At 59.7% G+C, this 54,326-nt stretch carries 63 protein-coding genes (1 of these 63 cut by a window edge); 15 read left to right on the forward strand and 48 right to left on the reverse strand.

Annotation, left to right across the window (positions count from 1 at the left end; genetic code table 11):
* Positions 1–9 precede the first annotated feature (9 nt).
* The 26 genes from rpsD to rpsJ form a co-directional block, all read right to left on the reverse strand.
* Positions 10–630, reverse strand: a complete 621-nt coding sequence (rpsD, locus tag I6G90_RS14710; RefSeq protein ID WP_005340600.1) for a 30S ribosomal protein S4 — start codon at positions 628–630, stop codon at positions 10–12.
* 39 nt (positions 631–669) lie between these two features.
* Positions 670–1,059 (reverse strand): 30S ribosomal protein S11, encoded by a 390-nt coding sequence (rpsK, locus tag I6G90_RS14715; RefSeq protein ID WP_005319702.1) that lies wholly within the window; start codon positions 1,057–1,059, stop codon positions 670–672.
* A 14-nt stretch (positions 1,060–1,073) separates the two neighbouring features.
* A complete protein-coding gene (gene rpsM / locus I6G90_RS14720; RefSeq protein WP_005307991.1) occupies positions 1,074–1,430 on the reverse strand; it encodes a 30S ribosomal protein S13 in 357 nt (118 codons plus the stop codon).
* Between the two features lie 139 nt (positions 1,431–1,569).
* The gene (rpmJ, locus tag I6G90_RS14725; protein WP_005319705.1) at positions 1,570–1,683 is read right to left on the reverse strand and encodes a 50S ribosomal protein L36; all 114 of its coding nucleotides are present in this window, start codon (positions 1,681–1,683) and stop codon (positions 1,570–1,572) included.
* A gap of 27 nt (positions 1,684–1,710) precedes the next feature.
* Entirely contained in the window at positions 1,711–3,039 is a 1,329-nt protein-coding gene (gene secY / locus I6G90_RS14730; protein ID WP_042059159.1) for a preprotein translocase subunit SecY, read from the reverse strand.
* Between the two features lie 8 nt (positions 3,040–3,047).
* Complete coding sequence (gene rplO, locus I6G90_RS14735; protein WP_033138839.1) at positions 3,048–3,485, reverse strand: 50S ribosomal protein L15; 438 nt, start codon at positions 3,483–3,485, stop codon at positions 3,048–3,050.
* 2 nt (positions 3,486–3,487) lie between these two features.
* Positions 3,488–3,667, reverse strand: coding sequence for a 50S ribosomal protein L30 (gene rpmD / locus I6G90_RS14740; RefSeq protein WP_005307985.1), 180 nt, complete (start codon positions 3,665–3,667; stop codon positions 3,488–3,490).
* Positions 3,668–3,673: 6 nt separating this feature from the next.
* A complete protein-coding gene (gene rpsE, locus I6G90_RS14745) occupies positions 3,674–4,174 on the reverse strand; it encodes a 30S ribosomal protein S5 (RefSeq protein ID WP_005340605.1) in 501 nt (166 codons plus the stop codon).
* Positions 4,175–4,188: 14 nt separating this feature from the next.
* Positions 4,189–4,542: a 50S ribosomal protein L18 gene (rplR, locus tag I6G90_RS14750; protein WP_005340606.1), complete on the reverse strand. Its 354-nt coding sequence runs from the start codon at positions 4,540–4,542 to the stop codon at positions 4,189–4,191.
* A 9-nt stretch (positions 4,543–4,551) separates the two neighbouring features.
* Positions 4,552–5,085, reverse strand: a complete 534-nt coding sequence (gene rplF, locus I6G90_RS14755; protein ID WP_005340607.1) for a 50S ribosomal protein L6 — start codon at positions 5,083–5,085, stop codon at positions 4,552–4,554.
* 13 nt (positions 5,086–5,098) lie between these two features.
* Positions 5,099–5,491, reverse strand: coding sequence for a 30S ribosomal protein S8 (rpsH, locus tag I6G90_RS14760; protein WP_005307980.1), 393 nt, complete (start codon positions 5,489–5,491; stop codon positions 5,099–5,101).
* Positions 5,492–5,512: 21 nt separating this feature from the next.
* Positions 5,513–5,818 carry a 30S ribosomal protein S14 gene (rpsN, locus tag I6G90_RS14765; protein WP_005340609.1) on the reverse strand — a complete coding sequence of 102 codons (306 nt, stop codon included), beginning with the start codon at positions 5,816–5,818 and terminating at the stop codon, positions 5,513–5,515.
* 10 nt (positions 5,819–5,828) lie between these two features.
* Positions 5,829–6,368, reverse strand: coding sequence for a 50S ribosomal protein L5 (gene rplE / locus I6G90_RS14770; protein ID WP_005331162.1), 540 nt, complete (start codon positions 6,366–6,368; stop codon positions 5,829–5,831).
* 13 nt (positions 6,369–6,381) lie between these two features.
* The gene (rplX, locus tag I6G90_RS14775) at positions 6,382–6,699 is read right to left on the reverse strand and encodes a 50S ribosomal protein L24 (RefSeq protein ID WP_005307977.1); all 318 of its coding nucleotides are present in this window, start codon (positions 6,697–6,699) and stop codon (positions 6,382–6,384) included.
* An 11-nt stretch (positions 6,700–6,710) separates the two neighbouring features.
* Positions 6,711–7,079: a 50S ribosomal protein L14 gene (gene rplN / locus I6G90_RS14780; protein ID WP_005307975.1), complete on the reverse strand. Its 369-nt coding sequence runs from the start codon at positions 7,077–7,079 to the stop codon at positions 6,711–6,713.
* 147 nt (positions 7,080–7,226) lie between these two features.
* A complete protein-coding gene (gene rpsQ / locus I6G90_RS14785) occupies positions 7,227–7,475 on the reverse strand; it encodes a 30S ribosomal protein S17 (protein WP_033138836.1) in 249 nt (82 codons plus the stop codon).
* Complete coding sequence (gene rpmC / locus I6G90_RS14790) at positions 7,475–7,666, reverse strand: 50S ribosomal protein L29 (RefSeq protein WP_005307965.1); 192 nt, start codon at positions 7,664–7,666, stop codon at positions 7,475–7,477. The genes rpsQ and rpmC overlap by 1 nt, the downstream gene beginning before the upstream one ends.
* Positions 7,666–8,079, reverse strand: a complete 414-nt coding sequence (gene rplP, locus I6G90_RS14795; RefSeq protein ID WP_005340612.1) for a 50S ribosomal protein L16 — start codon at positions 8,077–8,079, stop codon at positions 7,666–7,668. Before rplP ends, rpmC begins: the two co-directional genes overlap by 1 nt.
* A 13-nt stretch (positions 8,080–8,092) precedes the next feature.
* Positions 8,093–8,806 (reverse strand): 30S ribosomal protein S3, encoded by a 714-nt coding sequence (gene rpsC / locus I6G90_RS14800; RefSeq protein ID WP_005307962.1) that lies wholly within the window; start codon positions 8,804–8,806, stop codon positions 8,093–8,095.
* A gap of 3 nt (positions 8,807–8,809) precedes the next feature.
* A complete protein-coding gene (gene rplV / locus I6G90_RS14805) occupies positions 8,810–9,154 on the reverse strand; it encodes a 50S ribosomal protein L22 (RefSeq protein ID WP_005319741.1) in 345 nt (114 codons plus the stop codon).
* A gap of 10 nt (positions 9,155–9,164) precedes the next feature.
* Positions 9,165–9,443, reverse strand: coding sequence for a 30S ribosomal protein S19 (gene rpsS, locus I6G90_RS14810; RefSeq protein WP_005307960.1), 279 nt, complete (start codon positions 9,441–9,443; stop codon positions 9,165–9,167).
* A 22-nt stretch (positions 9,444–9,465) separates the two neighbouring features.
* Complete coding sequence (gene rplB, locus I6G90_RS14815) at positions 9,466–10,287, reverse strand: 50S ribosomal protein L2 (RefSeq protein ID WP_005340614.1); 822 nt, start codon at positions 10,285–10,287, stop codon at positions 9,466–9,468.
* 15 nt (positions 10,288–10,302) lie between these two features.
* Positions 10,303–10,605 carry a 50S ribosomal protein L23 gene (gene rplW, locus I6G90_RS14820; RefSeq protein WP_005331199.1) on the reverse strand — a complete coding sequence of 101 codons (303 nt, stop codon included), beginning with the start codon at positions 10,603–10,605 and terminating at the stop codon, positions 10,303–10,305.
* Entirely contained in the window at positions 10,602–11,207 is a 606-nt protein-coding gene (gene rplD, locus I6G90_RS14825) for a 50S ribosomal protein L4 (RefSeq protein WP_025325386.1), read from the reverse strand. The genes rplW and rplD overlap by 4 nt, the downstream gene beginning before the upstream one ends.
* 17 nt (positions 11,208–11,224) lie before the next feature.
* A complete protein-coding gene (gene rplC / locus I6G90_RS14830; protein WP_005340620.1) occupies positions 11,225–11,857 on the reverse strand; it encodes a 50S ribosomal protein L3 in 633 nt (210 codons plus the stop codon).
* Positions 11,858–11,879: 22 nt separating this feature from the next.
* A complete protein-coding gene (gene rpsJ, locus I6G90_RS14835) occupies positions 11,880–12,191 on the reverse strand; it encodes a 30S ribosomal protein S10 (RefSeq protein WP_005307944.1) in 312 nt (103 codons plus the stop codon).
* Positions 12,192–12,569: 378 nt separating this feature from the next.
* On the opposite strand from rpsJ, the gene I6G90_RS14840 reads away from it, so the two are divergent.
* On the forward strand, positions 12,570–13,496 hold the full coding sequence (locus I6G90_RS14840; RefSeq protein WP_111809383.1) for a DMT family transporter: 927 nt from the start codon (positions 12,570–12,572) through the stop codon (positions 13,494–13,496).
* Positions 13,497–13,548: 52 nt separating this feature from the next.
* Here the strand turns inward: I6G90_RS14840 and envZ are convergent, their stop codons facing one another.
* Together envZ and ompR are read right to left on the reverse strand one after the other, a co-directional pair.
* The gene (gene envZ, locus I6G90_RS14845) at positions 13,549–14,859 is read right to left on the reverse strand and encodes a two-component system sensor histidine kinase EnvZ (RefSeq protein WP_197928115.1); all 1,311 of its coding nucleotides are present in this window, start codon (positions 14,857–14,859) and stop codon (positions 13,549–13,551) included.
* Complete coding sequence (gene ompR, locus I6G90_RS14850) at positions 14,856–15,578, reverse strand: osmolarity response regulator transcription factor OmpR (RefSeq protein ID WP_005340625.1); 723 nt, start codon at positions 15,576–15,578, stop codon at positions 14,856–14,858. The genes envZ and ompR overlap by 4 nt, the downstream gene beginning before the upstream one ends.
* A 247-nt stretch (positions 15,579–15,825) precedes the next feature.
* On the opposite strand from ompR, the gene greB reads away from it, so the two are divergent.
* Positions 15,826–16,299 carry a transcription elongation factor GreB gene (gene greB / locus I6G90_RS14855; protein ID WP_033138832.1) on the forward strand — a complete coding sequence of 158 codons (474 nt, stop codon included), beginning with the start codon at positions 15,826–15,828 and terminating at the stop codon, positions 16,297–16,299.
* A 201-nt stretch (positions 16,300–16,500) separates the two neighbouring features.
* The gene (locus I6G90_RS14860) at positions 16,501–18,810 is read left to right on the forward strand and encodes a Tex family protein (RefSeq protein WP_197928116.1); all 2,310 of its coding nucleotides are present in this window, start codon (positions 16,501–16,503) and stop codon (positions 18,808–18,810) included.
* 70 nt (positions 18,811–18,880) lie between these two features.
* Here the strand turns inward: I6G90_RS14860 and I6G90_RS14865 are convergent, their stop codons facing one another.
* From I6G90_RS14865 to bioH, 4 genes are all read right to left on the reverse strand, one after another.
* Entirely contained in the window at positions 18,881–19,159 is a 279-nt protein-coding gene (locus I6G90_RS14865; protein ID WP_042059175.1) for a hypothetical protein, read from the reverse strand.
* A gap of 85 nt (positions 19,160–19,244) precedes the next feature.
* Complete coding sequence (locus tag I6G90_RS14870; RefSeq protein ID WP_197928117.1) at positions 19,245–20,012, reverse strand: putative metalloprotease CJM1_0395 family protein; 768 nt, start codon at positions 20,010–20,012, stop codon at positions 19,245–19,247.
* Between the two features lies 1 nt (position 20,013).
* Entirely contained in the window at positions 20,014–20,247 is a 234-nt protein-coding gene (locus I6G90_RS14875; protein ID WP_005340632.1) for a flagellar basal body rod C-terminal domain-containing protein, read from the reverse strand.
* A gap of 71 nt (positions 20,248–20,318) precedes the next feature.
* Complete coding sequence (gene bioH / locus I6G90_RS14880) at positions 20,319–21,083, reverse strand: pimeloyl-ACP methyl ester esterase BioH (RefSeq protein ID WP_197928118.1); 765 nt, start codon at positions 21,081–21,083, stop codon at positions 20,319–20,321.
* A 38-nt stretch (positions 21,084–21,121) separates the two neighbouring features.
* Here bioH and I6G90_RS14885 point away from each other — a divergent pair, with 38 nt between their 5' ends.
* Positions 21,122–21,850 (forward strand): ComF family protein, encoded by a 729-nt coding sequence (locus tag I6G90_RS14885; protein ID WP_197928119.1) that lies wholly within the window; start codon positions 21,122–21,124, stop codon positions 21,848–21,850.
* An 80-nt stretch (positions 21,851–21,930) separates the two neighbouring features.
* A complete protein-coding gene (gene nfuA, locus I6G90_RS14890; protein ID WP_005340636.1) occupies positions 21,931–22,509 on the forward strand; it encodes a Fe-S biogenesis protein NfuA in 579 nt (192 codons plus the stop codon).
* Between the two features lie 71 nt (positions 22,510–22,580).
* Here the strand turns inward: nfuA and gpsA are convergent, their stop codons facing one another.
* From gpsA to I6G90_RS14905, 3 genes are read right to left on the reverse strand one after another with little or no spacing between them, the layout of a single operon-like run.
* Positions 22,581–23,585, reverse strand: coding sequence for an NAD(P)H-dependent glycerol-3-phosphate dehydrogenase (gene gpsA / locus I6G90_RS14895; RefSeq protein WP_042059184.1), 1,005 nt, complete (start codon positions 23,583–23,585; stop codon positions 22,581–22,583).
* A 2-nt stretch (positions 23,586–23,587) separates the two neighbouring features.
* Entirely contained in the window at positions 23,588–24,058 is a 471-nt protein-coding gene (gene secB, locus I6G90_RS14900) for a protein-export chaperone SecB (RefSeq protein WP_042059186.1), read from the reverse strand.
* Between the two features lie 50 nt (positions 24,059–24,108).
* Positions 24,109–24,540, reverse strand: a complete 432-nt coding sequence (locus tag I6G90_RS14905) for a rhodanese-like domain-containing protein (RefSeq protein WP_042059188.1) — start codon at positions 24,538–24,540, stop codon at positions 24,109–24,111.
* Positions 24,541–24,786: 246 nt separating this feature from the next.
* Between I6G90_RS14905 and gpmM the strand changes: the two genes are divergently transcribed.
* Both gpmM and envC read left to right on the forward strand, forming a co-directional pair.
* Complete coding sequence (gpmM, locus tag I6G90_RS14910) at positions 24,787–26,316, forward strand: 2,3-bisphosphoglycerate-independent phosphoglycerate mutase (RefSeq protein ID WP_111809377.1); 1,530 nt, start codon at positions 24,787–24,789, stop codon at positions 26,314–26,316.
* Positions 26,317–26,325: 9 nt separating this feature from the next.
* Entirely contained in the window at positions 26,326–27,675 is a 1,350-nt protein-coding gene (gene envC, locus I6G90_RS14915; protein ID WP_197928120.1) for a murein hydrolase activator EnvC, read from the forward strand.
* Between the two features lie 134 nt (positions 27,676–27,809).
* Here the strand turns inward: envC and I6G90_RS14920 are convergent, their stop codons facing one another.
* Positions 27,810–28,460 (reverse strand): Qnr family pentapeptide repeat protein, encoded by a 651-nt coding sequence (locus I6G90_RS14920; RefSeq protein ID WP_042656914.1) that lies wholly within the window; start codon positions 28,458–28,460, stop codon positions 27,810–27,812.
* Positions 28,461–28,549: 89 nt separating this feature from the next.
* Between I6G90_RS14920 and I6G90_RS14925 the strand changes: the two genes are divergently transcribed.
* Positions 28,550–29,557: a substrate-binding domain-containing protein gene (locus I6G90_RS14925; protein ID WP_197928122.1), complete on the forward strand. Its 1,008-nt coding sequence runs from the start codon at positions 28,550–28,552 to the stop codon at positions 29,555–29,557.
* An 85-nt stretch (positions 29,558–29,642) separates the two neighbouring features.
* Here the strand turns inward: I6G90_RS14925 and I6G90_RS14930 are convergent, their stop codons facing one another.
* Genes I6G90_RS14930 through I6G90_RS14940 form a run of 3 tightly spaced genes read right to left on the reverse strand, consistent with a single transcriptional unit; the run spans position 29,643 to position 32,610 of the window.
* Positions 29,643–30,284 (reverse strand): bifunctional 4-hydroxy-2-oxoglutarate aldolase/2-dehydro-3-deoxy-phosphogluconate aldolase, encoded by a 642-nt coding sequence (locus tag I6G90_RS14930; RefSeq protein ID WP_197928124.1) that lies wholly within the window; start codon positions 30,282–30,284, stop codon positions 29,643–29,645.
* Positions 30,285–30,307: 23 nt separating this feature from the next.
* Positions 30,308–32,104, reverse strand: coding sequence for a phosphogluconate dehydratase (edd, locus tag I6G90_RS14935; RefSeq protein ID WP_197928126.1), 1,797 nt, complete (start codon positions 32,102–32,104; stop codon positions 30,308–30,310).
* The gene (locus tag I6G90_RS14940) at positions 32,101–32,610 is read right to left on the reverse strand and encodes a gluconokinase (protein ID WP_042059201.1); all 510 of its coding nucleotides are present in this window, start codon (positions 32,608–32,610) and stop codon (positions 32,101–32,103) included. Before I6G90_RS14940 ends, edd begins: the two co-directional genes overlap by 4 nt.
* Positions 32,611–32,854: 244 nt before the next feature.
* Between I6G90_RS14940 and gntU the strand changes: the two genes are divergently transcribed.
* The 4 genes from gntU (at position 32,855) to I6G90_RS14960 (ending at position 40,104) form a co-directional block, all read left to right on the forward strand.
* Positions 32,855–34,195 carry a gluconate transporter gene (gntU, locus tag I6G90_RS14945; protein ID WP_042656918.1) on the forward strand — a complete coding sequence of 447 codons (1,341 nt, stop codon included), beginning with the start codon at positions 32,855–32,857 and terminating at the stop codon, positions 34,193–34,195.
* Between the two features lie 150 nt (positions 34,196–34,345).
* Positions 34,346–35,695: a CDP-diacylglycerol--serine O-phosphatidyltransferase gene (gene pssA, locus I6G90_RS14950; protein ID WP_005342654.1), complete on the forward strand. Its 1,350-nt coding sequence runs from the start codon at positions 34,346–34,348 to the stop codon at positions 35,693–35,695.
* Positions 35,696–35,885: 190 nt separating this feature from the next.
* Entirely contained in the window at positions 35,886–37,955 is a 2,070-nt protein-coding gene (gene recG, locus I6G90_RS14955) for an ATP-dependent DNA helicase RecG (protein WP_197928128.1), read from the forward strand.
* Between the two features lie 31 nt (positions 37,956–37,986).
* Positions 37,987–40,104 (forward strand): AsmA family protein, encoded by a 2,118-nt coding sequence (locus I6G90_RS14960; protein WP_197928130.1) that lies wholly within the window; start codon positions 37,987–37,989, stop codon positions 40,102–40,104.
* 54 nt (positions 40,105–40,158) lie between these two features.
* Here I6G90_RS14960 and I6G90_RS14965 read toward each other — a convergent pair whose 3' ends face one another.
* Entirely contained in the window at positions 40,159–41,067 is a 909-nt protein-coding gene (locus I6G90_RS14965) for a bifunctional GNAT family N-acetyltransferase/hotdog fold thioesterase (protein WP_111809369.1), read from the reverse strand.
* A gap of 51 nt (positions 41,068–41,118) precedes the next feature.
* On the opposite strand from I6G90_RS14965, the gene I6G90_RS14970 reads away from it, so the two are divergent.
* The gene (locus tag I6G90_RS14970) at positions 41,119–41,799 is read left to right on the forward strand and encodes a spermidine synthase (RefSeq protein WP_197931208.1); all 681 of its coding nucleotides are present in this window, start codon (positions 41,119–41,121) and stop codon (positions 41,797–41,799) included.
* Here I6G90_RS14970 and dtd read toward each other — a convergent pair.
* The 5 genes from dtd to I6G90_RS14995 all read right to left on the reverse strand — a co-directional run bounded on the left by dtd (position 41,788) and on the right by I6G90_RS14995 (position 47,750).
* Positions 41,788–42,225, reverse strand: coding sequence for a D-aminoacyl-tRNA deacylase (gene dtd / locus I6G90_RS14975; protein WP_033138812.1), 438 nt, complete (start codon positions 42,223–42,225; stop codon positions 41,788–41,790). The genes I6G90_RS14970 and dtd overlap by 12 nt on opposite strands.
* An 86-nt stretch (positions 42,226–42,311) precedes the next feature.
* Positions 42,312–43,184, reverse strand: a complete 873-nt coding sequence (locus tag I6G90_RS14980; protein ID WP_197928131.1) for a virulence factor BrkB family protein — start codon at positions 43,182–43,184, stop codon at positions 42,312–42,314.
* A gap of 176 nt (positions 43,185–43,360) precedes the next feature.
* Positions 43,361–44,602: a malic enzyme-like NAD(P)-binding protein gene (locus tag I6G90_RS14985; protein WP_197928133.1), complete on the reverse strand. Its 1,242-nt coding sequence runs from the start codon at positions 44,600–44,602 to the stop codon at positions 43,361–43,363.
* 270 nt (positions 44,603–44,872) lie between these two features.
* Entirely contained in the window at positions 44,873–46,099 is a 1,227-nt protein-coding gene (locus I6G90_RS14990; protein ID WP_197928135.1) for an aromatic amino acid transporter, read from the reverse strand.
* A gap of 217 nt (positions 46,100–46,316) precedes the next feature.
* The gene (locus I6G90_RS14995) at positions 46,317–47,750 is read right to left on the reverse strand and encodes a DUF2867 domain-containing protein (RefSeq protein ID WP_197928137.1); all 1,434 of its coding nucleotides are present in this window, start codon (positions 47,748–47,750) and stop codon (positions 46,317–46,319) included.
* 167 nt (positions 47,751–47,917) lie between these two features.
* Here I6G90_RS14995 and I6G90_RS15000 point away from each other — a divergent pair, with 167 nt between their 5' ends.
* Positions 47,918–49,009, forward strand: a complete 1,092-nt coding sequence (locus tag I6G90_RS15000; RefSeq protein WP_197928138.1) for a hypothetical protein — start codon at positions 47,918–47,920, stop codon at positions 49,007–49,009.
* A 64-nt stretch (positions 49,010–49,073) separates the two neighbouring features.
* Here the strand turns inward: I6G90_RS15000 and priA are convergent, their stop codons facing one another.
* Positions 49,074–51,281, reverse strand: coding sequence for a primosomal protein N' (priA, locus tag I6G90_RS15005; RefSeq protein ID WP_197928139.1), 2,208 nt, complete (start codon positions 51,279–51,281; stop codon positions 49,074–49,076).
* A gap of 147 nt (positions 51,282–51,428) precedes the next feature.
* On the opposite strand from priA, the gene rpmE reads away from it, so the two are divergent.
* A complete protein-coding gene (gene rpmE / locus I6G90_RS15010) occupies positions 51,429–51,644 on the forward strand; it encodes a 50S ribosomal protein L31 (protein WP_005340673.1) in 216 nt (71 codons plus the stop codon).
* Between the two features lie 100 nt (positions 51,645–51,744).
* Here rpmE and I6G90_RS15015 read toward each other — a convergent pair whose 3' ends face one another.
* Together I6G90_RS15015 and I6G90_RS15020 are read right to left on the reverse strand one after the other, a co-directional pair.
* Positions 51,745–52,395, reverse strand: coding sequence for a chromophore lyase CpcT/CpeT (locus I6G90_RS15015; protein WP_042656930.1), 651 nt, complete (start codon positions 52,393–52,395; stop codon positions 51,745–51,747).
* Between the two features lie 122 nt (positions 52,396–52,517).
* Positions 52,518–54,326: the 3' portion of a methyl-accepting chemotaxis protein gene (locus tag I6G90_RS15020; RefSeq protein ID WP_197928140.1), read on the reverse strand. It continues 45 nt past the right edge of the window; only the last 1,809 of its 1,854 coding nucleotides appear in the window; its start codon lies off the right edge, out of view; it ends in the stop codon at positions 52,518–52,520.

Here is a 54,326-nt window from a genome sequence, read left to right on the forward strand (position 1 = left end):
AAGCTAGCTTTACTTGGAGTAAAGCTCGACGATCAGCTGTTCGTTAATGTCGGCAGACAGGTCGGAACGCTCTGGCAGACGCTTGAAAGCACCTTCCATTTTAGCGGCGTCAACCTCTACCCAAGTCGGCTTCTCACGCTGACCAGCAACTTCCAGGGAAGCTTTGATACGCGCTTGCTTCTTAGCCTTCTCACGAACGCAGATCACGTCCTCAGGGGAAACCTGGAAAGAAGGAATGTTCACAACGCGACCGTTTACCATGATGGCCTTGTGGCTCACCAGCTGACGAGATTCAGCACGGGTAGCGCCGAAGCCCATACGGTAAACAACGTTGTCCAAACGACCTTCCAGCAGCTGCAACAGGTTTTCACCGGTGTTACCCTTTTGACGGGCAGCGTCGCGGTAGTAGTTGCGGAACTGTTTTTCCAATACGCCGTAGATACGACGAACTTTTTGTTTCTCGCGCAGCTGAACACCGTAGTCGGACAGACGCGCTTTACGCGCACCGTGCTGACCAGGGGCGGTGTCAATCTTGCACTTAGAATCAATCGCACGAACACCAGACTTCAGGAAGAGGTCGGTGCCCTCACGACGGCTAAGCTTAAGCTTAGGACCGATATATCTTGCCATCTTCTTTCTCCAACAATCCTAGACCAAGTTGCTACTGCGTTATACGCGGCGCTTCTTGGGAGGACGACAACCGTTGTGCGGGATCGGAGTCACATCAGTAATATTAGTGATGCGGAAACCAGCCGCGTTCAGAGCGCGGATGGAAGACTCACGACCGGGACCCGGACCTTTGACCATGACTTCCAGGTTCTTCACGCCGTATTCTTTGGCGATCTCACCAGCACGCTCTGCAGCTACCTGGGCAGCAAACGGAGTGGACTTACGGGAACCACGGAAACCTGAACCACCAGAGGTAGCCCATGACAGAGCGTTGCCCTGACGGTCAGTAATGGTCACGATTGTGTTGTTGAAAGATGCATGAACGTGCGCAATACCGTCGCTCACTTGCTTTTTAACGCGCTTGCGAGCACGAGTCGGAGTTTTAGCCATTTTCTACCTTCCCGTTACTTCTTGATAGCCTTGCGCGGACCCTTACGGGTACGAGCGTTGGTCTTGGTACGTTGACCACGAACAGGCAGGCTACGACGGTGACGCAAACCACGGTAGCAACCCAGATCCATCAATCGCTTGATGTTCATGGAAATCTGACGACGTAGGTCACCTTCAACGGTGAATTTCCCTACTTGTTCACGCAGACTCTCGATCTGAGCTTCGTCCAGGTCTTTAATTTTCACATTCTCAGCGATACCGGCTGCGGCACAGATGGCCTTGGAGCGGGTACGACCGACGCCATAAATCGCAGTCAAAGCGATGACTGCATGCTTATGGTCAGGAATGTTAATGCCAGCGATACGGGCCACTATTCACTCCTACATATAGTAGATTACGACCACCACAAAGCCCGTGAGCGGATACGTGGCGGTCAACCAATACACAACAAAAGTTGGCTGGCTATATTAGCCAGCACAACTATTTGTTGCAAGTACTAACCGTAAAAAATTAGCCTTGGCGCTGTTTATGCTTTGGCTCGCTGCAAATCACACGCACCACACCGTGACGCTTGATGATTTTGCAGTTACGGCAGATTGCCTTAACGGAAGCACGAACTTTCATTGCTTAACTCCGTAACTACGCCGACCTTTAGCGGCCGTAGCCCTTCAGGTTGGCCTTCCTCAGGACGTCGCCATATTGATGAGACATCATATGGGTTTGTACCTGAGCCATGAAGTCCATGATAACTACCACGATAATCAGCAGCGAAGTGCCACCGAAGTAGAACTGTACGTTCCAGGCAGTCATCAAGAACTGGGGTACCAGACAGATAAAGGTTATATAGAGCGCTCCTGCCAATGTCAGGCGAGTCATAACCTTATCGATGTAACGTGCTGTCTGCTCGCCCGGGCGAATCCCCGGGATAAAGGCTCCACTCTTCTTCAGATTATCTGCTGTCTCGCGGGGGTTGAACACCAGCGCGGTATAGAAGAAGCAGAAGAAGATAATGGCTGCTGCATACAGCATCTCGTAAAGCGGTTGACCCGGCTGCAGGACCATAGAGACCTGTTGCAGGATATCAGCTACTTTACCCTCGCCCTGACCAAACCAAGAGGTAATGGTCCCCGGGAAGAGGATGATACTGGATGCGAAAATCGCAGGAATCACACCGGCCATATTCACTTTCAACGGCAGGTGTGTGCTTTGCGCGGCGAATACCTGGCGGCCTTGTTGACGCTTGGCATAGTTAACGACGATACGACGCTGACCACGCTCCACGAACACCACAAAGTAAGTCACTGCGAAAACAATCAAGCCCAGCAACAACAACAGCAGGATGTGCAATTCCCCTTGACGTGCCTGTTCGGCCGTAGCGCCAATGGCATGCGGCAGACCAGCAACGATACCCGTGAAAATAATCAACGAGATACCATTACCAATCCCACGCTCGGTAATCTGTTCACCCAACCACATCAAAAACATGGTACCGGTGACCAGACTTACAACCGCTGTGAAATAGAAGCCTAAACCCGGATGAGTCACGAGTCCATGCATCATATTCGGCAGACCGGTTGCAATACCAATTGCCTGGAAAGTTCCCAAAACCAGCGTGCCCCAACGGGTATATTGGCTAATCTTGCGACGGCCGGATTCACCTTCTTTCTTGAGTTCAGCAAGAGCGGGGTGAACCACAGTCAGCAGCTGGATAATGATCGACGCCGAAATGTACGGCATGATCCCCAGCGCAAGAATAGAAGCACGCGAGAGTGCACCACCACTGAACATGTTGAACATCTCAATGATGGTGCCCTTCTGTTGCTGGAACAACTCGGCCAGTACGGCGGCGTCAATACCAGGAATCGGCACATAAGAGCCTGCACGGAAAACGATAATCGCCCCGAGAACGAAGAGCAGACGGCTCTTCAGTTCACTCAGACCACCCTGTGCTTTAACATCCAATCCTGGTTTCTTAGCCATTGTACTGATTATTCCTCGATTTTACCGCCAGCGGCCTCGATGGCTGCACGTGCACCTTTGGTGACGGACAGACCACGAACGGTCACAGCACGGTCAATGTTGCCAGACAGAACAACTTTAGCGAATACGATGTTCTTAGTAACAACACCGGCTTGCTTCAGAGTGCTCAGATCGACCACATCACCTTCCACCATGGCGATTTCGTTCAGACGCACTTCGGCAGAAACCAAAGATTTGCGAGAGAAGAAACCGAACTTCGGCAGACGGATTTTCAAAGGCATCTGGCCGCCTTCGAAACCGTTGCGGACTTTGCCGCCACCGGAACGAGAGGTTTGGCCTTTAACACCACGACCACCAGTCTTGCCCAGGCCGGAGCCGATACCACGGCCACGACGTTGTTTTTCAGGCTTGGAACCAGCGGCCGGAGACAGAGTGTTCAGACGCATGCTTAGCCCTCCACCTTAACCATGTAATAAACCTGGTTGATCATGCCGCGTACGCAAGGAGTATCTTCCAGCTCAACGGTGTGACCAATGCGACGCAGACCCAGACCACGCAGAGTCGCCTTGTGCTTTGGCAGACGGCCGATAGAGCTGCGAGTTTGAGTTACTTTTACAGTGTTAGCCATGTCGCATTACCCCAGAATTTCTTCAACGCGCAGACCACGCTTGGCAGCGATCTGTTCCGGTGATTGACCGTGAACCAGAGCGTCTACAGTTGCGCGAACAACGTTGATTGGGTTGGTGGAACCGTAGGTCTTGGCCAGCACGTTGTGGATACCGGCAACTTCCAGAACAGCACGCATGGCGCCGCCTGCAATGATACCAGTACCTTGAGAGGCCGGCTTCATGAACACGGTGGAGCCAGAGTGAACACCACGCACCGGGTGGTGCAGAGTGCCGTTGTTCAGCTCAACCTTGTTCAGGTTACGCTTAGCCTGTTCCATTGCTTTTTGAATAGCAGCCGGAACTTCACGGGCTTTACCGTAACCGTAACCTACACGGCCGTTACCATCACCCACCACGGTCAACGCGGTGAAGGACATGATACGACCACCTTTAACAGTTTTCGAAACACGGTTTACTGCAATGAGCTTTTCTTGCAGTTCGCCGGCTTGAGATTCGACTTTAGCCATCTTCGACTCCTAGCTTAGAACTGAAGACCAGCGTCACGTGCGGCAGCTGCCAGAGCAGCAATGCGACCGTGATACTTGAAACCGGAACGATCGAAAGATACGTTCTGAACGCCTTTGGCAATAGCACGCTCAGCGATAGCTTTACCTACAGCGGTAGCAGCATCTGCATTACCGGTGTATTTCAGAGCTTCACTGATGGCTTTCTCTACTGTGGAAGCAGAGGCCAGAACTTCGGAACCGTTGGCTGCAATAACCTGCGCATAGATATGACGCGGGGTACGGTGAACAACCAGACGGGTGGCTCCCAGTTCCTGCATCTTTTTCCGAGCACGAGTAGCACGACGGAGACGAGCTGCTTTCTTGTCCATAGTGTTACCTTACTTCTTCTTAGCTTCTTTAGTACGCACTTGCTCGTTGGCATAGCGTACACCCTTGCCCTTGTAGGGCTCCGGAGCGCGGTAAGCACGGATATCGGCGGCGACTTGGCCAACCAGCTGCTTGTCGACGCCACGCAGAACGATTTCTGTAGCAGTCGGGCACTCAGCGGTCACACCAGCCGGCAGCGCATGCTCTACCGGGTGAGAGAAGCCCAGAGCCAGCGCAACAGCATTGCCCTTGATGGAGGCTTTATAACCTACACCAACCAGCTGCAGCTTGCGCTCGAAGCCTTGGGTAACACCGATTACCATGTTGTTGACCAATGCACGGGCAGTACCGGCCTGAGCGTCAGCACCAGCGATGCTGCCGCGCGGGGCGAACTTGAGTACATTGTCTTCTTTGGTCACTTCTACACCGGCGTGAATAGAGCGAACCAGAGAACCTTTACCACCTTTGATGGTCAGTTCCTGGCCGTTCAGAGTCACCTCTACGCCAGCAGGAATAGTGACGGGTGCCTTAGCAACACGAGACATTTCCTACCTCCTATTAAGCGACGTAGCAGATGATCTCACCGCCCATGCTTGCTTTGCGAGCAGCACGGTCAGTCATCACACCTTTAGACGTGGACACGATAGCAACACCGAGACCGCCCATAACTTTCGGCAGATCAGTAGTGCGCTTGTAAATACGCAGGCCTGGACGGCTTACGCGTTGGATCAGTTCTACAACTGGCTTGCCCTGGAAATATTTCAGTTCAATTTCCAGTTCCGGCTTCACGTCACCAGCTACGGAGTAGCCAGCGATGTAACCTTCTTCTTTCAGCACTTTGGCGATAGCCACTTTCAGCTTGGAAGAAGGCATGGAAACCGCAACTTTGCTCGCCGCCTGACCGTTACGGATGCGGGTCAGCATATCCGCGATCGGATCTTGCATGCTCATAAGTCTAACTCCCGAGATTCGTTACCAAGAAGCCTTCTTCAGGCCCGGAATTTCGCCCTTCATGGCATGCTCACGCACCTTGATGCGAGACAGGCCAAACTTGCGCAGGAAACCGTGCGGACGACCAGTAATATTGCAACGGTTACGCTGGCGGGACGGACTGGAATCACGGGGCAGCTGTTGCAGTTGCAGTACAGCATCCCAACGCGCTTCTTCAGAAGCGTTCATGTCAACGATGATAGCTTTCAGCTCGGCACGCTTGGTCGCGTACTTGGCTACCAGCTTGGCACGCTTTGCTTCGCGCGCTTTCATGGATGTTTTAGCCATAACCCTAACCTTACTTGCGGAATGGGAAGTTAAAGGCAGCCAGCAGAGCACGGCCTTCTTCATCGGTATTCGCGGAAGTGGTGATGGTGATATCCAGACCACGGACGCGATCGACTTTGTCATAGTCGATTTCCGGGAAGATGATCTGCTCACGCACGCCCATGGAGTAGTTACCACGACCATCGAACGCTTTAGCGTTCAGGCCACGGAAGTCACGGATACGCGGTACGGAGATGCAGATCAGCCGTTCCAGGAACTCCCACATACGCTCGCCACGCAGGGTTACTTTACAACCTATCGGGTAGCCTTCACGAATCTTGAAGCCCGCAACAGATTTGCGAGCTTTGGTGATCAGCGGCTTCTGACCGGAAATGGCAGCCATATCGGCAGCAGCATTTTCCAGCAATTTCTTGTCAGAGATCGCTTCACCAACACCCATGTTCAGGGTGATTTTCTCGATCCGAGGGACTTGCATGATAGTCTTGTAACCGAACTGCTTTGACAGTTCATTTACTACATCGGATTTGTAGTAATCATGCAGTTTCGCCATCGTTAAACTCCAATTACTTCACAAGTTCGCCGGTGGATTTGAAGAAACGGACTTTTTTGCCGTCTTCAATCCGGAAACCAACGCGGTCAGCTTTGCCAGTGGCAGAGTTGAACAGCGCTACGTTTGATACATCGATGGGGGCTTCTTTGGTGACGATACCGCCAGCCTGACCCAGTGCGGGTACCGGCTTCTGGTGTTTCTTCACCTGGTTGATGCCTTCAACGATTACCTTACCTTTTGCAATCAGGACTTGAGTGACTTTGCCACGCTTGCCCTTGTCTTTGCCGGTAAGTACGATCACTTCGTCTTCGCGACGGATTTTAGCTGCCATCGTTCGACTCCTTACAGTACTTCGGGTGCCAGGGACACAATCTTCATGAACTTCTCATTACGCAGTTCACGGGTCACCGGGCCAAAAATACGAGTACCGATTGGCTGTTGGTTGTTGTTAAGCAACACAGCCGCATTGTTGTCGAAACGGATGACAGAGCCGTCCGGACGACGAACGCCTTTACGGGTGCGTACGACCACCGCGTTATACACATCACCTTTCTTCACTTTACCGCGAGGAATAGCTTCCTTGATGGAAACCTTGATGATGTCGCCGATGCCGGCGTAACGGCGGTGCGAGCCACCCAGAACCTTAATACACATTACACTGCGAGCGCCGGAGTTGTCGGCAACACCCAGCATACTTTGCATCTGGATCATCTTAGTGCTCCGCTTTGTTTACTTCTTATCCCTGATGGGATCTGGCTGCCTTCAAAAGGCGCGAAACTATAACACAGGATTTTTAGAAAAGGTAGCCTAAAAAACAAACGGCCCCTGAAGGGGGCCGTTTGGACTACAAAGTACCGATTAGGCCTTTTCTAAGATCGCAACCAGGGTCCAGGACTTGGTCTTGGACAGCGGGCGGCATTCGCGGATTTCCACGAGATCGCCTGCTTTACACTCGTTGGTCTCGTCATGCACGTGCAGCTTGGTAGTGCGCTTGATGATCTTACCGTAGATCGGGTGCTTTACCTTGCGCTCGATAGCAACAGTGATGGACTTGTCCATCTTGTCGCTGATTACACGACCTTGCAGAGTACGGATCTTGTCAGTCATTACGCACCTGCCTTCTCAGTCAGTACAGTCTTGATACGTGCGACGTCACGACGCACTTGTTTCAGAGTGTGAGTCTGAGCCAGCTGGCCGGTGGACGCTTGCATGCGCATGTTGAATTGCTCACGCAGCAGGCCCAGCAGCTCCTGGTTCAGTTCTTCGACGCTCTTTTGACGCAGATCTTGGGCTTTCATCACATCACCGTCTTAATTACGAAAGTGGTCTGAACAGACAGCTTAGCTGCGGCCAGGGCAAACGCTTCACGCGCCAGAGCCTCAGGTACACCGTCCATCTCGTACAGAACCTTGCCAGGCTGGATCGGGCAAACCCAGTATTCCACGTTACCCTTACCTTTACCCATACGAACTTCGAGGGGCTTTTCGGTGATGGGCTTGTCCGGGAACACACGGATCCAGATCTTACCTTGACGCTTAACGTGACGGGTCATGGCACGACGGGCTGCTTCGATTTGACGAGCAGTCAGTTGACCACGGGATGTCGCCTTCAGGCCAAAGGTACCGAAGGATACTTCGTTACCAGAGGTGGCCAGACCGCGGTTACGACCCTTGTGGGTCTTGCGGAATTTAGTACGCTTAGGTTGCAACATTTACCGAATCTCCTTACTTAGCAGCGCGGCGCTTGTTGTCACGCTTGGGCTTTGCAGGAGCTTGCTCTTGAGCAGCGGCAGCGTTAACAGCAGCCAGACCGCCCAGAACTTCGCCCTTGAAGATCCAAACTTTAACGCCGATCACACCGTAAGTGGTGTGGGCTTCAGAAGTTGCGTAGTCGATGTCGGCACGCAGGGTGTGCAACGGCACACGACCTTCACGGTACCATTCGGTACGCGCGATTTCAGCGCCGCCCAGACGACCGGAAACTTCCACTTTGATGCCCTTGGCACCCAGGCGCATTGCGTTCTGTACGGCGCGCTTCATAGCACGACGGAACATTACACGACGCTCCAGCTGGGAAGTGATGCTGTCGGCAACGAGTTTGCCATCCAGCTCCGGCTTGCGGACTTCGGAAATGTTGATCTGAGCAGGCACGCCAGCAATAGTGGCTACAGCTTTGCGCAGTTTCTCAACGTCTTCGCCTTTCTTACCGATGACAACACCCGGACGAGCGGTGTGAATGGTCACACGGATGCTCTTGGCCGGACGCTCAATGGTGATCTTGGACAAGGACGCGTTTTTCAGTTCCTTGGTCAGGAACTGGCGTACTTGAAAATCGCTGTACAGGTTGTCAGCGAAGTCTTTGGTGTTCGCGAACCAGGTAGAATTCCAAGGCTTGGTAATACCCAGGCGAATGCCATTAGGATGTACTTTCTGACCCATTGCTTATCTCCCAGCCTTAGCGTCGGATACCACTACAGTGATGTGAGCGGTACGCTTGAGGATACGATCCGCACGACCTTTGGCACGCGGACGGATGCGCTTCATGGAGGGACCTTCGTCGACCATGATAGTAGCAACACGCAGCGCGTCGATATCGGCGCCTTCGTTGTGCTCAGCGTTTGCAATGGCAGATTCCAGCACTTTCTTAACCAGCACAGCAGCCTTTTTCGGGCTGAAGGTCAGGATATTCAGAGCCTTGTCTACGGACAGACCACGTACTTGATCGGCTACCAGACGAGCTTTCTGGGCAGAAGTACGGGCATAACGGTGTTTAGCGATAGCTTCCATCATTTATCCCTTAGCGCTTCTTAGCCTTCTTATCAGCAGCATGGCCGCGATAAGTACGAGTCGGTGCGAATTCACCCAGTTTGTGACCGATCATTTCTTCGGTAACGAAAACCGGAACGTGCTGACGACCATTATGGACAGCGATGGTCAAACCGATCATGTTCGGGATGATCATTGAACGACGGGACCAGGTCTTAACCGGCTTTTTATCCCCGCTTTCCACCGCTTTCTCTACCTTCTTCAGCAAGTGCAGGTCAATAAATGGACCCTTCTTGAGAGAACGTGGCATGGTGATTCCTCTATGTTAACAATTACTTGTTACGACGACGTACGATGTACTTGTCGGTACGCTTGTTCTTACGGGTCTTGAAGCCTTTAGCCTTCTGGCCCCATGGGGACACAGGCTGCATGCCTTTGTTACGACCCTCACCACCACCGTGCGGGTGATCAACCGGGTTCATCGCCATACCGCGAACGGTCGGACGAATACCACGCCAGCGGTTTGCACCGGCTTTACCCAGTTGACGCAACATGTGCTCGGAGTTACCGACTTCACCGATGGTAGCGCGGCACTCGGCCAGAACTTTACGTACTTCGCCGGAACGCAGACGCAGAGTTACATAGTTACCTTCACGAGCCAGGATCTGGATGAAAGTACCAGCGGAACGAGCCAGCTGGGCACCTTTACCAGGCTTCATCTCTACAGCGTGAACGGTAGAACCAACCGGGATGTTGCGCATCGGCAGGGCGTTACCTACCTTGATGGCTGCATCAGCACCAGAAGCGATTGCGTCACCAGCTTTCAGGCCTTTCGGAGCCAGGATGTAACGACGCTCACCGTCTGCATACAACACCAGAGCGATGTTAGCGGTACGGTTAGGATCGTATTCCAGGCGCTCTACTTTAGCCGGGATACCGTCTTTGTCGCGTTTGAAGTCGACGATACGGTAGTGCTGCTTGTGACCACCACCGATATGACGGGTAGTGATACGGCCGTTGTTGTTACGACCACCGGACTTGCTTTTGCTGTCCAGCAGAGCGGCAAAGGGCTTACCCTTGTACAGCTCTTGATTGACGATCTTGACGACGTGACGGCGGCCCGGAGAAGTAGGCTTGCACTTAACGATTGCCATTTTTGAGAACTCCTCTTACTCGGCTGCGCCCATGAAGTCGATGTCCTGACCAGCTTTCAGGGTCACATAAGCCTTTTTCCAATCGGAACGACGGCCTACACGCGCACCTGAGCGCTTGGTCTTACCCTTCATGTTCAGGGTACGGACGGTCTCAACTTCGACCTCGAACAGTTTCGCAACTGCAGCTTTGACTTCCGCCTTGGTGGCATCAACAGCAACTTTGAACACGATAGTGTTCTGCTTTTCTGCGACCATGGTGCTCTTTTCAGAGATGTGCGGAGCCTTCAGAACTTTCAACAGACGTTCTTCGCGGATCATGCCAGCATCTCCTCGATTTGCTTAACTGCGTCAGCAGTCATCAGAATCTTGTCGAAGGCGATCAGGCTGACCGGGTCGATACCGGCAACATCACGCACGTCGACCTTGTACAGGTTGCGAGCAGCCAGGAACAGGTTCTCATCGACTTCAGCAGTCACGATCAGAACGTCAGTCAGTTCCATCTCTTTCAGCTTGGCGATCAGTTCTTTGGTCTTCGGCGCTTCGATGCCGAATTTCTCGACAACGATCAGGCGCTCTTGACGTACCAGTTCGGACAGAATGCTACGGATAGCGCCGCGGTACATCTTCTTGTTTACTTTCTGGCTGTGATCTTGCGGCTTAGCAGCAAAAGTCACACCACCGGAACGCCAGATGGGCGAACGGATGGAGCCAGCACGGGCACGACCAGTACCCTTCTGACGCCACGGCTTTTTGCCGCCACCAGACACTTCAGAGCGAGTCAGCTGCGCACGAGTACCCTGACGGGCACCAGCGGCATATGCAACGACGACCTGGTGAACCAGAGCTTCGTTGAATTCGCGCCCGAAGGTAGTCTCGGAAACTTCAAGAGCGCTCTTGGCGTCTTTCATTACCAATTCCATTACTATCTCCTCAGACGTTACGCTTTGACGGCAGGTTTGACGATCACGTTGCCGTTGGTTGCACCCGGTACTGCGCCTTTGATGAGCAGCAGGTTGCGTTCAGCGTCAACACGAACCAGTTCCAGGTTCTGAGTCGTTACACGCTCAGCACCCATGTGACCAGCCATCTTTTTGCCCTTGAATACACGACCCGGAGTCTGGTTCTGACCGATAGAACCCGGAACGCGGTGAGACAAGGAGTTACCGTGGGTCATATCCTGGGTGCGGAAGTTGTGGCGCTTAACAGTACCAGCAAAGCCTTTACCTTTGGATGTGCCAGTAACGTCTACCAGCTTAACGTCAGCGAGAAGATCTACTTTCAGCTCGCTACCAACAGTGAAAGTTTCACCGTTGTTCAGGCGGAATTCCCACAGACCGCGACCGGCTTCTACACCAGCTTTGGCGAAGTGGCCAGCTTCCGGCTTGGTCACACGGCTGGCTTTTTTGGCGCCAGTGGTAACCTGAATAGCGTTGTAGCCGTCGGTTTCTACAGATTTGACCTGAGTTACACGGTTAGCTTCAACTTCGATAACAGTCACCGGGATAGAAACGCCATCTTCAGTGAAGATGCGAGTCATACCCACTTTGCGACCTACAAGACCGATTGTCATTGTTATCAACCTCTTTCCGTAATTAACCCAGGCTGATCTGGACGTCTACACCAGCTGCCAGATCCAGACGCATCAGGGCGTCTACGGTCTTGTCAGTCGGCTCAACGATGTCTACCAGACGCTTGTGAGTGCGGATCTCGTACTGATCACGCGCATCTTTGTTGACGTGCGGGGAGATCAGGACGGTGAAGCGCTCTTTGCGAGTCGGCAGCGGAATAGGACCGCGAACCTGCGCGCCAGTGCGCTTTGCAGTTTCAACGATTTCCGCAGTGGATTGATCAATCAGGCGATGATCAAAAGCCTTCAGGCGGATACGGATTCTTTGGTTCTGCATTGACAGAGCTCCAATAGATAAAAGAACATAAATCAACACCGCCCGACAGAGATTACTCCCGCCAGAGGTGTGATTTTTCACGTTTCCTCCCATATCGGGAGGACTGTATGGCTGGTCTCTGCAAGCAGTAAACTCAGCAGCAGACATATCGTCTGGCTTACCTCATGGGTAAGCGGAGGGGATTATACGGATTTTTTCAATTTGCGCAAGAGAGGGCGAACAGATTGTGCACAATTTTCTGTGACAGATGGATCTCTGTCACCGTCCCCGAAAAGGCACATCCATGACAGGAATCACCTCAAGGAATGTCCGGCGTCACGATAAGCTCGTTAATGGGCTGATAGACTGCCGCTTTCTTCCGTTCATGACACGACAGCAATGATCAAAGATCAAAAGAAAGCCTACCAGTACGCACTCTGCGCCGTGGCGCTCTGGTCCACGGTGGCAACGGCCTTCAAGATTTCCCTCACCTATTTTGCGCCGGTGCAACTGCTGCTGGTTGCGGCGCTAACCTCGACCCTGCTGCTGGGCACCATAGTGCTCAAGCAGGGCAAACTGCCGCTGCTCTGCAGCTATCTGCGCAGCCGCCCGCTCTATTACCTGATGCTGGGGGTGATGAATCCCTTCCTTTATTACCTGCTGCTGTTCAAAGCCTATGATCTGCTGCCGGCCCAGCAGGCACAGACCCTCAGCTACACCTGGGCCATCACCCTCACGCTGCTCTCGGTGCCATTCCTCGGCCAGACCCTGCGCCGCCGCGACGGAGTGGCTATCGTGCTCGGTTATTTCGGAGCGCTAGTGATTGCCACCAAGGGGGATGTCTTCGGACTGCACTTTGACAATCCCCTGGGGGTGGCACTGGTGCTGCTCTCGACCCTCATCTGGGCCAGCTACTGGATCCTCAATACCCGCAATCAGGGGGACCCCGTCGTCAGCCTGCTGCTGGGTTTCATTATCAGCCTCCCCTTCATCGTGCTCGCCACCTGGCTGCTGGCCGACTTCCAGCTGACCGCCTGGCAAGGCTGGCTGGGCGCCATTTATGTCGGGGTCATCGAGATGGGATTTGGCTTCGTGCTCTGGCTGATGGCGATGCGCCATGCCACCAACACGGCCCCCATCAGCAACCTTATCTTCATCTCGCCGTTTGCCTCGCTGGTGCTGCTCAACCTGCTGGTTGGCGAGGCGATCCACCCAGCCACCCCCATCGGGCTGGGATTGATCGTGGCGGCCCTGCTGATCCAGCAACTGAGATATGGCAAACGCTATCGCAAGGCGGCCGCCACCACACCGGAGAAAGTGCTCTGATAAAAAGTGGTCTGATCATGCAAAAGGGCGTATCCACCGATACGCCCTTCTTTCAATCCATCCACTCCTGCGGCTGGTGTTTCGGCAATCGCACCTCAACCAGCAGGCCGCCGAGCTCCGAACTCCCCAGTCGGATAGTGCCGTGGTGCTGGGCGACTATCTTGGCCACAATCGCCAGACCAAGACCGCTACCCCCAACGGTGCGTGCCACATTGCCCTGGGTGAAGGGCTTGAGTACCCGGGCATAATCCTGCTCGGGAATACCGGGGCCATCATCTGACAGGCGCAAGCGCACCCAGTGACCATCGTCCTTCAATTCGGCATGCAGCCTGCTCGCCCCATAACGCAGCGAGTTGCTTGAGAGGTTGTTCAACACCCGTCGCATGCTGACCGGATTGCAGGCCACCCGCACCGCATCCTGCGGCAACGCCAGCTCAACCTCCAACCCCTGTTCCGAGTAGATCAGCAAGGTATCGTGCACCAGCTGGGTCAGGTCGATCGGCATCAGGTCCTGCCCCTCATCAGGGCGGATATAGTCGATGAACTGATCGATGATGGCATTGGACTCATCAATATCGGAATTGATGCTCTCCTTGAGATACTCGTCACCGGACGACATCATCTCGGTGGCCAACCGGATGCGGGTCAGCGGGGTGCGCAGATCGTGGGAAACCCCCGCCATCATCAGGTTACGCTCCTCGATCAGGCTCTTGATGGAGTGCGACATGTGGTTGAAGGTGCGGGTCAGCCGCCGCACTTCCCGTGACCCCAACTCCCCCAGCGCCTCGGGGAAATGCCCCTTGGCCACCGCCACCGCGCCAGCCTCGAGATCCTCGAGCGGGCGCACCAGCTGCCGGGCAAAGCGCCAGGCCGCAAACAGGGTGATCACCAGCAGCACGCTCAGATAGATAATGAGGGGTTCGATATCGTCATCTTCGATCTCGGTCAGCGGGATCCGCACCCAGATGTTGCTGGCCTGCGGCGGCCGGATCCAGATGATGTAGTGATCCTGGATCTCGACCCGCACTTTGGCCGGGCCGCCCAGTTCACGGCTGATGTTCTCCTCCAGATAGGGGTACGGCTTGGCATCGTTGAAGCCATGCTGCACTGCCTCGCTCTGGGTATAGATATCGGTGCCGGTCGTCACATAGACCAGCGCCTCGGCATCTTCACTCAGCGCCAGTTGTTCTGTGTTGACCGGAAAGATCAGCTTGACCTGATTGGCCAGCAAGTGACTGATCTGCTTGACGGTGGGCGCCAGCAGATAGTTGTAGAAGGTGACGTAGGAGACCGCTTGATAGACCACCAGCACGGCGGCCAGAAACCAGAGCATGCGCGAGAACATGCTGCCGACCTTTTTCATGCACCGTCACCATCTGGTACAAACACATACCCCAGACCCCAGACGGTCTGCAGATAGCGAGGCTGGGCCGGATCCTGCTCCAGCAGGCGGCGCAAGCGGGAAACCTGCACGTCGATGCTGCGCTCGGTGGCGGTATATTCGCGGCCACGGGCCAGATTCATCAACTTGTCGCGGGAAAGCGGCTCGCGCGGATGGCTGACCAGTACCTTGAGCACCGCAAATTCACCGCTGGTGAGCGCCATCGGCTCGCCATCCCGGCTCAGCTCGCGAGTCGCCAGATTGAGCTGGAAGGCCCCGAAGTTGACGACTTTCTCTGCGGCAGAGGGGGCCCCCGGCAACTCGACGGTATGGCGGCGCAACACGGCACGGATCCGTGCCAGCAATTCGCGGGGATTGAACGGCTTGGGCAGATAGTCATCGGCTCCCATCTCGAGCCCGACGATGCGATCCACTTCATCCCCCTTGGCGGTGAGCATCAGCACCGGGATCTGGTTGCCCGCTTCCCGCAGACGACGGCAGATGGAGAGCCCATCCTCCCCCGGCAGCATCAGGTCGAGCACCATCAGGCTGAAGTTTTCACGAGTCAGCAAGCGATCGGCCTGTTCACCATTGGCCACGCCGCGCACCACGAATCCCTGCTCGGTGAGATAGCGCTCCAACAGGGAACGTAATTTCAGGTCATCGTCCACGACCAGGACCTTGTATTGCTGCTGACTCATTGCTTTGCCTCTTATTCTTTAGCTGCCCCCAATACTAGGGGGGGATATAGCAGGAGCAAAGCATAAATATGTTACCGGTTATTACCCATCCCGAGAGCGTGACGGCCATCAAGTCACCGACCTCGCCACCACCCTCTTGAGGGATCCCGCCAGACCAGTACGATTTATCTCGACAGAAAAGGGACAAAAGCTAATATTCCCGAGCAGTTAGCGATGATTACCCCTCTTTGACCAGGTCCGCATCACCATGAAGACAAAGCTGATCACCCGCGAAGGCTACAACAAGCTGAAAGAAGAGCTCGATTTCCTCTGGCGTCAGGAGCGCCCCGAGGTCACCAAGAAGGTGGCATGGGCTGCCAGCCTGGGGGATCGCAGCGAAAATGCCGACTACCAGTACAACAAGAAGCGGCTGCGGGAGATCGACCGGCGGGTGCGCTACCTGCGCAAGTGCCTCGAAGAGCTGGGGATCGTCGACTATGCCCCCGCACAGGAGGGCAAGGTGTTCTTCGGCGCCTGGGTCGAAGTGGAAAACGAAGAGGGCGAGACCAAGCGTTTTCGCATCGTCGGCTATGACGAGATCTTCGAGCGCAAGGATTACATCTCCATCGACTCCCCCATGGCCCGCGCCCTGCTCAAGAAAGAGGTCGGGGACGAAGCCATCGTCCGTACGCCAGTGGGTGACGCCTGCTGGTATATCAACGAGATCAGCTACCCCAAATAGTCGGACTGCTGGCGGGCGGCTACCACTGCCACATCCTGAGTCATAGGTGCAGCGGCAAGATAAGCGCCCTCCCCCGCGGCCCCATCAATCTGCGTGACGGTGACCCCGGCGCAGGGTGGCATCCCGTTACACGACCCCATATAGTGCTCACACTTGGCGCCTGATGGCGCGGACTCGACCACAGAGGCCCTCAACAACATCATGATGCAAACCATAGAGAGACAGATTGCCGGTGAGCTCAATGCTCGCCCGGAGCAGGTGCAGGCCGCGGTGCGCCTGCTGGATGAAGGCTCGACCGTGCCCTTTATCGCCCGTTACCGCAAAGAGGTGACCGGCGGTCTGGACGACAGTCAGCTGCGTACTCTGGAGAGCCGCCTCGGCTATCTGCGTGAGCTGGAAGATCGCCGTCAGGTGATCATTCGTTCCATCGAGGAGCAGGGCAAGCTGACCCCCGAGCTGGCCCGCGAACTGCGCGGCGCTGACAGCAAGACCCGGCTGGAAGATCTCTACCTCCCCTACAAGCCCAAACGCCGCACCAAGGGACAGATGGCGATCGAAGCCGGGCTGGAGCCGCTGGCCAACCTGTTGCTCACCGATCCGATGCAGGATCCCGAGCAAGCGGCCGCCGCCTTCCTCAATGTCGAATTGGGCATTGCCGACAGCAAGGCCGCCCTCGACGGCGCCCGCTATATCCTGATGGAACGCTTCGCCGAGCAGGCAGACCTGCTGGAGAAGCTGCGCGACTACTTGTGGCAGAACGCCACCCTGCGCGCCCGCGTGGTGGCAGGCAAGGAGCAGGAAGGGGCCAAGTTCAAGGATTACTTCGAGCACGACGAACCACTGCACAAGGCCCCCTCCCACCGGGTGCTGGCCATGCTGCGCGGCCGCAACGAGGGGATCCTCAATCTGGCGCTGGTCACCGGTGACGATGAGAGTGCCAGCCCCTGCGAAGGGATCATTGCCCACCATCTCAAGCTCAATCTGCAGAACCGCCCGGCCGACAAATGGCTGCAAGGGGTGGTGAGCTGGACCTGGAAGATCAAGTTGTCGCTGCAGATGGAGACCGAGCTGATCGGCCGCATCCGCGAATCAGCCGAAGACGAGGCGATCAAGGTATTCGCCATGAACCTCAAGGATCTGCTGATGGCAGCCCCGGCCGGCATGCGCTGCACCATGGGGCTGGATCCGGGCATCCGCACCGGGGTCAAGGTGGCCGTAGTGGATGCCACCGGTAAGCTGGTCGATCACGCAACCATCTATCCATTCGAACCGAAACGCCAGATTGATCAGAGCCTCAAGACCCTGAGCGAGCTGTGCCAGAAACACAAGGTCGAGCTCATCAGCATCGGCAACGGCACCGCCTCGCGGGAGACCGACCGACTGGTGAGCGATCTGTTCGAGCGCTACCCGGCCGCCAAGGCGCAGAAGATAGTCGTGAGCGAAGCGGGGGCCTCGGTCTACTCCGCCTCCGAGCTCGCCTCTCTGGAGTTCCCAGATCTCGACGTCTCGATCCGTGGCGCCGTCTCCATCGCCCGTCGCCTGCAAGACCCGCTGGCCGAGCTGGTCAAGATCGACCCCAAGAGCATCGGGGTAGGCCAGTATCAGCACGACGTCGGCCAGAGTCAGCTGGCCCGCCGACTGGATGCGGTGGTCGAAGATTGCGTAAACGCGGTCGGTGTCGATGTGAACACCGCCTCGGTCGCCCTGCTCAACCGGGTTTCCGGCCTCTCCCAGACGCTGGCCCAGAACATCGTCGCCTACCGGGATGAGAATGGCGCCTTCAGGAGCCGTCAGCAGTTGCTGAAAGTAAGCCGACTCGGCCCCAAAGCCTTCGAACAGTGCGCCGGCTTCCTGCGCATTCGCGGCGGCAGCAATCCCCTCGACAGCTCGGCGGTGCACCCGGAGTCCTATCCGGTGGTGGAGCGGATCCTCGCCAGGCTGGAGCAAACCGTGGAGAGCCTGCTCGGCAACAGCAGCCTGCTGCGCAGCCTGAAACCGGCCGACTACACCGATGAACAATTCGGCGTGCCCACCGTCACCGACATCATCGGCGAGCTGGACAAGCCGGGCCGCGACCCTCGCCCCGAGTTCAAAACCGCGACCTTCAAGGAAGGGGTGGAGAAGATCAGCGACCTGGTGCCCGAGATGGTACTGGAAGGGGTGGTCACCAACGTCACCAACTTCGGCGCCTTCGTCGATATCGGTGTTCATCAGGATGGGCTGGTGCACATCTCCTCCCTGACCGACCGCTTCGTCAAGGATCCCCGCGAGGTGGTCAAGGCGGGCGACATTGTGCGGGTCAAGGTGCTGGAAGTGGACGCCCCGCGCAAGCGGATCAGCCTGACCATGCGCCTCGATGAAAAAGCGGGGCAAGCTGCCCGCAAACCGGCTGAAACGCGCAACAGCAGCGCTGGCAACGCCAAGCCAAGAAATGAGCCGCGACAAAGTGCCCCTACGGGTGGCGCCATGGGCAACGCCTTCGCGGCGGCGCTCTCCAAAGCGAAAAAGTAACGAAGCCTTCCAGAAGCCCTCTGAATGCAAAAAGCCCCGCAAGGGGCTTTTTTACACGCGAAGTACAGGATTACTGGGCCAGGGCGGCAAGAATGCTCTCGGGCTCTCCATGCTGGGCCAGCACCTCCCGCAACCGGTTGAATGCCTTGCAGGCCTCTTGCGGATACTTGCCGTAAGAGACGACGCCGGTGTGGCTCCAGCCAGCCGCCAGCATGACTTTCTTCTTGAAATGGGTTCCTTCGGTTCCCCCTCCTCCGAGCTGCATCAGAAACTGCTCCATCTGCAGGTGGGGGGGCGGTACACGGGAGAAGGTGGTGAAATCTTCCGCTTTGACTTCATCGAAATGCATGACAGCTCCTGTGAAATTGGAATGGGCCTGATCTTCAGATTAGTTGCAAAACAGGTCACACAGCTGAAAGTTTGGTGAGGGTGATTCAGATATGCAGGCTGAGGGACTGGTTAGCGGCCGGGCTGACGGCTTGGTGATAGTGGCCCGCGATGACGCTGTTGCGTTTGTCCATATAGGCGCTCAGCACACCGCCCGATTTCGCGCTCTGCTCGGCCATCATCTCTTTGCGCGCCTTGGCTTCACTCGCGGCGGCGCTGCGCGCGACGGCCAGATCCTGAGCGGAGGGCTCGGCAGGCGCCAGTGCCGCAGAGCGGATCTGCTGCATTTTGGCGATGGTGGCGGCAGGATCACCGGGTACGGCACTGGTATCGATCTGGACTTCGCCACCCGTCGCATAACGCTTGCCATCCGGCCCCTGCGTAAACTGATAGGTGGGCGAGCTGGCGTACTCACCACCCGCTGACTGGTGGGCCTGCTCGTGGGTGCGTACCTCCTGATCACGCTCGATCAGATCCTGAACCTGCTGCTCTTGCCGCTGTTGCTGCTCCTGCTGTTTGGGATCTTGCTGTTTGCGCTGACCCTCTTCGCCAGTCGCTTCGACAAAGCGATTATCTGGCAGTGTTGTCGGCGCCGGTTGCCCGGTTTCACGGCTGTTCTGGGAGCTCTGATTGCTGGAGGCCTGACCGGCTTTGGATTTCTCTTTCTGGGAGCCGACTTCGGATTCGGCACTGGAGGCTTGACCCTGTCGGGCCTGCGGGATCAGCTCTGCCCGGCGATTATCCGTCCTGGCCGCTTCCACCTGGGGTTGCAGCTGTGTCGGAATAAGGGGGGGCAGACTGACATTGATGTTCATCTCACACCCGGATGTCGATCAGGGTTCCCATCATATCGCTGGCGGTCTGCACTACCTTGGCTGAAGCGCCAGCCTGCTGCTCGGCCACCTTGAGATTGACGAGCTCATCGGTCACTTGCACCTGATCCCCGCTGGGGGTGTTGAGGCGGGCGATCTGATTGGATGCCTTGTCGGCAATCTGCTCGGCTCGCTGAAATCCCTGTACCCCGCTGTTGAAAGCAGAATCAATACGCATGATGTTACTCCTCTGGTCACAGCTTAATTATCCGCCAGACCAGAGGATTAATGAAGCTTGCAGGCTGTTTTTTAGCCAACAAAATCTCGAACGATTTCAATGAATTCGTCAGGGTGGGAGATAAAAGGTGCGTGTGAGGCCTTATTGAGGGTCACGCTGCGGCTGGCAGGGTAGAAATCATCCAGCAGCGGAATGGCTGCCTTGGGCACCAATGAATCCAGTCGGCCATAGATCCGCAACCAGGGCAGATCCAGTTCCCGCAGCGGTTCGCGCAGGTCAATGTCGGCCAACAGAGTCAGTCCGGCCTCGAGTGCGGCAAACTGGGGCGCCGGGCGCTCAGCCAGCCAGTGGCGCAACTGGCGAATATCGTCCCGGGCATGTTCGCTGCCCATCGCCTGGATCGCAAGAAAACGCTCTATGGTCTGGCGAAAATCCCCCGCCAGCATCTGGTTGAAACCGGTCAGTACCTTGGGGGCGATCCCCGGCCACTCATCGCGGGCCATAAAACAGGGGGAGCTGGCCACGGTGATCAGGGAGTGCAACCGATCGGGATGCGTCAGCGCCAGCTGGCTTGCCACCAGACCGCCGAGCGACCAGCCAAGCAGATGGCACTTCTCTGGCAACATGGTGGCGACCTGCTCGGCAAGCCAGGGCAGACTGTAATCCACCTCATCAGCCAGCGGGCTGTTGCCAAAACCAGGCAAGTCCACCAGATGAACCCGATAATGGGACGCCAACTGCTGGGCAATACCATGCCAGACCGCACCATTCATCCCCCAACCGTGCAACAGCACCAGATCGGGCCCCTGGCCAAACTGCTCTACCGATATGCTCATCTAGACTCAAGATCCCTGTTCATGCTCTTGGGGTCAGCATGTTAAAGCGACTGCTCGCTAAAGCAAGCCCGCTGCTCGGCAGCCACGGCGACTGGCAAGGGAGCTGCCTGCTCTGCCATCAACCTTGCGACAACGAGCCCCTGCTCTGCAGCTGGTGTCGGCAGGCGCTGCACCAGTCACAGCCAAGATGCCGCCTCTGCGCCGCACCGCTGGCTGACTATATAGAAGAGAGCATACCGGTCTGCGGCCGCTGCCAGCGCAGACCTCCCCCCTGGGAGCGATTGCAGGTGATCGGCGACTACCAAACCCCCTACCCCATACTGATCCCCCGGCTCAAATATTCCGGCCAGATCCTGCTGGCGCCGCTACTGGCTCAGCTGTTAGCCGATCATCTGGATGGCCGCGAGCCGCCGGAGGCGATCATTCCGGTCCCCCTGCACTGGTGGCGGCAGTGGCGGCGCGGTTTCAATCAGGCGGAGGAGATCGCGCACACCCTTGGCGAGCTCACCGGCATTCCCTGCGACAACACCCTGTTGCAGCGCATCAAGGCGACTCCGCAACAAACAACCCTGAGCGCCGGGCAGCGGCGGCGCAATCTGCGCGGGGCATTCCGGATCCGCCCCCACCACTATCGCCATGTCGCCCTGCTCGATGACGTCGTGACCACCGGCGCTACCGCCGGGCAGCTCAGCCGCTTGCTCCATGAGAGCGGCATCACAAAGGTAGAAGTGTGGGCAATCTGTCGTACCCTGCGGCACAGCAAGTAGCCATCGGCATGCTACCCAAGCATTAATAACCGCGTTATCATGAATACCCTAGTCGTACACTCAGGTTTATGAGGATAGTGATGATCAGCATTTCCGACGCCGCCCAGGCCCATTTCCGTAAACTGCTGGAAAAACAGCCTGATGGCACCAATATCCGGGTGTTTGTGGTCAATCCGGGAACCCAGAATGCCGAGTGTGGCGTATCGTATTGCCCGCCCGATGCCGTGGACCCGGAAGATCAACACCTGCCCTTCAGCGGCTTCGACTGCATGGTCGATCCCCTGAGCGCCCCCTTCCTGGTGGATGCCACCATCGATTTCGTGACCGATCAGATGGGCTCCCAGCTCACCCTGAAAGCACCGAACGCCAAGATGCGTAAAGTGGCCGATGACGCGCCGCTGATCGAGCGCATAGAGTACGTGTTGATGTCCGAAGTGAACCCCATGCTGGCCGGTCACGGTGGCAAGGTCACCCTGGTCGAGCTGACCGAGGACAAACTGGCCATCCTGCAGTTTGGCGGCGGTTGCAACGGTTGCTCCATGGTCGATTACACCCTGAAAGAGGGGATCGAGAAGCAGCTGCTGGAGAAATTCCCGGGCGAGCTCAACGGTGTGAAAGACGCCACCGAGCACCAGCGCGGCGACCACTCCTACTACTGATTTGTTGCCATTGCGGCGCAAAGAAAAGGCCCCGCCATCTGGCGGGGCCTTTTGCATGGGCAATCGGCAGATTACTCGTCCTTCTTGTCTCGCGACAACAGGGCGATGGCCGCCTCTTTCGGGTTCTTACCCTCGTAGAGCACCTTGAAGATCTGCTCGCAGATGGGCATCTCGACGCCGCAGCGGGCCGCCAGCAGATGCACCTCTTTGGTGTTGCGATACCCCTCCACCACCTGACCGATCTCGGTCATGGCGGTGTTCACATCCTTGCCAGCCCCGAGGGCCAGCCCGAAGCGACGGTTGCGCGACTGGTTGTCGGTACAGGTAAGCACCAGATCCCCGAGCCCCGCCATCCCCATAAAGGTTTTGGCATCGGCTCCGAGGGCGGCACCCAGACGCTGCATCTCCACCAGACCCCGGGTGATCAGCGCGGTTCTGGCATTGGCGCCAAACCCGAGCCCGTCGGAGAGACCGGCACCGATGGCGATGACGTTCTTCACCGCACCACCCAGTTGCAAGCCAACGAAATCGGGATTGGTATAGACCCGAAACGAGCGGCCACAGTGCAGCAGATGGGAGAGATCGTCGGCGAACTCGTCGTGGGTCGAGGCGACCGAGATGGCGGTCGGCAAACCGGCAGCCAGCTCCTTAGCGAAGGTGGGGCCGGAGATCACCGCCAGCGGTATCTCGTCACCCAGCACGTCGCGGGCCACATCCTGCAGCAGACGGCCACTGTCCGGCTCCAGACCCTTGGTGGCCCAGGCGATACGGGTATCGGGGCGCAGGAAGGGCTTGATCCGGGTCAGCACATCACCAAATACATGGCTCGGCACGACCAGCAGCAGCACAGGGGCAGCTTGTACCGCACGTTGCAGATCCGCAGTCAGCTGCAGATCGGCAGGAAAAGGGACATCAGGCAAAAATGCCTTGTTGCAGCGGTCTTGTTCCAGCTCGGCGACATGAGCGGGGTCGTGACCCCACAGCAGGGTCGGATGACCGTTGCGCGCCAGAGAAATGGCAAGGGCGGAGCCATAAGACCCCGCCCCCAAGACCGAGATAGCGATCTGGTCAGCCATTATTAGGCTTCCGCAGTCGCCTGCTGGGCCTGTGCTTGCGCCATGTGCTGGGCAAACAGGGCATCGAAGTTGACCGGTGCCAGGTTCAGCTGCGGGAAGGAACCCTTGCTCACCAGGTTGGACACCGCTTCGCGGGCATACGGGAACAGGATGTTCGGGCAGAAGGCAGCCAGGCAGTGAGCCAGTTGCGGCTCCGGCAGGTTACCGATGGTGAAGATACCGGCTTGCTGTACTTCGCACAGGAAGGCAGTTTCGGTTTCCAGTTTGCAGGTCACGGTCAGGGTCAGCACAACCTCGTACACGTTGTCAGCCAGGATGTTGGTCTTGGTATCCATATCCAGCTTGACGTCCGGCTGCCACTCTTTCTGGAAGATGTGCGGGGTATTCGGCGCTTCGAAAGAGACATCCTTGGTGTAAACACGCTGGATGTGGAATTCCGGTTGTACTTCCTGGTTGTTGATCTCGTCAGCCATTTCGTTTGATTCCTTGTTATATGGATAAGTGGGCTCAGGCCCTGCTTAAATCAGCGTTTCTTGGTTACCGGCAGATTTTCTGCACGCCATTGGGCCATGCCACCGCCGAGCACATAAACCTGCTTGAAGCCAGCTTTGCTCAGCTGACGGCCCGCGCCGCCCGCAGTCATTCCCGACTCGCACACCACTATGATGGGGGCATCTTTATGCTTTTCAACCGGACCCAGATTATTGCTCTGGATCTGGGTCAGCGGCAGGTGCTGGGCACCGGCCAGATGGCCCTTGGCGAACTCTTCCTGACTGCGAATATCCACCACGGTGGCGTTCTCGCGGTTGATCAGCAGGGTCGCGGTGTGATTGTTGACGGTTTTTACCGGAGACAAACGGGCACGCACAGTGGTGTAAACCAGAGTGCCAGCCAGACCCAACCAGGCTGCGGTCAGCAGCGGGTTACGGGCCGCAAAATCCAAATACTCTTGCATCTTCTACTATCCAGGGACCAAGACAAGGGCCCGAGTATACATGGGGGTATTGATAAGATCAGCCATCTTGGCGGCAAAGCGCGAGCAGGCTCCCATCATCATCGGGCCGCGAGCATGGCAGGAAGGGCGTGGCTTGCGGGGCAGCGGGAGCGCCCCTTGGCTATCAGGTGACTATTTCGGCAGATGTAGTAATATTACGCTAGTTTCATTTCCCGCATTTTTTCCAATCCGAGAGGACATAGTCTTATGTCAACAGCTAAGAAACCTTTGGTTCTGGTCATCATGGACGGTTGGGGCTACAGCACCAAGCAAGAGCACAATGCCGTCGCTGCCGCCAAGACTCCCAACCTCGATCGTCTGGCCCGTGACTACACCAGCACCCTGATCTCCGGCTCCGGTCTGGACGTCGGTCTGCCGGATGGCCAGATGGGCAACTCCGAAGTGGGTCACGTCAACATCGGTGCCGGTCGCATCGTCTATCAGGAGCTGACCCGCATCTCCAAAGACATCAAGGATGGCGACTTCTTCCAGAACGTCGAGCTGGCCAAGGCTGTTGACGCTGCCGTCACCAACGGCAAAGCCGTTCACATCATGGGCCTGATGTCCCCGGGTGGCGTACACAGCCACGAAGAGCACATCATGGGCATGATCGAGATGGCCGCCAAGCGTGGCGCCGAGAAGATCTACCTGCACGCCTTCCTGGATGGCCGTGACGTTCCGCCGCGCTCCGCCCAGTCCTCCATCGAGCTGTTCGACGCCCTGTTCGCCAAGCTGGGCAAGGGTCGTTTCGCCTCCATGATCGGCCGTTACTTCGCGATGGACCGTGACAACCGCTGGGATCGCGTGCAGCAAGCCTATGACCTGATGACTCAGGGCAAGGGCGAGTTCACCGCCGAGAGCGCCACCGAAGCACTGGCTGCCGCCTATGCCCGCGACGAGAACGACGAGTTCGTCAAAGCGACCCGCATCGGCGAAGCTGCACCGATGGAAGATGGCGATGCGCTGATTTTCATGAACTTCCGTGCCGACCGTGCCCGTGAAATCACCCGCGCCTTCGTTGACGCCGACTTCACCGGTTTCGCCCGTGCCGCCACCCCGGCGCTGAACTTCGTGATGCTGACCGAATACGCGGCCGACATCAAAACCGCCTGTGCCTATCCGCCGACTGCGCTGGTCAACACCCTGGGTGAGTGGCTGGCCAAGCAGGGCAAGACCCAGCTGCGCATCTCCGAAACCGAGAAGTACGCTCACGTCACCTTCTTCTTCAACGGTGGCGAAGAGTCCTGCTTCGCTGGCGAAGATCGCGAAATCGTGGCCAGCCCGAAAGTGGCGACCTATGACCTGCAGCCGGAAATGAGTTCCGAAGAGCTGACCGACAAGCTGGTTGCGGCCATCAAGAGCGGCAAGTACGACGTCATCATCTGTAACTACCCGAATGGCGACATGGTTGGCCACACCGGTGTGTTCGATGCCGCCGTCAAAGCCTGTGAAGCCGTTGACCACTGCGTGGGTCGCGTCACCGAGGCGCTGGCCGAAGTGGGTGGCGAGTGTCTGATCACTGCCGACCACGGCAACGCCGAGAAGATGCTGGACGAAGAGACTGGTCAGGCCCACACCGCCCACACCAATCTGCCGGTTCCGCTCATCTATTTCGGTCGCAAAGCCGAGGTTGCTGAAGGTGGCAAACTGTCCGATCTGGCCCCCACCATGCTGACCCTGATGGGTCTGCCGGTGCCGCCGGAAATGACTGGCAAGCCCCTGATGATTCTGAAATAATCCTTCCCCATGCGGGGATGCAAAGTTATTTCACAGAAAACCAGTCGCGTCGGCCTGTTGGCCGGCGCGCTGTTTTTTTGCCTGTCGTTTGGCGCCCCCCCGGCCGTTGCCGCCAATCAGCAGCTGGGCACCATGCAGTCCCAGATCAAAGAGCAACAGAAGACCATCAAGCTCAGCAAGCAGGAGCTTGCCAAGCTCAATACCCAGCTCAAGGCTGACGAGCAGGCCATCTCGGCCGCCGCCGCCAAACTCAACCAGACCAGGCAGCAGTTGAAGCAGAACCAGCAGACGCTGGCGACCCTGCAAAAAGACAAGCTGGCGCTGGAAGTTCAAGCCAAACATCAGAAGCAGTTGCTGGCCAAGCAGGCGGAAAGCGCCTTTCAGGCGGGCAACCACGACTACCTCAAACTGCTGCTCAATCAGCAGGATCCGGCCAAACTGAGCCGATCCCTCGACTACTACGACTACCTGAACAAGGCTCGCATCGAGGCCATCGACGCCCTGCGCGCCACCCGCGACAAGCTGGCGAAAAACCAGCAGGCTACCAAAGAGACCGAAACCAGATTGCAGACCCTGCTGAGCGAACAGCAGGAGCATCATCAGACCCTGCTGGCCAGCCAGCAGAGCCGGGCCAAGGTGCGCAACCAGTTGCAGCAGTCGGTGCAGGATGACGAGCAGAAGCTCACCAAGCTGGTCAAGGCGGAGAAAGCGCTGAAAGCCCGGCTGGAAGAGCTGCGTCGCAAGCGCGAAGAGCAGGAGCGCCGTGAACGGGCCGAGCGGGAACGGCTGGCCAAGCTGAAAGCGGAGCAGGAGCGTCAGCGCAAGCTGGCCGAACAGCGCCGCGCCGAGCAGCAACGACTCGCCGCCCAGCAGAACAAAACCGTCAAACCGACGGAACCGGTTGAAGAGGTAGCCAGCACCAAGCCGGAGCGTGGCTCGGGCATTGGCACTGCCGGTCACTACAGCGGCCTCAAGACCAATGGCAGCCTGCGCTGGCCGGTACAGGGGCCGATCCTCATCTCCTACGGTTCGCCACGCACCGCCCAGCTCAAGTGGAAAGGCACCCTGATCGGCGCCAGCGAAGGGACCCAGGTCAAGGCGGTCGCACCGGGGCAAGTGGTCTATGCCGACTGGCTCGACGGTTTCGGCATGCTGCTGGTAATCGATCATGGTAAGGGCTACATGAGCCTCTACGGTCACAATCAGTCGCTGCTGCGTCAGGTTGGCCAGAATGTGGAACAGGGTGAACCGGTGGCACTGGTCGGTGACAGTGGCGGTCAGGACAGACCGGGCCTCTACTTCGAAATTCGCTATCAGGGCGAGGCGATCAACCCGACCAAATGGCTGGCCAAGGGCTGAGTTAACCCGGCCGACAAGCGCGTCACACGCTCACTAGCAAAAAGCCTGCATCACGCAGGCTTTTGTCATTTCAGGATCGCTGCCATCCACTGTCGGTCCCATTTGATGAAAAATTACCTAATTTTCCGCCCGGCTCAGGGAAACACAACCAGACCGATCTGCTCCAGCAACGTCTGTTGCTGATCCTCGTTGATCTGCACCCCTTGCAGATCGACCCGGCGCAAATCCAGCCCCGGCAGGTCGCACTGGCGCAGATCGCAGCCCTGCAGCTTGAAGCTGGTCCAGTCGATCTGGCCAAACTCGGAGCCGCTAAGATCGGATCCCGCCAGCGAGGCACCGAACAGGTTGGCCCCCTGCCAGCGGTTTTCAGTCAGCTCGCACTTTTCCAGCAGACACCCCTCGAAGCTGGCGTAACTGAAGTTGTTGCCGGTCAGATGGGCATCGCAGAAGTAGCTTTTGGCGGTGATCTGGTTGGCGAAGCTGGCGTGGCCGAAGTTGATGCCGACCGCCTGACAGTCGCGCATCTCCAGCCCCAGACACTGACTGCGGCTGCAATCGGCCATGGTGAGATCGCAGCGCAGGAAGCTCGCCTCGCGCAGGTCGCAACCCTGCAACAGGCAGCCCCGCTCGCTCTCCCGATCGTAGAAGCTGCAGTCGATGAAGCGGCTATCGCCCAGATCCAGCCAGGAGAAGTTGCAACCGATAAAGCGGCACTCCGAGAACTGCTCCCCCTCCACATCCTGTTGCTCGAACCGGACATCCACGAACTGCTTGCCTCTGATCATCGGAAAACTCCTGCAAAAACGGCTTCATATGCTGACTTTATTCGCCAAAAACGGTAATGTTACATGTAACATCCACCCTGGACACCCCTATGAGCCCCACCCGCAAGCGCCGCCCCACCCTGCAAGATATCGCCGACCAGACCGGCGTGACCAAGATGACTGTCAGCCGCTATCTGCGCGACCCGCAGACCGTGGCGGAGGGGACCCGTGAGCGGATCGCGGCGGCGGTGGAAGAGCTGGGTTATATCCCCAACCGGGCGCCGGATATTCTCTCCAACGCGACCAGCAAGGCGATCGGCATTCTGATCCCCTCCCTCTCCAACCAGGTCTTCTCGGCGGTGATCCACGGCATCGAGTCGGTGACCCGACCGGCCGGTTACCAGACCCTGCTGGCCCACTACGGCTACAGTCCGGAGCGGGAGGAAGAGCAGGTCGCATCTCTGCTCTCCTACCATGTGGATGGCCTCATCCTCTCCGACAGCCAGCATACCGAGCGCACCCGCAAGATGATCGCCACCGCCGGCATTCCGGTGGTGGAGACCATGGATCTGTCTGATACCCCCATCGACATGGTGGTCGGCATGGATCATAGCGCCGCCGCCCGGGCCATGGTAACAGAGATGCTGCGCCGGGGCCGACGCAAGGTGGTCTATCTGGGGGCGCGGCTCGACGTGCGTACCCAGCTGCGGATGGAGGGTTACTATCAGGCGATGACCGATTTCGGCCTCACCGGCCAGCATCTGCTGACCGAGCAATCCTCCAGCTTCACTCTGGGGGGCGAGTTGCTGGATCAGGCGCTGGTGCGCTATCCCGACCTCGACGGCCTGTTCTGCACCAACGATGACCTGGCGGTGGGCGCCCTGCTGCAGTGTCAGGCCAAGTGGATTCCGGTGCCCCAGCAGATCGCCATCGCCGGTTGCAACGCCCTCGACATCGGCCACGCCATGACCCCCAAGCTGGCCAGTATCGCCACCCCGCGGGAAGCGATCGGCCGGGAGGCAGCCACCATGCTGCTGGCGCGCCTTAATGGCCACTCCTTGCCAGAGACCCGCAAGGATATCGGCTTCTCCCTCTATATCGGGGAGAGTCTGGGGTAATCCCCTCCCTCTCCATCTGAAGTCACGCCGATAACAAACAGGCCACCCGAGGGTGGCCTGTCTGGTTTTTCTGCACAACTGACGCTTAGCGTTTAACCATTTCAACCGCTTCGCGGGAGAGGCGGGTTACCTCTTCCCAGTTGCCGCTCTTGACCGCATCGGCCGGCAGCATCCAGGAGCCGCCGACGGTGGCGACGCACTTGAGCGCCAGGTAGTCGGCCACGTTTTTCGGGCCGATACCACCGGTAGGGCAGAACTTCACCTGGGGCAGCGGCGCGGCAATGGCAGAGAGCGCCTTGGTGCCGCCGTTCGCTTCGGCCGGGAAGAACTTCAGGTGGTCATAGCCCGCTTCCAGCGCCTGCATCACTTCGGACGGGGTCGCCACACCCGGGATCAGCGGCGCCGTGCTGTTGGCCGCATGGGCCAGCAGGGCCGGCGTCATCCCCGGGGAGATGACAAAGCGGGCACCGGCGGCGACGGCAGCGTCAAACTGCTCGCAGTTGAGCACAGTCCCGGCACCGACCATGGCATCCGGCATCGCCTTGGCGATGAGGGCGATGGCGTCGAGCGCCACCGGGGTGCGCAGGGTAATTTCGAAGACGGAGATGCCGCCGTCGAGCAGCGCCTTGGCCATTGGCAGGGCCTGATCCAGCTCGTTGATAACCATCACGGGTACCAGCGGAGAGGCCGCAAACACCTCGGCCGGGGTCACTTTCCAGTTCTGCATAGCTCTTCCTTAGTCAAAGGCTCTTAGTCAAAAATAGTGGCGCCACACTCGGCGCTCGATACGGCGCGACGCATCACGCTGAACAGTTCACGGCCCCACCCCTCTTGTTCCGGAGTGAGGTCAATCTCGGCCTGGGTGCGGCCACTCAAATCGGTCAGGCAGTCGAGGCTGCCGTTTACCGCGTCAACCCGCAGCAGATCGCCATCAGCAAGCAGGCCAATGGCCCCGCCGTGCAGCGCTTCCGGGGTAACGTGGATGGCGGCCGGGATCTTGCCGGAGGCACCGGAGAGACGGCCATCGGTGACCAGCGCCACCTTGTAACCCGCCTTCTGCAGGTTGCCGAGCACCGGCATCAGCTTGTGCAGCTCCGGCATGCCGTTGGCGGCCGGGCCATTGTGGCGTACCACGATCACGGCGTCCTGATTGAGATCGCCCGCCTTGTAGGCCGCTTCCACCGCATGCTGGGAGGAGAAGACCCGCGCCGGGGCTTCAATCACCCGATATTCGGGGGCGACGGCAGAGACCTTGACCACGGCGCGGCCCAGATTGCCCGCCAGCAGCTTGGTGCCACCGGTCGCATTGAATACGCTACCCGTGGGAGAGAGCACGCTCGCATCGCTGCTTTCACCGACCGGCTGCCATACCAGCTGGCCATCGACCAGCGCCGGACGGCTGAGGTAATCCTGCATCTCGCCAAAGACCGGAGTAGCATCCATGTGGATCAGCCCCTCTTGCGCCAGACGGCGCATCAGGCCGGGCACGCCGCCTGCCTGTTCGAAGGCGTTCACGTCGGCCGGGCCGTTCGGGTACATGCGAACCAAGAGCGGCACCACGTCGGAGAGAGCGCTGATGTCATCCCAGGTCAGTACCAGACCGGCCGCGCGGGCCAGCGCCACCATGTGGATGCTGTGGTTGGTGCTGCCGCCGGAGGCGAGCAGGGCCACCAGACCGTTGACCAGCGAACGCTCGTCCAGCACCTCGCTCAGCGGGCGATAGGCCGGGGAGCCCGGGATCATGGCGCTGATACGGCGGGCCGCTTCGGCGGTCAGGGCGCGGCGCAGTTCGCTATGGGGATGCACAAAGGCAGAGCCCGGCAGCATCAGGCCCATGGCCTCGAACACCAGCTGATTGGTGTTGGCGGTGCCATAGAAGGTGCAGGTGCCCGCCGCGTGGTAGGCGCCACACTCCATCTCCAGCAGGGCGTCGCGGCCCACTTCACCGGCGGCGTACTTCTGACGCACCTTCACCTTCTCGTCGTTGCTGATACCGCTCGCCATCGGGCCAGCAGGAACAAATGCAGTCGGCAGGTGAGCGTGTGAGAGGGCCCCCATGATCTGGCCAGGGGCGATCTTGTCGCAGATGCCGAGCAGCAAAGTCGCATCGAAGGTGTTGTGAGAGAGTGACAGCGCGGTCGCCTGGGCGATCAGGTCGCGGGAGAACAGGGACATGTCCATCCCCGGCTGCCCCTGAGTCACGCCGTCGCACATGGCGGGCACACCGCCAGCAACCTGGGCGCTGTGGCCCAGCTCGGCCAGCACGGCCTTGATCTGATCCGGATAGCCCTGATAGGGCTGATGGGCGCTCAGCATGTCGTTGTAGGCGGTGACGATGCCGACGTTGGCGCGGGTCATGTCGAGGATGCGACCCTTCTCGTCACTGCTGCAGGCCGCCACGGCGTGGGCCAGGTTGCCGCAGGCCAGCGCGGCGCGGGTCTTGCCCTGCTCTGCCTGACGCTGGATACGGGCCAGAAATGCCTGACGACGGGCGACACTGCGTTCGCGGATCCGGGCGGTGACGTCGGAAATTACCTGATGAATCATTGGGCTTGCTCCAATGCTGTGACGGCGCGGTCAACCACCTGTTCGAAGGTGCCGTCTATATCAATGTGGAATACACCGGCTTCGCCATCCGGGCGCTCCAGGGTATCGAACTGACTTTGTACCATGCTTTCACGCATGAAATGGCCTTTGCGGGCACGCATCCGCTCGAGGATCAGCGGCTGACTGCCGTCGAGGAAGAGGAAGCTGACCGACTCGTTGCCTTCGCGGATCTGGTCGCGGTACTTCTTTTTGAGGGCGGAGCAGACAATGATGCCGGTCTCGTTCTTCTGCTCGAGACTGTAGGCGGCGTCGCGGATCCGCTCCAGCCAGGGGGCACGATCCTCATCGTTGAGGGGGTTGCCGCCAGCCATCTTCTGGATGTTGGCCTTGGGGTGCAGGTCATCACCATCGATGAACTTGGCGCCCAGCGCTTCGGCCACTTTCAGACCCACGCTGGATTTGCCGCTACCACACACACCCATCACGATAATGCACTTACCCGCCATAATTTGACCTCTGTCCCACTTTTCAAAAAACCAGCTGTTGATGGGTTCTAATCTAACACGTTACCGGTAACATGTTACCGGTAACGATTGAAAATGTGAAGTCTGCCACAGACTGAGCAAACCCATAGTCACCTGGGCATATGATGTTGAGCCCTTGCCATAAATCTAAATAAATCATAAAGATATGGTTTGCCGACGGATCGGCAAGGTGTCACTCTGAACTTGGAAAAAGGAACGCATAACAATGTCTGACCTCTCCCTGATCATGACGGCCGCTGGCTCGATTGTGCTGCTGCTCTTCCTGGTGATGAAGGCCCGGCTCCACGCCGTGGTTGCCCTGATCCTGGTCTCCATGGTGGCGGGTCTCGCCGCTGGCATGAACCCGGCCGATATCGCCGCCACCATCCAGAAAGGGATGGGTGGCACCCTCGGTTTCGTCGCTGTGGTGGTGGCGCTGGGCGCCATGTTCGGCAAGGTGATGGAAGTGACCGGCGCCCTCGACCGGGTAGCCCACACCCTGCTCGGCAAGTTCGGCGTCAAGCGCGCCAACTGGGCGATGGCCCTGACCGGCTTTGTCTGCGCCCTGCCGCTGTTCTTTGACGTGGCCGTGGTGCTGCTGATCGGCGTCGCCTTCGCCATCGTCCGTCGTGGCGGCGGCAGCGTGGTGAAGATCGGTATCGCTCTGCTGGCGGGTATCGCCACTTGCCAAGCCTTCCTTATTCCGGCGCCGGGCCCGATCCTGGTGGCATCCCAGCTGGGTGCCGACTTCGGCTACATGATCCTGTTCGGCCTGATCGCCGCCGTACCGGCGCTGATCCTGGCGGGCCCGCTGTTCGGTGACTTCATCAGCAAAATCGTCGATGTGCCGCTGCCTGCCGATGCCCAGAACAGCGTCCACGATGACAGCAAATCCCTGCCCTCCTTCGGGCTGGCCATGGGCCTCATCGGCCTGCCGCTGCTGCTGATCGGCCTCAAGACCATCGTCGGCCGCTTCGTCGAGGCGGGCTCCACCCTGCACAACTGGCTGGAGTTCATCGGTCACCCCTTCACCGCCATCATGGTCGCCTGTCTGGCCGCCTTCTATTTGCTGGGTATTCGCCGCGGCATGTCCCGTGACGAGGTGATGAGCGTCTGCAACAGCGCCATCCAGCCCGCCGGTGTCATCATCCTGGTGACCGGTGCCGGTGGCGTGTTCAAGCAGGTGCTGGTTGATTCCGGTGTGGGCGCCGCCCTTGGCAACATGCTGGCCGACTCCGGTCTGCCCATCGTCGCACTGGCCTTCATTCTGGCCGCTGCGGTACGGGTGATTCAGGGTTCTGCCACCGTCGCCATGCTGACCGCCTGCGGTCTGGTGCTGCCGATGCTGGAACCGCTCGGCCTCAACGGCGCCCAGCTGGCCGCCGTCACCATCGCCATCGGTGGCGGTGCCATCGTGCTCTCCCACGTCAACGACTCCGGTTTCTGGCTGGCCAACCGCTACCTCGGTCTCTCCGAGAAGCAGACCCTGCAGACCTGGACCGTGATGGAAACCATCATCGGCACCACCGGCGGCGTGATGGCGATGATCATCTACAGCTTCCTCTGACAAGGGCGAAATGCTGACAAAAAGGCCTCACTCGTGAGGCCTTTTTCATCTTTCTGATGATTCTTTCTTTGGCTGAGAGGGCGAGATTGCTAGAATCGCCTATTCATCGCTCCGAGTGGAACGCTTAACCCCGTGATTTCAGGTTTATCTATGCATTCATCGGCCCATTATCGACAACTGCTGGCGCGCCTGCCCCAGATCGCCGTCGCGGCGGATCAGTTTGAAGTGCTCTACAGCGCGCAGGATTTCAAACGCCGCATTCTGGCGCTTATCGCCAGTGCCACCCGGCGCATCTATCTGGTTGCGCTCTATCTGCAGGATGACGAGGCGGGACGGGAGATCCTCTCCGCCCTCTACGCCGCCAAGCAGCGCAATCCGGCCCTCGACATCAAGCTGTTCGTCGACTTCCACCGGGCCCAGCGCGGCCTGATCGGCAAGGGCAAGCAGGGCGGCAACCACCTGATGTATCAGGCCATGGCTGCCGAACACGAGCACCAGATCGAAATCTATGGCGTGCCGGTCAAAGGGCGCGAGCTGCTCGGCGTGCTGCACCTCAAGGGCTTCATCTTTGATGATGTGGTGCTCTACTCCGGCGCCAGCCTCAACGACATCTACCTGCACCAGCAGGATCGCTACCGCTTCGATCGCTATCACCAGATCACCAGCCCGGAGCTGGCCCGCAGCATGGTCAACTATGTGGATGACCTGTTCGTGAAGAGCGATGCAGTGCAGCGACTGGATCACAGCGACATCCCCAGCGCCAAACAGCTGAAGGGGCCGATCCGCCGCTTCAAGCAGAACCTGCGCCAGAGCCAGTACCGCTTCAGCACCATGCCGGTCAACACCCAGGAGGTGGCGGTCACCCCCATGGTGGGTCTGGGCAAGCGCAACAACCAGCTCAACCTGATGATCCGCAATCTGGTGCGCGCCACCGAGCGGGAGATCTTCATCTGCACCCCTTACTTCAACCCGCCCAAGGAGTTGAGCAAGGATATCGAGGATCTGCTGCAGCGCGGTTGCAAAGTCACCATCGTAGTGGGCGACAAGACCGCCAACGACTTCTTCATTCCGCCGGAAGAGAAGTTCTCCACCATCGGTGGCCTGCCCTACCTCTACGAGACCAATCTGCGCAAGTTTGCCGAGCGCAACCAGCGTCACATCGACGACGGTCGCCTCAACCTGATGCTCTGGTGTTGCGAGCGCAACTCCTACCATCTCAAGGGGATCTTCGTGGATGACGAGTGGGCGCTGCTCACCGGCAACAACCTCAACCCGCGCGCCTGGGCGCTGGATCTGGAGAACGGCCTGCTGGTGCACGATCGTCGCCACCTGCTGCGTCCCCAGTTCAATGCGGAGCGGGAGAACATCCTGACTAACACCAAGCGGATCAGCCACTTCGATCAGGTGGAGCAGATCCAGGACTACCCGGAACAGGTGCGCAAGCTGCTGGGACGGATCCATCGGGTCAAGGCTCACCTGCTGCTCAAACGCATCATCTGACCTTGGGCGCCATGCGCCCGCACCCCGCCCGTTGGCAGCCGCACAAAGGCCTCCCGTTTTCGGCAGGCCTTTGTTATATCCGTCGTTTCCCCCACGGTGGCGGCCCTGCCAACAGCAACTCGGCTTGCATCGGCCCCTCAACAACCCCTATCATCTGGACATATTTACAGTGTTTTCGGGCATCTAATTGATGAAATTGGATAAAATTCCTCTCGATAGCCTCAAGGGTGTCGGCAGCAAGATGCTGGAGAAACTCGAGCGGCTGGGGCTGGCCACGGTACAGGATCTGCTGTTCCACCTCCCCCTGCGCTACGAGGACCGCACCCAGGTGTGGCCCATCGGCGATCTGCCGCCCGGCCTGCATGGCGCCGTCGAGGGCGAAATCCAGGACACTCAGCTGGTGATGGGGCGCCGCCGCATGATGGTCTGTCGCATCAGCGATGGCACCGGCACCCTCACCCTGCGTTTCTTCAACTTCACCGCCGCCCAGAAAAACAGTCTGGCGGCGGGTCGCCTGATCCGCTGTTTTGGCGAGGTGCGCCCCGGCAAGTACGGGCTGGAGATGGCCCACCCCGAGTACAAGCTGCTCGGCGAAGAGCAAGCGGGCCAGACCGAAGAGGCGCTCACCCCCGTCTACCCGACTACCGAAGGGCTACGCCAGCTCACCCTGCGCAACCTCACCGATCAGGCGCTGGCCCAGCTCGACCTCTACGGCGTCGAGGAGCTGCTGCCCGCTGGGCTCTATCCCCATCAGATTGAACTGGCCGCAGCCCTGAAATTGCTGCACCGCCCGCCCCCCTCGGTGGCGCTGCCGCTGCTGGAAAGCGGTCAGCATCCGGCCCAGCAGCGACTGGTACTGGAAGAGCTGCTGGCCCACAACCTCTCGGTACTCAAGGTGCGCGCTCAGGCGCAAACCCAGCTGGCTCGCGTCCTCAAACCGGCGCCCGAGCTGGTTGAACAGCTGCTCGGCGCCCTGCCGTTCAAGCCCACCGGTGCCCAGAGTCGGGTGGTAGCGGAGATAGGTAAGGATCTGCAACAGAGCCACCCCATGATGCGGCTGGTGCAGGGGGATGTGGGCTCCGGCAAGACCCTGGTCGCGGCGCTGGCCGCCCTGCAAGCCATCGGCAACGGCTGTCAGGTGGGCTTGATGGCGCCGACCGAACTGCTGGCGGAACAGCACGCCATCAACTTCGCCAAGTGGCTGGAGCCGCTCGGCATCGGAGTCGGCTGGCTGGCGGGCAAACAGAAAGGCAAGGCGCGGGAAGAGGCGCTGGCCGCCATCGCCGACGGCAGCGTCAAGATGGTGGTGGGCACCCACGCCATCTTTCAGGAGCAGGTGGTGTTCCAGCGTCTGGCGCTGGTCATCATCGACGAACAGCACAGATTCGGGGTGCATCAACGCCTCGCCCTGCGCGAGAAAGGGGAGCGGGAAGGGGTGCATCCCCATCAGCTGATCATGACCGCCACCCCCATCCCCCGCACCCTGGCGATGACCGCCTATGCCGATCTCGATACCTCGGTCATCGACGAACTGCCGCCGGGCCGCACCCCCATCACCACGGTGGCGCTGCCCGACAGCCGTCGCGGCGATGTGATCGAGCGGGTCAAGCTCGCCTGCACCGAGGGCAAGCAGGCCTACTGGGTCTGCACCCTGATCGAGGAGTCGGAGGTACTGGAGTGCCAGGCCGCCGAGGATACCGCCGCCGAGCTGCAAAACCTGCTGCCCGGCCTGCATATCGGGCTGGTACACGGCCGGATGCGCCCGGTGGAGAAACAGCGGGTGATGGAGGAGTTCAAGGCAGGCATACTGCAACTGCTGGTCGCCACCACCGTCATCGAGGTGGGGGTGGATGTGCCCAACGCCAGCCTGATGATCATCGAGAACCCGGAGCGACTGGGGCTGGCGCAGTTGCACCAGCTGCGCGGGCGGGTTGGCCGGGGTGCGGTGGCCTCGCACTGCGTGCTGCTCTATCATGCCCCCTTGTCCAAGACGGCCCAGAGCCGGCTCGGGGTGCTGCGGGAGACCAACGATGGCTTCCTGATCGCCCAGCGCGACCTGGAACTGCGCGGCCCGGGGGAACTGCTCGGCACTCGCCAGACCGGTCTTGCCGACCTCAAGATCGCCGATCTGGTGCGAGATCAGCCGCTTATTCCGCAGGTGCAAAAAATGGCGCGCTTCCTGATGGATCGTCATCCAAGCCATGTCGACCCGCTGATCCGCCGCTGGCTCGGCCTGCGAGATCACTACTCAAACGCCTGACAACACACCCCAAAACAGGAGGAAAGCATCCATGAATTCCTGGCTACGCGGCCTGCTCTACACCTTCGCCTTCCTGCTGCTGTTTGTCTGGGTTGCCCTCGGCCTGTTCGACGCCGAGCGCGCCAAAGGCCCCATCGCCAACTGGATCAGCCAGCAGACCGGGGTGCCGGTCACCATAGGGCGGCTGGTATTCAACCCGCTGCACCCCTACACCCTGCTGGCGGAGCAGGTGCGCTACGGCGATGCGGTCTCCCTCGACAAGATTTATCTGGAGATCGAGAGCATCGACTGGCTGAGCCGCGACGTGCGCATCGCCCACCTCGATCTGATCCGCCCCGCCATCAAGCTGCCGCTGCCCAACCAGTTGCCGAGCCTGCCGGTGCATTCCCTCACCATCAGCGACAGCACCATCGACCGCCTCAGTCTGGAGAGCAGCGAGCTGACCCTGCGCGGTCTCAACGCCACCCTGAGCGACTGGGAGCTGATCGACCCGAAACGGCAGCCACAGGCCAACCTGAGCCTCAATATCGGCCAACTGGAGACCCCGCAATTCACCTTCGCCCGCCTCAACCTGCAAGGACGGCTGGAGGGGGAAGTGCTGCGCACCGACAAGCTGGTGACCAACCTGTTTGACGGCCTGCTGGAGACCGGCATGGTGCTGGACTGGCCCGCCCGCACCCTGCAACTGCACAACCTCAAGGCGCGCGGCATGCGGGTCGAGCTGGGTGATCTGACGCAGCAAGGCTTCCCGCAACGCTTCCCGCTGCAAAGCGTGTCGCTGGATCGCGGCCAGCTGGACGGCGTGAGCCTCAACGACATCAATCAGGAGCTCTCCTTCAACAACTTCAGTGGCCAGCTCACTGCCTTCAACTGGCAGGCTGGCAGCCAGCCCACCGGCTATCTGAGCGGCACCCTTGGCGACATGGGCCGTGGCCTGTTCCAGCTGGAGGAGATCAAGGGCAAGCTCGCCTTCTCCTCCCAGCAGATCGATGCAGAGCTGCAGGGCAAGGCCTACGAGGGGGTATTCACTCTGGATCTGGCCCTCGATTCCCAGCAGCAAAAGCTGACCCTCAAGGATATGACGCTGAGCGGCATGGATATCAGCCTGCCGCAGGGATGGTGGCAGGATTGGCAGAGCTGGCGCCCGCAGCAGGTGGATATCCGCAAGCTGGCGTTCGACAAGCTCAAGGTGCTCTCCTTCGACGATACCCTGCCCCTGTCGCTGACCGGCTGGCAGCTCTATCTGAGCGATCTCGCCCTGCGCGATAATCAGCCCGGCCCGCTGCTCGGCCGTGCCCGCATCGAGAGCAAGTGGTTCGAGCTGGTGTGGGATGGCCTCAGCGCCCGTAACGGCGAGCTGGATGGGGAGCTGACCCCCAGCTCGTGGCAGCTGGGCAAACTCACCAGCTCGCTGCCGGATGAGGGCACCCTCAGCCTGAGTGGCCAGTGGGGCCGCGAACCGGGCCAGAGCAGCCGCCTGCAACTGCAGGCGACCAAGCTGGATCTGGTGCAGTGGGGCAAGATACTTCACTCCCCGGTCTCCTTCGCTGGCAAGGCGGACGTGAGTGCCGACCTGCAAGCCGAACACGGCAAGGCGGCGGGCGAGTGGCGCCAGACCCTGCAGGGCAGCTTTGCCCTCGATGCCGACGAGCCGTTCTGGGACAAGGTGAAGATAGATCCGCTGCTCGATGAGTGGTTCAAGGGGGCGACCCCGCCCGTCCTGACGCCAGATCAGCTGTGGCAGGCGATGCAGGAGGGTGACACCCCCTTCTACCGCATCAAGCTGCAGGGCAAGATCGACAAGGGGCAACTGCAGATCGAGCAGGCTGGCGCCTCCACCATCACCCATCTGCTGGCGCTGCAAGGGGGGATCGATCTGGTCAACGAGCAGTGGCAGCTGGATCTGGGGGTGCTCAACGGCAACCGCTGTGCCGAGCTGCTCGGCCAGTGGCGCGGACCGCTGACGGCCCCCACGCTGGCATGGAGCTTCCCGCAGAAGCAGGACGCCTGCGGCTGGGAGGTAGGAGTACGCTATCCGCCACAAGGCAACAGTGCCCCGCTCTGGCGACCTGCTCCCGCGCCGAAAGCTCAAACCCAAGCCCAAGTGCAGACCCAAGCCGGGCAGACAAGCGACAGCCAGCAAGGGTAAAAACAGACAAGGCCTAATGATGAGGCCTTGTTGTTTGATGGGGAAACGGCGCGGTTACTGGCCCGGACGGCGGGGCGGCTGCACCACGTAGTGACCGCAGAACTCCGCCGCCAGCTTGCCGCCGCTGAACAACTGGATATTGAGACTGAAGGTGGCAGGCTCGCCCCGTTTGAGCGGCTGCAGCACGGCGGGCATCCCCTCGCGGGCCACCCGCGCCTCCGGCTCCTCATCGACCGGGCCATGATATTTGATGGTGCTCTCGGCCAGCACCGGCTCGCCCACCAGCCCCTCCTCTTTAAGTTGCAGCCAGATCAGCCCCCAGCCCGCCAGCACGCACTGGCTGTAGACACTGCCGGCAAACATGCTGCCATGCACGTTGAAGTTGGCAGCCAGATTGGCCTTGAGATGGAAGGTCTGGCCGTCGTAGTGGCTGATGTGCATCCCCATCTTCTCGCTGATGGGCACCCCGCGCGACCAGCGGGTGGTGAGATCCTGACACCACTCTGGCCGATACTGGATGGTCTGTAACGGGCTCAGGGATTTGATCATCTGGCGATGGGGAATGCGACCAAAGGAGACGGGGCCGCCCCCCACTTCGAGGAAGCCGCACTTGCGATAGAACTCCACCGCCTCCTGACGGGCATTCATCACCAGCCGTTTTACCTTCTCGCTGCGGGCCAGCTGCTCGAGATCTTCCACCATTTGGGCACCCAGCCCCTGCCCGCGATATTCCGGACGCAGCGCCATAAAGCGGATCTGCGCCTCGTCACCACCGATAAAGAGTCGGCCCACCGCGATGGGAGTGCCGTCAGGTGCCAGCATCAGCCGGTGAATGGCAACGGTGTCGTATTCGTCCCTCTCGGAACCGACCGGCAGATTGAAGGGCTTACGCAGAAGTTCCCAGCGCAACTGGTAGTAGGCATCCAGCTCGGCGGCTGTCTGAGGGGTGACTACCCGGTACATAGTTTCATCCTTGAGTTACACTGGTCGGAAACCATCTTGCCGTGCAAATTCATGGACTTCAATCTGCAAGCGTACCAAGCCGATCACTTGTTGCACCTCAGCGTCAAACCCCAGCGCCGCCTCACGGTACAGGAAAATAGCCACCATCGCTGGCTGGAGATAGACGGCGTGGTGCAATCCGCCATGTCGCTCGCCGACCCCGCCGCCCTCTGTTTGCCCCATCAGCGGGTCATCGCCTGCCTGCTGCCGGAACAGGCCAGGCAGATACTCGAACTGGGGCTGGGTGGCGGCGATCTCACCCGCCATCTGAGCCAGCGCTGGCCCGATGCCCGCCACGAGTGCGTCGACCTCGACGAAGAGGTGCTGACCGTTTATCAGCAGTTTTTCCAGCATCAGGAGCACGATGAGCAAACCGCTCCCGCACTCCATCAGGCCGATGCTCTCGCCTTTCTGGAACAGAGCGAGCTGCAGTACGACCTCATCCTGCTCGATCTCTTCAGTCAGGATGGCAACCCGCTGCTGCTGTTTCAGGAGCGGCTCTACCGGGCGCTGGCTCCCCGCCTGACCGGCACCCTGGTGATTAACCTGCTGCCGCGCACCGAACTTGAGCTAACCCACGCCCTGACACTGATCGAGCAGTGGATTGGCCCGGCCACCCCCTATCCAGTCGCGGGGCTTATCAACGTGATCGTCCACGTCATACCGCGGGATCTGGCAGCCTCAGACCTGTAGCCAGAAGGTAACCGGGCCGTCATTGACCAGCGCCACCTTCATATCTGCAGCGAAGCGGCCGGTTGCGGTCGGGATGCCGCTGGCGGCGGCCTTGGCCACGAAGTAGTCATAGAGGCGCTCGGCCTCGCTCGGGTGGGCACCGCAGGAGAAGCTGGGGCGCATCCCGCTCTTGGTATCGGCCGCCAGAGTGAACTGGGAGACCACCAGCAGGCTGCCGCCGATCTGGCTGACATTGAGGTTCATCTTGCCGTTCTCGTCACTGAACACCCGATAGCCGCTCACTTTGTGCAGCAGCTTGTCGGCCTTGGCTTCGTCATCCCCCTGCTCCACCCCGAGCAGCACCAGCAGCCCCTGACCGATGGCGCCGGTCACTTCGCCCTCGACGGTCACGCTGGCCTCGCTGACCCGCTGAATCAATGCAATCACATCCCTCTCCTCTCAAAACAGAACGACCGCCCCCTCACAGGGGCGGTCGTCGATGCTACCAATAAACCGGTGACCAAGGCGATGGCTTAACCCAGCTCTTCGCTGGCCGGTTTCTCGTATTCGCCGAGACAAGCCGTGGTTTCTGCCCCCAGCAGCACCACCAGCCAGCTGAGGTAAACCCAGACAAACAGGATCGGGATGGTCGCCAACGCGCCATAGATGGCCTGATAGGAGGGGAAGTTGGTGATGTAGATGGCAAAGCCGCGCTTGGCCAGCTCGAACAGGGTGGCCGCCACCAGCGCGCCGATAAAGGCGTGGATCAGCCGTACCTTGCAGTTGGGCACCACGGTATAGACCAGCAGGAAGGTGAGCACCGAGAAGAGGAACGGCAAACCGCGCAGCAGCAGATAACCGATGCCGAACAGGCTCTCGGCGCCAAACAGCCGCAACGAGAAGATGTAGGAGGAGATGGCGATGCTGGCCCCGATAAGCACAGGCCCCAGGGTCAGGATCATCCAGTACATGGCGAATGCCTGCGCCAGCGGGCGGCTCTGGGTCGAGCGCCAGATGTAGTTGAGGTTCTTGTCGATGGCGGAGATCAGCATCAGGGCCACCACCACCAGCGCCCCGATCCCCACCGCCGTAGTGTTGGTCGCGTTGGCGACGAAGCCGTCGATGTACTCCTTGAGCATGTCGCCAGCGGTCGGCACGAAGTTGTGGTAGACGAACTGCTCCATCTCCTGCTTGAGGTTCTGGAACACCGGAAAGGCGGACATCATGCCAAACACCACGGCGATCATCGGCACCAGCGAGAGCAGGGTGACATAGGCCAGATAACCGGCGGTGACCGTCAATCTGTCCTGCTGGAAACGGCCCCAGACAAACTGGGCGAAGTGGCGACCATCATGGCGCACAAAGGAGAGGGCGTGGGCCAAACGGCCGCTGATTTGCTGCTGCATCTTGATTCTCGTAAGCGTCGTCATGCAGACATTGTGTCAGAGGGGAGCGCTGTTTGACCACCTCTGTACCGGGATTGCCGCCATGTCCGCCCATTTTCCGTACAGGCTGCGCCTTGGGCCGTCACGGAATGCCGCAACAAAAACGGCCCCGATATGGGGCCGTATGCAACGCCGGATTACAGCATGTAGTCCGCGGGCAGCTCGGTGCGAGCAACGCCGGAGGCGACCGCCGCCAGCGCCACGGCGCGGGCGACCCGTGGCAGCAGACGGGCATCCATCGGCTTGGGAATGACATAATCCTTGCCGAAGGTGAGCTCGCTCACCCCGGCGGCGGTCAGCACCTCAGCCGGAACCGGCTCCTTCACCAGACCGCGGATCGCCTCGACCGCGGCGATCTTCATGGCATCGTTGATGCGGCTGGCGCGGGCATCAAGCGCACCGCGGAAGATGAAGGGGAAGCAGAGCACGTTATTGATCTGGTTCGGGTAGTCGGAGCGGCCGGTGCCCATGATGAGGTCACTGCGCACCCCGTGGGCCAGCGCCGGTTTGATCTCCGGGTCCGGGTTGGAGCAGGCGAAAATCACCGGGTTCGGCGCCATCAGGGCGACCGCTTCGGCGGACAACACATCGGGGCCTGAAACACCGACAAACACATCCGCCCCTTCGATGACATCCATCAGGGTGCGCAGCGGGGTGTCGTTGGCGAAACGCTGCTTGTACTTGTTGAGATCGCTGCGGCCGGAGTGGATGACCCCCTGACGATCCAGCATGAAGATGTTGTGCGGCTTGGCACCGCACTTGATCAGCAACTCCATGCAGGCAGTAGCAGCAGCCCCCGCCCCCATGCAGACGATGCGGCTGTCGCTGATAAGCTTGCCCTGCACTTCCAGCGCGTTGAGCAGACCGGCGGCGGTGACGATGGCGGTACCGTGCTGGTCATCGTGGAACACCGGAATGTCGCAGCGCGCGATCAGCGCCTCTTCAATCTCGAAGCACTCCGGCGCCTTGATATCTTCCAGATTGATGCCACCGAAGGTATCGGCGATGGCCGCCACCGTGTCGATGAACTGCTGGCTGGTCTCGTGCTTCACCTCGATGTCGATGGCGTCGATACCGGCGAAGCGCTTGAACAACAAGGCTTTGCCTTCCATCACCGGCTTGGAGGCCAACGGCCCCAAATTGCCCAGCCCCAGAATGGCGGTGCCGTTGGAGATGACGGCCACCAGATTGCCCTTGCCGGTATAGCGGTAGGCATCGGCCGGGTTGGCGGCGATCTCGCGCACCGGCTCGGCAACACCCGGGCTGTAGGCCAGCGCCAGATCATGGGCGGTTTCGGCGGGTTTGGTCAGGGTGATGGCAATTTTGCCCGGTACGGGCTGGGCGTGGTAATCGAGTGCTTCTTGACGCAGATCGGACATGGGGGACCCCGATGTGGTTGGTGCAAATGAGGTGCCGACAGGGGGCACGCAGAAGGGCGGGGATCATAAAAGAAAGCAGGGGGCATGCCCAGCAGATCATGCTGCTGCCGGCCAGATCAGACCAGTTATTTCAGTACCTTACCCCACCCACATCTACCACTTTAGTTATAGATGCTGCTATGTGGGGCAAAAAGTTGGGCAAGAAATGGGACAAAAAAAGGGCGACAAGTTGGCCTTGTCGCCCTTTTCTGTCAGTGCTGTAGAGCGTACTCAGTTGCCCAGATAGACCGGCAACTGACCCGCCATCGACAGGAAGTGGAACAGCGCGGTCGCCAATCCGAACAGGATCAGCAGCCAGGCCATCAGCTTGCCGCCGGGGGTGACGAAGTGGGGTGTCACCTCGCCCCGCTCGGCCCGCGCCCGGGTGCGCAACACCAGCAGTGCCGGGATGATGCAGGTCCAGATGGTGGCGGCGGCACCGGCATAGCCGATGGCCAGCAGGAAGCCGAACGGGAAGAGCAGGGAGAGCACTAGCGGCGGCAGGAAGGTGACCGCCCAGGTCTTGCAGCGACCGGCGCGGCTGTTGTCGAACTTGAACAGATCAGCCAGATAGTCGAACACCCCGAGCCCCACCCCGATAAAGGAGGAGAGGATGGCCGCCATGGAGAAACCGTTGATGGCGCTGGCCACCTTCTCCGACTCGATGACACCTGAGAGGGCGGAGAGCAGCACGCTCACGTCTCCCCCCTTGGCAATCACGGGGGCAAAATCCTGACGGGGCAGGTTACCGAAGATCCCCAGCAGCCAGAGCACGTAGAGCGCCAACGCGATCAGGGTTCCCCCCAGAATGGCCCATCGGGCCTGCTGCTCGTTCTGGTAGTAGGCGCGCAGGGAGGCGACCGAGTGGTGATAACCGAACGAGGTGAGCGCCACCGGCAGCATCGCCATGGCATAGGGGGCGTAGCGGTTTTCGCTGCCCGCCAGATCAAGCAGGGTCGGCAGCTTGATATTGCCGAGCAGACCGGCCACACCGAGGGCGAAGCTGAGGATCATGAAGGCGATCAGCACCACAGAGATGCGGTCAACGGCGCGGGTCGAGTGCCACACCACCAGCGAGAAGATCGCCACGAACAACACGGAGGCGAGCTTGCTGTCGATCCCCAGTATCCCCTGCAAAATGGCACCGGAGGAGGTGATATAGGCGTAGAGCAGAATGCCGCCAACAAAGTAGACCGAGAGGTTGTTGAGGAGATTGAGCTTCTCCCCCAGCAGCTCGCGGGTCACGGTATTGAAGGAGACCCGCATGTCGTGGTGCTGGAAAGATTCCAGCAGCATCCAGCCGGAGAGGGTCATCATCACCATAGTGACGGTCAGCGCCAACACCGACCAGAGGGTCCAGGCCCCCGCCCCCGAACTCGGCAGACCGAGCATGCCGGCTCCCACGCAGACGCTGGCGATGATGCAGGCGCCCCCCAAAATTGACGGTTTTTTCTTCATAATCCCTTCTTTATTAATTAGTCACACACCTGAACTGCATAAATAGCAGGGCATGATGCCAGTCTTTGCGACAAGACGCACACCCATATCGGGCGAAAAACGAAGATTTCACCTCGAACGAGTCTTGCTGACTATGCATAAAATCGGCATAAAAGGCGCCCCTTGCTGTGATGTAAACGGCGCAAGTGTGGCAACGGGGATGGTCAGACCGCCCCGTTCAATCCATGACGGGGATACCGGCACTCGCCTCTGCCTCTCTGGCGATCGCCTCGGTCATCCCCTGAAAGATAAAGAGGTGGAACGGCAGCATGGCGATCCAGTAAGCCAGCCCCCAGGCGCCCTGCGGATGCCAGTGAGCGGTGACCCGGATGCGGGTCAGGCCAGACTCCTCCGGCAGGATGTTGAACTCCAGCCGCCCGACGCCGGGGGCCTTCATGTTGAACAGCAGATCGAGCCTGTGCCCCTCATCCACCCCGAGGATCTGCCAGGAGTCGAGCATATCCCCCTTCACGAAGCGATCGGGATTGGTGCGGCCACGGGTGCGGGCCGGGCCGCCGATCAGATGATCCATCCATTCGCGTACCACCCACAGCTCGTTCATGTAGAAGTAACGCTTCTCTCCCCCCAGCTGCTGCAACACCTGCCACACCACCTCGGGCGAGGCGAGACAGATCGCCTCGCCGCTGGCGGTGCGGTCATAGAAGCCATATTCGGGATGGCGCCAGCGCAGGCCGAGCGGCGTCTCCTGCCCCTGCTGTTCGGCCCCCAGCTTCTGCTCCAGCGCCAGACTCTCTGCCAGCGCCTCGTCGAAGCTGAGCAGGGTCTGCGGCAGCAGGGCCCGCAGCGGGCCGTCATCGGCCGGGATGTCGTGCTTGAGGCCACCCACCAGCGCCTTGGCCACCGGCTGCGGCACCGAAGTGACGAACTGCAGCCACCAGGCGGAGAGGTGCGGGCTCAGAAACGGGATGGGAATAATGGGGCAGCGCTTGCCGATATGGGCGGCGAACTTCTGCAACTGCTGTTGGTAGCTGAGCAGCTCGGGGCCGACCGCATTGAAGATGCGGCCATCCACCTCGTCGGCCTCTACCAGCCCGCCCAGATAGTGCAGCAGGTTGGACAGCGCAATCGGCGGCGTGCGCGAGCGCACCCATTTCGGCGTCACCATCATCGGCAGGTTGAACACCAGATCCCGCATCACCTCGAACGCCGCCGAGCCGGGGCCGATGATGATGCCGGCGCGCAGCTCCACCGTCGGCACGCCAGAGTCACGAAACAGCTCGCCACAGTGGCGGCGGGAGTTGAGATGGCGACTGTTGCACTGCTCGGGCTGGATTGCTCCGAGATAGATGATGCGGCGCACCCCGGCGGCGCGGGCAGCGGCGGCGAAGTTCTTCACCCCTTGCTGCTCAAGCCGGTGAAAATCGGCCCCCGCCCCCATGGCATGCACCAGATAGAAGACGGTATCGATGCCAGCCAGCGCAGGCAGCAGGGTGATGGGCTTGAGGCTGTCGGCGAGGCGAAACTCCACCCCCTCCGGCAGACGGCAGGGACGGCGCGCCCCGGCAATTACCTTGTAGCCCAGGGTTTGCAGGTGGGGCACCAGATAGGAGCCTATGTAGCCCGCAGCCCCCATCACCAGACAATTTCTCATCCTCTCTTCCTCTTCACATGTTGCGCCCTGCGCTTAGGCAAACGGGCCAGCACCCACATGTCCATCATCCTGCCACGCCGCCACCTTGCAACCTAGTACTAACCACCTCCCTGATTAGTCCGATTTGGTGTTAAGCCTTGTGCACTGCCTGGTCGATAACTGACCAGATGTATAGCGCCGAGGGCGAACGTATGCGCATCGATCACTACGACCTCCAGGGGGAGGTGCAATACCGGCAACAACAGGCCCAGAGCCGCAAGGTGCGCAACCTCGGGCCCGTGCCACCCGCCGTCAATCAACCAGAAGGCAACAACACGGCAGCGGCAGGCGAACGCCGCAGCACCCTGACCCTCGCCAGCGCCCTGACGCTGCAAGCCGCGAGGCAATCGGCCGCCAGCCAGCAAGCGGCAACGCCCCCCACCCCGCCTGCAGCGGAAGTCGGCAAAGAGCAGGATGGTATTCCCGACGATGGGCTGGATAACCGCCAGCGGCTGATCAAGCTGATGATTGAGGCGATGCTGGGCCACGAAATCGAGCTGCCCAAGCCGATCAAACCCTCCGAAGAGGGAAGCGAAGGGGTGACCCAAGGAGACGCCGCAGCTCAGGCCGCCGAGCCGGATCAACTGGTGGAGGTGACGGACACCCTGCTGCAACAGGAGCAGCTCAACGTGGTGGCGTCAGCCAGCGTAGCGACGCAGGATGGTCAGACTATTCAGCTCGATCTCGGCTTTGTGCTCGACTGGCGTCAGCTGGAGGTGAGCCAGCGGCGCACCACCCTCAATGCCCTGAAAGACCCGCTGGTGCTCAGTCTGGATGGCAAGATCGCCGATCTGACCGAGGCACGGGTCAACTTCGATATCGATCAGGATGGCAAAGAGGATAGCCTGCCGGGCTTGAGTGAAGGGAGCGGCTTCGTGGCGCTGGATCGCAATGGCAACGGCACCATAGACGATGGCGGCGAACTGTTTGGTGCCCGCTCCGGCAATGGCTTCGGCGAGCTGGCGACGCTGGATGAGGATGGCAACGGGGTGCTGGACGAGGGGGATAGCCATTTCTCGGCGCTGCAGTTCTGGCATCCGGAACACGCCCCCATCGCGCTGGTGGAGCTGGGGATCGGCGCCATCCTGCTACACCCCCTCGACACCCCCTTCACCCATCTGGGGGAGAGCGGCACTCAGGGAGTGCTGCGCCAATCAGGCCTCTACCTCACTGAACAGGGCAAGGGGGGCTGGGTGCAGCAGATCGATTTGCGGGTCTGAGCCCTAAAACGGAATCATCCGCCCGGTCGCTGACGATAACTGCCAGCGACCCGCTCCGGCGCCATCAACTCAGCTCGGTGGGGTCGATATCCAGACTCCAGCGCACCTTTTTGGTCTCCGGCCAGCCTTCCAGCTCCTTCACCGCCCAATCCAGCAGTTGGGCCAGCGGTGCGCGATTCGGCCCCTGCACCAGCAACTGCATCCGGAACTTGCCCGCCTTGCGCTCCATGAAGCCGCTGATGGGCCCCAGTACCTGCACGTGGGGGTAACGGGCGCTGCGCAGGGTATCTGCGAGGCGAGCGAGAAACAGCTGTACCTCGTCACGGCCATTGGCCTCGGCCCGAAACAGCCCCTGATAGCTGAACGGTGGCAACCCCAGCAGGTGGCGCTCTTTCAGCGCCGTGTCGGCGAAGTGGCCGTAACCGTTCTGGGTCAGATCCTGCAACAGGGCATGTTCCGGGTGGTGGCTCTGCAACACTACCAGCCCCGGCTTGCTGGCGCGCCCGGCGCGGCCCGCCACCTGGGTGTAGAGCTGGGCCAGCTTCTCGGCGGCGCGAAAATCGGCGCTGAACAGGGCGCCATCCACATCCAGCAGCCCCACTAGCGTCACATCCGGGAAGTGGTGGCCCTTGGCCAGCATCTGGGTGCCGATCAGGATCTTGTACTTGCCCGCCTTGATGTCGCCGAGATGGGTCTCCAGCTCCCCCTTGCGGCGGGTGTTGTCCCGGTCGATGCGCACAACCGGATATTGCGGGAACACAGTGGTAAGCAGCTGTTCCAGCTGTTCGGTGCCCACTCCCGATCCGATCAGCTCGTTGCTGCCGCACTCGGGGCAGTGGTGGGGCAGCGGGCGCACGCTGTCACAGTGGTGGCAGTGCAGCCGTCGTCCGGCCTGATGCCAGGTGTACCAGGCATCGCAACGCTCACAGGCGGCGCTCCAGCCACACTGGTGGCAAATCAGAGCCGGGGCATAGCCACGGCGGTTGAGAAACAGCATCACCTGATTGCCCGCCGCCAGATGCTCTGCCATCAGCTGCTCCAGCTGGGGAGAGAGCCCGGCCTGCAGCCGCACGCTCTTGATATCCAGGATCACCTGACGGGCGGTCTGGGCGTTACCGGCGCGACGGGTCAGGGTGAGGTGGTGATACTTGCCGCTGCGGGCATTGTGCAGCGTCTCCAGCGACGGAGTGGCCGAACCAAGCAGGATGGGAATACCTGCGCGATGAGCCCGCATCACCGCCAGATCCCGCGCATGGTAGCGAAAACCGTCCTGCTGCTTGAAGGAGCCGTCGTGCTCCTCGTCGATGATGATGATGCCGAGGTTGTAAAACGGGGTGAACACCGCAGAGCGGGTGCCGATCAGGATGGCGGCGCCACCGTCGCGGCAAGCGAGCCAGGCATCGAGCCGCTCCCGGTCGTTCATGGCGGAGTTCATCGCAACCACCGGCACGTTGAAGCGGCGCCGGAAGCGGTTGATGGTCTGCGGGGTGAGACCGATCTCCGGCACCATCACCAGCGCCTGCTTGCCCGCCTTGAGCAACGGCTCGAGGATGCTCAGGTAGACCTCGGTCTTGCCGGAGCCGGTGATGCCATCGAGCAGGAAGGCACCGAACTTGTCGCTCTGGCTGGTTACGGCGGAGACAGCCAGCGCCTGCTCACCGTTGAGGCGCAGCCCCTCCCCCGGCTCGAAACGGGATGCCCAGTCGCCGTCGTGGCTCGGCTCCAGCGAGCGCCTCTCCAGCAAGCCTTTCTTCTCCAGCGCGGTGAGAGCGGCGCTCTGGATCTCCTCCTGCTTGAGGGCAGATGGCGTCTGTGGCCCCTTGCGCAGCAAGGCAAGCGCCTGCTGCTGCTTGGCCGCCCGCTTGAGCTCGTTAAGGTCGATGGCCATCCCCGCCTCGGTGGCAAACCAGAACTCCAGCTCCCGATAGGCGGCAGGCTCCCCCTTGCGCACCAGCACCGGCAGGGCATGAGGCAACACCTCCCCCAGCGGATGCTGGTAATAGCTGGCGCTCCAGTTCATCAGCGCCAGAATATCCGGCCCCAGCACGGGGGTGCTATCAAGCACGCGTTTGATCGGCTTGAGCTTGTTGCGCGGCACCTGGCTGTCGGCCGGATGATCCACCACCAGCCCGACCAGGGTCTGGGGACCAAAGGGGATCTCGACCCGGCAACCGGGGGCAGGTAACGGCAGGGGAGAGAGATAGTCGAAGTGACGGCGTAACGGTACCGGGACAGCGACACGAACCAGATCCAGCATTTGGGAAGAATTCACCAGGGGTTGCCTATTTTTTCTGCGAAGCCACTTGCCTGATCTCAGGCATTTCCTATATTATTCGCAGCCTTTGAAACTGTGTTCAACAATCGTGTGGTGTCCGACGAGAGATCGGATGGCGACACGGCCTATTAATTGAGGTTGTCCATGAAAGCTGGTATCCATCCTGACTACGTAGCCATCACCGCCAAGTGCTCTTGCGGTAACGTCATCAACACTTTCTCTACCATCGGTAAAGATCTGAACCTGGACGTGTGCTCCGAGTGCCACCCGTTCTACACCGGCAAGCAGAAAGAAGTTTCTAGCGGCGGCCGCGTAGACAAGTTCAACAAGCGTTTCGGTGCGATGACCACCAAGAAGTAATTTTACTTCTGAAGAATTCTGAAAAAGGCGCCCATCGGGCGCCTTTTTTACGATCCCTGTTTTACATCCTTCACGTTCCCGCAGCCAGACGCTCTCGCATCTACTGGCCAAATCCTCTGGAACGACGCAAATAGACATACCCCTCACCCGGGCTGCCCCAACGCGACCGCCCTTCGTTGTCATAGGCACGATCCAGCAATCTGACGCTGTCGGGGCCAATCCAGATATGCTGCACCAGAGTACTGGCACCACCAAAATCGGTGGAGCAGTGGCCCACCCGAGTGTGACCGGCATACTCGCCGGACGGGGTGCGGGTCAGCCAGATCTCGCAACCGTGGCGCAAGGAGAGCTGCTGCGGGGTCAGGCTGTCGAGCAGGGAGGGATCGTGCCAGGCACCGGCAAAATCGGTGGCCCGGGGCATGGTCAGTTCGGCCATCAGGATCCGTCCATCAGGGGCGGGGGAGAAGCGGTAGATACGCTGGCGAAACGGGCGGATGGAGCGCAGGCTCAGGTACTGTTCGGCATAAACCCAGCGATAGCCCTGATAGCCAGGCCAGATCTCCATCAGCCGCAGCTCGGCACTGGTGAAACGGCTGTCGTAACTGGCCTGCTCCCGGCTCGTAAAGGCCCCGTTGAACCAGCTGAGCAGCGGCTCCATGCCTGGCTTGAGTGGGGTAGCCTGGGGTGCCGGGCCTGCCAGCACCAGACAGGTGCAGAACAGCCCGAATACGGCCACCAGCAACTTTGCCATCGAATCCTTCCGAATCATCATAGTGGCGGCGATTATATGAGCGAATGCCCCCAATAACAGCCATTACGATCAAATCATTGCCACTCTGATGTGAAAACCTCGCAAAGATGTCAGTCCGGTCACTAAACCCGGTATTTCGCCACCGCCTGATTCAACAGTTGCGCCTGCTTGTTGAGCCCATCACTGGATTTGGCATTTTCCTCCGCCATGGTGCTGGACTCCTGGGCAATGTCGCGGATGTTGTTGACGTTGCGGTTCACCTCGTTGGCCACCAGACTCTGCTGCTCGATGGCCGCCGCGATCTGGGTGCTCATGTCCATGATGTGGGTGACATCCTGGGTGATCTGTCCCAACAGCTCCCCTGCGGTGCTGGCCTGCTCCGAACTGCGGTTGCCCTGCTCGCGGCAGGTCGCCATCATCTCGACGATGCTGCCGGTCTGCTTTTGCAGGGAGCTGATGATGCCGGCGATCTCCTGGGTCGATTTCTGGGTGCGAATGGCGAGGCTGCGCACTTCGTCGGCCACCACCGCAAAGCCACGGCCCTGATCCCCCGCCCGCGCCGCTTCGATGGCCGCATTGAGCGCCAGCAGATTGGTCTGCTCGGCAATCCCCCTGATCACATCCAGCACCGAGCCGATGGTCTCGCTCTCTTTTTGCAGTTGTCCCACCTCCCTGGACGAGCTCTCCAGATTGCCCGCCAGCGAGCGGATCTGGCTGACCGTATTTTCGACTGCGGTGCGCCCCTCCATCGCCTTGTTGTTGGTGGTCTGGGCATTGTTGGCGGCCTGTTCGGTATTGCGGGCGATCTCTTCGATGGTGGATCCCATCTCGGTGGAGGCGGTCGCCACCATGTCGGTCTCCTGCAACTGGCGCGCCGCCCCCTCGCTGGTGCGCTGGACGTTGGCCGAGAGGTGATCGGCGGCCTCCGTCAGGGTATGAACACTCTGCTTCACATCGCCGATCAGGGTGCGGAACCCGCCCAGCATCACGTCCAGATTACCCGCCAGCTGGGCCATTTCATCAGCCCCTTTCAACTCGATTTTCAGCCGCAGGTCATTATCCTGACGAATGCGATTGACCGTCTCGTTCACCCGGGTGATGGGGCGGTCGATGCTGCGGCCGAGCAGCACACTCATGATGCCGATCAGCACGATAATCACCCCGCCACAGACCAGCATCAGGCTGTTGAGGCGAGCGGTCTGCCGCTCCAGTTCATCGACAATGTGCTGGTCAACGGTCGCAAACCCCTGCTCGGTTTGATGCACCAGATCCCGCATCTGGTTGCGCAGCCCCTCACCCTCTTTCAGACCCAGCACCTGCATCCCCTGCACCAGGGCGACAAAGTCCTGCCGGTATTGCTTGCTGGCCTGCTCCAGCTTGCCGCGATCCGCCTCCGGCAGAGCGGCAAGGCTATCCTGAAAGCTCTTGTGCAAGGTCTCGAAGCGATCCAGATACTGGATGTCGGAGCGCAACATGAAGTCCTTCTCCGCCCGCCTCAGCTGCAACATGGTGATGAGCAGCCCCTGCTGATCCAGCTGCTTGAGGCCATCTTCCACCTCATGCACTGCGGCCCGCAATTTGCCATAGAGACCATCTTCCGGCCCCAGCCCTATCTTCTGCTGCTGAGCGACCAGGGCGCTGAAGGCGCTGCCATAGGCCCCCATCTGCTGATCCAGCCGGGTCAGCTCACCATGCACCACGCTGATATTGTCATCGGCACTCAGAGTGCGGTTGAGCGTATGGAAACTCGCCAGCACTTTATTGAACTGATCGACGAAGGTCATCTCCTTGCGGATCACAAAATCCTTCTCGGCACGCCGCAGATTAAGCATGGCGATCTCCAACTGATCCACATTGCGCTGGGCATCGGCCAGATGGCGACTGACCTGACTGGAGTAGAGAAACAGGCCGCTCAGTACCAGCATGGCAAT

The sequence above is a fragment of the Aeromonas allosaccharophila genome, assembly GCF_016026615.1.
Classification (GTDB): domain Bacteria; phylum Pseudomonadota; class Gammaproteobacteria; order Enterobacterales; family Aeromonadaceae; genus Aeromonas; species Aeromonas allosaccharophila.

Coding starts and splice junctions, on each gene's coding strand:
- rpsD (WP_005340600.1), bottom strand. CDS start 630: ATGGCAAGATATATCGGTCCTAAGCTTAAGCTTAGCCGTCGTGAGGGC.
- rpsK (WP_005319702.1), bottom strand. CDS start 1,059: ATGGCTAAAACTCCGACTCGTGCTCGCAAGCGCGTTAAAAAGCAAGTG.
- rpmJ (WP_005319705.1), bottom strand. CDS start 1,683: ATGAAAGTTCGTGCTTCCGTTAAGGCAATCTGCCGTAACTGCAAAATC.
- secY (WP_042059159.1), bottom strand. CDS start 3,039: ATGGCTAAGAAACCAGGATTGGATGTTAAAGCACAGGGTGGTCTGAGT.
- rplO (WP_033138839.1), bottom strand. CDS start 3,485: ATGCGTCTGAACACTCTGTCTCCGGCCGCTGGTTCCAAGCCTGAAAAA.
- rpmD (WP_005307985.1), bottom strand. CDS start 3,667: ATGGCTAACACTGTAAAAGTAACTCAAACTCGCAGCTCTATCGGCCGT.
- rpsE (WP_005340605.1), bottom strand. CDS start 4,174: ATGGCTAAAGTCGAATCTCAAGCCGGCGAACTGCAAGAAAAGCTCATT.
- rplR (WP_005340606.1), bottom strand. CDS start 4,542: ATGGACAAGAAAGCAGCTCGTCTCCGTCGTGCTACTCGTGCTCGGAAA.
- rplF (WP_005340607.1), bottom strand. CDS start 5,085: ATGTCTCGTGTTGCTAAGGCACCCGTCACTATTCCTGCTGGCGTAGAG.
- rpsH (WP_005307980.1), bottom strand. CDS start 5,491: ATGAGCATGCAAGATCCGATCGCGGATATGCTGACCCGCATCCGTAAC.
- rpsN (WP_005340609.1), bottom strand. CDS start 5,818: ATGGCTAAAACATCCATGAAAGCGCGCGAAGCAAAGCGTGCCAAGCTG.
- rplE (WP_005331162.1), bottom strand. CDS start 6,368: ATGGCGAAACTGCATGATTACTACAAATCCGATGTAGTAAATGAACTG.
- rplX (WP_005307977.1), bottom strand. CDS start 6,699: ATGGCAGCTAAAATCCGTCGCGAAGACGAAGTGATCGTACTTACCGGC.
- rplN (WP_005307975.1), bottom strand. CDS start 7,079: ATGATCCAGATGCAAAGTATGCTGGGTGTTGCCGACAACTCCGGCGCT.
- rpsQ (WP_033138836.1), bottom strand. CDS start 7,475: ATGACTGACAAGATCCGTACTCTGCAAGGTCGTGTAATCAGCGACAAG.
- rpmC (WP_005307965.1), bottom strand. CDS start 7,666: ATGAAAGCCCAAGATCTGCGTCAAAAGAGCGTCGAAGAACTGAACCAG.
- rplP (WP_005340612.1), bottom strand. CDS start 8,079: ATGTTGCAACCTAAGCGTACTAAATTCCGCAAGACCCACAAGGGTCGT.
- rpsC (WP_005307962.1), bottom strand. CDS start 8,806: ATGGGTCAGAAAGTACATCCTAATGGCATTCGCCTGGGTATTACCAAG.
- rplV (WP_005319741.1), bottom strand. CDS start 9,154: ATGGAAGCTATCGCTAAACACCGTTATGCCCGTACTTCTGCCCAGAAA.
- rpsS (WP_005307960.1), bottom strand. CDS start 9,443: ATGCCACGTTCTCTCAAGAAGGGTCCATTTATTGACCTGCACTTGCTG.
- rplB (WP_005340614.1), bottom strand. CDS start 10,287: ATGGCAATCGTTAAGTGCAAGCCTACTTCTCCGGGCCGCCGTCACGTC.
- rplW (WP_005331199.1), bottom strand. CDS start 10,605: ATGATCCGCGAAGAACGTCTGTTGAAAGTTCTGAAGGCTCCGCACATC.
- rplD (WP_025325386.1), bottom strand. CDS start 11,207: ATGGAATTGGTAATGAAAGACGCCAAGAGCGCTCTTGAAGTTTCCGAG.
- rplC (WP_005340620.1), bottom strand. CDS start 11,857: ATGACAATCGGTCTTGTAGGTCGCAAAGTGGGTATGACTCGCATCTTC.
- rpsJ (WP_005307944.1), bottom strand. CDS start 12,191: ATGCAGAACCAAAGAATCCGTATCCGCCTGAAGGCTTTTGATCATCGC.
- I6G90_RS14840 (WP_111809383.1), top strand. CDS start 12,570: ATGATCAAAGATCAAAAGAAAGCCTACCAGTACGCACTCTGCGCCGTG.
- envZ (WP_197928115.1), bottom strand. CDS start 14,859: ATGAAAAAGGTCGGCAGCATGTTCTCGCGCATGCTCTGGTTTCTGGCC.
- ompR (WP_005340625.1), bottom strand. CDS start 15,578: ATGAGTCAGCAGCAATACAAGGTCCTGGTCGTGGACGATGACCTGAAA.
- greB (WP_033138832.1), top strand. CDS start 15,826: ATGAAGACAAAGCTGATCACCCGCGAAGGCTACAACAAGCTGAAAGAA.
- I6G90_RS14860 (WP_197928116.1), top strand. CDS start 16,501: ATGATGCAAACCATAGAGAGACAGATTGCCGGTGAGCTCAATGCTCGC.
- I6G90_RS14865 (WP_042059175.1), bottom strand. CDS start 19,159: ATGCATTTCGATGAAGTCAAAGCGGAAGATTTCACCACCTTCTCCCGT.
- I6G90_RS14870 (WP_197928117.1), bottom strand. CDS start 20,012: ATGAACATCAATGTCAGTCTGCCCCCCCTTATTCCGACACAGCTGCAA.
- I6G90_RS14875 (WP_005340632.1), bottom strand. CDS start 20,247: ATGCGTATTGATTCTGCTTTCAACAGCGGGGTACAGGGATTTCAGCGA.
- bioH (WP_197928118.1), bottom strand. CDS start 21,083: ATGAGCATATCGGTAGAGCAGTTTGGCCAGGGGCCCGATCTGGTGCTG.
- I6G90_RS14885 (WP_197928119.1), top strand. CDS start 21,122: ATGTTAAAGCGACTGCTCGCTAAAGCAAGCCCGCTGCTCGGCAGCCAC.
- nfuA (WP_005340636.1), top strand. CDS start 21,931: ATGATCAGCATTTCCGACGCCGCCCAGGCCCATTTCCGTAAACTGCTG.
- gpsA (WP_042059184.1), bottom strand. CDS start 23,585: ATGGCTGACCAGATCGCTATCTCGGTCTTGGGGGCGGGGTCTTATGGC.
- secB (WP_042059186.1), bottom strand. CDS start 24,058: ATGGCTGACGAGATCAACAACCAGGAAGTACAACCGGAATTCCACATC.
- I6G90_RS14905 (WP_042059188.1), bottom strand. CDS start 24,540: ATGCAAGAGTATTTGGATTTTGCGGCCCGTAACCCGCTGCTGACCGCA.
- gpmM (WP_111809377.1), top strand. CDS start 24,787: ATGTCAACAGCTAAGAAACCTTTGGTTCTGGTCATCATGGACGGTTGG.
- envC (WP_197928120.1), top strand. CDS start 26,326: ATGCGGGGATGCAAAGTTATTTCACAGAAAACCAGTCGCGTCGGCCTG.
- I6G90_RS14920 (WP_042656914.1), bottom strand. CDS start 28,460: ATGATCAGAGGCAAGCAGTTCGTGGATGTCCGGTTCGAGCAACAGGAT.
- I6G90_RS14925 (WP_197928122.1), top strand. CDS start 28,550: ATGAGCCCCACCCGCAAGCGCCGCCCCACCCTGCAAGATATCGCCGAC.
- I6G90_RS14930 (WP_197928124.1), bottom strand. CDS start 30,284: ATGCAGAACTGGAAAGTGACCCCGGCCGAGGTGTTTGCGGCCTCTCCG.
- edd (WP_197928126.1), bottom strand. CDS start 32,104: ATGATTCATCAGGTAATTTCCGACGTCACCGCCCGGATCCGCGAACGC.
- I6G90_RS14940 (WP_042059201.1), bottom strand. CDS start 32,610: ATGGCGGGTAAGTGCATTATCGTGATGGGTGTGTGTGGTAGCGGCAAA.
- gntU (WP_042656918.1), top strand. CDS start 32,855: ATGTCTGACCTCTCCCTGATCATGACGGCCGCTGGCTCGATTGTGCTG.
- pssA (WP_005342654.1), top strand. CDS start 34,346: ATGCATTCATCGGCCCATTATCGACAACTGCTGGCGCGCCTGCCCCAG.
- recG (WP_197928128.1), top strand. CDS start 35,886: ATGAAATTGGATAAAATTCCTCTCGATAGCCTCAAGGGTGTCGGCAGC.
- I6G90_RS14960 (WP_197928130.1), top strand. CDS start 37,987: ATGAATTCCTGGCTACGCGGCCTGCTCTACACCTTCGCCTTCCTGCTG.
- I6G90_RS14965 (WP_111809369.1), bottom strand. CDS start 41,067: ATGTACCGGGTAGTCACCCCTCAGACAGCCGCCGAGCTGGATGCCTAC.
- I6G90_RS14970 (WP_197931208.1), top strand. CDS start 41,119: ATGGACTTCAATCTGCAAGCGTACCAAGCCGATCACTTGTTGCACCTC.
- I6G90_RS14980 (WP_197928131.1), bottom strand. CDS start 43,184: ATGCAGCAGCAAATCAGCGGCCGTTTGGCCCACGCCCTCTCCTTTGTG.
- I6G90_RS14985 (WP_197928133.1), bottom strand. CDS start 44,602: ATGTCCGATCTGCGTCAAGAAGCACTCGATTACCACGCCCAGCCCGTA.
- I6G90_RS14990 (WP_197928135.1), bottom strand. CDS start 46,099: ATGAAGAAAAAACCGTCAATTTTGGGGGGCGCCTGCATCATCGCCAGC.
- I6G90_RS14995 (WP_197928137.1), bottom strand. CDS start 47,750: ATGAGAAATTGTCTGGTGATGGGGGCTGCGGGCTACATAGGCTCCTAT.
- I6G90_RS15000 (WP_197928138.1), top strand. CDS start 47,918: ATGTATAGCGCCGAGGGCGAACGTATGCGCATCGATCACTACGACCTC.
- rpmE (WP_005340673.1), top strand. CDS start 51,429: ATGAAAGCTGGTATCCATCCTGACTACGTAGCCATCACCGCCAAGTGC.
- I6G90_RS15015 (WP_042656930.1), bottom strand. CDS start 52,395: ATGGCAAAGTTGCTGGTGGCCGTATTCGGGCTGTTCTGCACCTGTCTG.